Annotated in this window: 56 protein-coding genes and 1 tRNA gene (2 of these 57 only partly in view); 23 read left to right on the forward strand and 34 right to left on the reverse strand. The window is 70.4% G+C overall.

The features are described 5' to 3' along the window. Positions 1 to 477, forward strand: the 3' end of a protein-coding gene (locus ABD235_RS23340; RefSeq protein ID WP_344177481.1) for an MDR family MFS transporter. The gene continues 975 nt to the left of window position 1, outside the view; only the last 477 of its 1452 coding nucleotides appear in the window; the start codon falls outside the window, past its left edge; its stop codon occupies positions 475 to 477. A 50-nt stretch (positions 478 to 527) separates the two neighbouring features. Here the strand turns inward: ABD235_RS23340 and ABD235_RS23345 are convergent, their stop codons facing one another. After that, the gene (locus ABD235_RS23345; RefSeq protein ID WP_344177483.1) at positions 528 to 1403 is read right to left on the reverse strand and encodes a proline dehydrogenase family protein; all 876 of its coding nucleotides are present in this window, start codon (positions 1401 to 1403) and stop codon (positions 528 to 530) included. Positions 1404 to 1446: 43 nt separating this feature from the next. On the opposite strand from ABD235_RS23345, the gene ABD235_RS23350 reads away from it, so the two are divergent. Beyond that, entirely contained in the window at positions 1447 to 2517 is a 1071-nt protein-coding gene (locus ABD235_RS23350; protein ID WP_344177485.1) for a GNAT family N-acetyltransferase, read from the forward strand. 27 nt (positions 2518 to 2544) lie between these two features. On the opposite strand, the gene ABD235_RS23355 is transcribed toward ABD235_RS23350, so the two are convergent. Further along, positions 2545 to 2958 (reverse strand): MarR family winged helix-turn-helix transcriptional regulator, encoded by a 414-nt coding sequence (locus ABD235_RS23355; protein ID WP_344177487.1) that lies wholly within the window; start codon positions 2956 to 2958, stop codon positions 2545 to 2547. Between the two features lie 29 nt (positions 2959 to 2987). Between ABD235_RS23355 and ABD235_RS23360 the strand changes: the two genes are divergently transcribed. Further along, entirely contained in the window at positions 2988 to 3401 is a 414-nt protein-coding gene (locus tag ABD235_RS23360) for a MarR family winged helix-turn-helix transcriptional regulator (RefSeq protein WP_344177489.1), read from the forward strand. Positions 3402 to 3812: 411 nt separating this feature from the next. Here ABD235_RS23360 and ABD235_RS23365 read toward each other — a convergent pair whose 3' ends face one another. Beyond that, entirely contained in the window at positions 3813 to 3989 is a 177-nt protein-coding gene (locus ABD235_RS23365; protein ID WP_344177491.1) for a hypothetical protein, read from the reverse strand. A 231-nt stretch (positions 3990 to 4220) separates the two neighbouring features. Between ABD235_RS23365 and ABD235_RS23370 the strand changes: the two genes are divergently transcribed. Beyond that, positions 4221 to 5516: an NsdA family TPR-like regulatory protein gene (locus tag ABD235_RS23370; RefSeq protein WP_344177493.1), complete on the forward strand. Its 1296-nt coding sequence runs from the start codon at positions 4221 to 4223 to the stop codon at positions 5514 to 5516. An 8-nt stretch (positions 5517 to 5524) separates the two neighbouring features. Further along, on the forward strand, positions 5525 to 6073 hold the full coding sequence (locus ABD235_RS23375; protein ID WP_344177495.1) for a GNAT family N-acetyltransferase: 549 nt from the start codon (positions 5525 to 5527) through the stop codon (positions 6071 to 6073). On the opposite strand, the gene ABD235_RS23380 is transcribed toward ABD235_RS23375, so the two are convergent. Then, a complete protein-coding gene (locus ABD235_RS23380; protein ID WP_344177497.1) occupies positions 6017 to 6931 on the reverse strand; it encodes a hypothetical protein in 915 nt (304 codons plus the stop codon). The genes ABD235_RS23375 and ABD235_RS23380 overlap by 57 nt on opposite strands. Beyond that, positions 6928 to 7254 carry a PadR family transcriptional regulator gene (locus ABD235_RS23385; RefSeq protein WP_344177499.1) on the reverse strand — a complete coding sequence of 109 codons (327 nt, stop codon included), beginning with the start codon at positions 7252 to 7254 and terminating at the stop codon, positions 6928 to 6930. Before ABD235_RS23385 ends, ABD235_RS23380 begins: the two co-directional genes overlap by 4 nt. A 128-nt stretch (positions 7255 to 7382) precedes the next feature. Between ABD235_RS23385 and ABD235_RS23390 the strand changes: the two genes are divergently transcribed. From ABD235_RS23390 to ABD235_RS23400, 3 genes are all read left to right on the forward strand, one after another. Continuing rightward, entirely contained in the window at positions 7383 to 8951 is a 1569-nt protein-coding gene (locus tag ABD235_RS23390) for a PHP domain-containing protein (protein ID WP_344177501.1), read from the forward strand. A gap of 117 nt (positions 8952 to 9068) precedes the next feature. Further along, the gene (locus tag ABD235_RS23395) at positions 9069 to 9965 is read left to right on the forward strand and encodes an oxygenase MpaB family protein (RefSeq protein WP_344177503.1); all 897 of its coding nucleotides are present in this window, start codon (positions 9069 to 9071) and stop codon (positions 9963 to 9965) included. Between the two features lie 78 nt (positions 9966 to 10043). Continuing rightward, positions 10044 to 11255 carry an ROK family transcriptional regulator gene (locus tag ABD235_RS23400; RefSeq protein WP_344177505.1) on the forward strand — a complete coding sequence of 404 codons (1212 nt, stop codon included), beginning with the start codon at positions 10044 to 10046 and terminating at the stop codon, positions 11253 to 11255. A 20-nt stretch (positions 11256 to 11275) separates the two neighbouring features. On the opposite strand, the gene ABD235_RS23405 is transcribed toward ABD235_RS23400, so the two are convergent. The 7 genes from ABD235_RS23405 to ABD235_RS23435 all read right to left on the reverse strand — a co-directional run bounded on the left by ABD235_RS23405 (position 11276) and on the right by ABD235_RS23435 (position 18193). Continuing rightward, positions 11276 to 11872, reverse strand: a complete 597-nt coding sequence (locus ABD235_RS23405) for a ParA family protein (RefSeq protein ID WP_344177507.1) — start codon at positions 11870 to 11872, stop codon at positions 11276 to 11278. 111 nt (positions 11873 to 11983) lie between these two features. Beyond that, positions 11984 to 12943 carry an ABC transporter substrate-binding protein gene (locus tag ABD235_RS23410; RefSeq protein WP_344177509.1) on the reverse strand — a complete coding sequence of 320 codons (960 nt, stop codon included), beginning with the start codon at positions 12941 to 12943 and terminating at the stop codon, positions 11984 to 11986. Next, a complete protein-coding gene (locus ABD235_RS23415; RefSeq protein WP_344177511.1) occupies positions 12940 to 14901 on the reverse strand; it encodes an ABC transporter permease in 1962 nt (653 codons plus the stop codon). Before ABD235_RS23415 ends, ABD235_RS23410 begins: the two co-directional genes overlap by 4 nt. Beyond that, positions 14901 to 16043 (reverse strand): quaternary amine ABC transporter ATP-binding protein, encoded by a 1143-nt coding sequence (locus ABD235_RS23420; RefSeq protein ID WP_344177513.1) that lies wholly within the window; start codon positions 16041 to 16043, stop codon positions 14901 to 14903. Before ABD235_RS23420 ends, ABD235_RS23415 begins: the two co-directional genes overlap by 1 nt. A gap of 217 nt (positions 16044 to 16260) precedes the next feature. After that, positions 16261 to 16677, reverse strand: a complete 417-nt coding sequence (locus ABD235_RS23425) for a hypothetical protein (protein WP_344177515.1) — start codon at positions 16675 to 16677, stop codon at positions 16261 to 16263. A gap of 112 nt (positions 16678 to 16789) precedes the next feature. Then, entirely contained in the window at positions 16790 to 17251 is a 462-nt protein-coding gene (locus ABD235_RS23430; RefSeq protein WP_344177517.1) for a group II truncated hemoglobin, read from the reverse strand. A gap of 30 nt (positions 17252 to 17281) precedes the next feature. Continuing rightward, positions 17282 to 18193: an aminoglycoside phosphotransferase family protein gene (locus ABD235_RS23435; RefSeq protein ID WP_344177519.1), complete on the reverse strand. Its 912-nt coding sequence runs from the start codon at positions 18191 to 18193 to the stop codon at positions 17282 to 17284. Positions 18194 to 18240: 47 nt separating this feature from the next. Between ABD235_RS23435 and ABD235_RS23440 the strand changes: the two genes are divergently transcribed. After that, on the forward strand, positions 18241 to 18963 hold the full coding sequence (locus tag ABD235_RS23440) for a hypothetical protein (RefSeq protein ID WP_344177521.1): 723 nt from the start codon (positions 18241 to 18243) through the stop codon (positions 18961 to 18963). Between the two features lie 299 nt (positions 18964 to 19262). Here the strand turns inward: ABD235_RS23440 and ABD235_RS23445 are convergent, their stop codons facing one another. The 4 genes from ABD235_RS23445 to ABD235_RS23460 all read right to left on the reverse strand — a co-directional run bounded on the left by ABD235_RS23445 (position 19263) and on the right by ABD235_RS23460 (position 22105). After that, positions 19263 to 19922, reverse strand: a complete 660-nt coding sequence (locus tag ABD235_RS23445; protein ID WP_344177524.1) for an NADPH-dependent F420 reductase — start codon at positions 19920 to 19922, stop codon at positions 19263 to 19265. Positions 19923 to 19968: 46 nt separating this feature from the next. After that, the gene (locus tag ABD235_RS23450; protein ID WP_344177526.1) at positions 19969 to 20652 is read right to left on the reverse strand and encodes a class I SAM-dependent methyltransferase; all 684 of its coding nucleotides are present in this window, start codon (positions 20650 to 20652) and stop codon (positions 19969 to 19971) included. Positions 20653 to 20689: 37 nt separating this feature from the next. After that, positions 20690 to 21169, reverse strand: a complete 480-nt coding sequence (locus ABD235_RS23455) for a TIGR04222 domain-containing membrane protein (protein WP_344177528.1) — start codon at positions 21167 to 21169, stop codon at positions 20690 to 20692. Positions 21170 to 21274: 105 nt separating this feature from the next. Then, positions 21275 to 22105 carry a siderophore-interacting protein gene (locus ABD235_RS23460; protein WP_344177529.1) on the reverse strand — a complete coding sequence of 277 codons (831 nt, stop codon included), beginning with the start codon at positions 22103 to 22105 and terminating at the stop codon, positions 21275 to 21277. 167 nt (positions 22106 to 22272) lie between these two features. Between ABD235_RS23460 and ABD235_RS23465 the strand changes: the two genes are divergently transcribed. Then, a complete protein-coding gene (locus tag ABD235_RS23465; protein ID WP_344177531.1) occupies positions 22273 to 23601 on the forward strand; it encodes an AAA family ATPase in 1329 nt (442 codons plus the stop codon). Here the strand turns inward: ABD235_RS23465 and ABD235_RS23470 are convergent. The 3 genes from ABD235_RS23470 to ABD235_RS23480 all read right to left on the reverse strand — a co-directional run bounded on the left by ABD235_RS23470 (position 23591) and on the right by ABD235_RS23480 (position 26487). Continuing rightward, positions 23591 to 24814 carry an MFS transporter gene (locus tag ABD235_RS23470; protein WP_344177533.1) on the reverse strand — a complete coding sequence of 408 codons (1224 nt, stop codon included), beginning with the start codon at positions 24812 to 24814 and terminating at the stop codon, positions 23591 to 23593. The genes ABD235_RS23465 and ABD235_RS23470 overlap by 11 nt on opposite strands. Positions 24815 to 24917: 103 nt before the next feature. Then, positions 24918 to 25340 carry a VOC family protein gene (locus tag ABD235_RS23475; protein ID WP_344177535.1) on the reverse strand — a complete coding sequence of 141 codons (423 nt, stop codon included), beginning with the start codon at positions 25338 to 25340 and terminating at the stop codon, positions 24918 to 24920. A 10-nt stretch (positions 25341 to 25350) separates the two neighbouring features. After that, positions 25351 to 26487, reverse strand: a complete 1137-nt coding sequence (locus ABD235_RS23480; RefSeq protein WP_344177537.1) for an endonuclease — start codon at positions 26485 to 26487, stop codon at positions 25351 to 25353. Between the two features lie 200 nt (positions 26488 to 26687). Between ABD235_RS23480 and ABD235_RS23485 the strand changes: the two genes are divergently transcribed. Next, on the forward strand, positions 26688 to 27875 hold the full coding sequence (locus ABD235_RS23485) for a chymotrypsin family serine protease (protein ID WP_344177540.1): 1188 nt from the start codon (positions 26688 to 26690) through the stop codon (positions 27873 to 27875). Here ABD235_RS23485 and ABD235_RS23490 read toward each other — a convergent pair whose 3' ends face one another. The 3 genes from ABD235_RS23490 to ABD235_RS23500 all read right to left on the reverse strand — a co-directional run bounded on the left by ABD235_RS23490 (position 27876) and on the right by ABD235_RS23500 (position 30387). Further along, the gene (locus tag ABD235_RS23490; RefSeq protein WP_344177542.1) at positions 27876 to 28568 is read right to left on the reverse strand and encodes a hypothetical protein; all 693 of its coding nucleotides are present in this window, start codon (positions 28566 to 28568) and stop codon (positions 27876 to 27878) included. Then, positions 28565 to 29062 carry an RNA polymerase sigma factor gene (locus ABD235_RS23495; RefSeq protein ID WP_344177544.1) on the reverse strand — a complete coding sequence of 166 codons (498 nt, stop codon included), beginning with the start codon at positions 29060 to 29062 and terminating at the stop codon, positions 28565 to 28567. Before ABD235_RS23495 ends, ABD235_RS23490 begins: the two co-directional genes overlap by 4 nt. A 392-nt stretch (positions 29063 to 29454) precedes the next feature. Further along, on the reverse strand, positions 29455 to 30387 hold the full coding sequence (locus ABD235_RS23500) for a glycoside hydrolase family 16 protein (RefSeq protein WP_344177546.1): 933 nt from the start codon (positions 30385 to 30387) through the stop codon (positions 29455 to 29457). A 141-nt stretch (positions 30388 to 30528) separates the two neighbouring features. Between ABD235_RS23500 and ABD235_RS23505 the strand changes: the two genes are divergently transcribed. From ABD235_RS23505 to ABD235_RS23515, 3 genes are read left to right on the forward strand one after another with little or no spacing between them, the layout of a single operon-like run. After that, positions 30529 to 31233 carry a GntR family transcriptional regulator gene (locus ABD235_RS23505; RefSeq protein WP_344177548.1) on the forward strand — a complete coding sequence of 235 codons (705 nt, stop codon included), beginning with the start codon at positions 30529 to 30531 and terminating at the stop codon, positions 31231 to 31233. Between the two features lie 32 nt (positions 31234 to 31265). Next, positions 31266 to 31829 carry an RNA polymerase sigma factor gene (locus tag ABD235_RS23510; RefSeq protein WP_344177550.1) on the forward strand — a complete coding sequence of 188 codons (564 nt, stop codon included), beginning with the start codon at positions 31266 to 31268 and terminating at the stop codon, positions 31827 to 31829. Continuing rightward, positions 31826 to 32647 (forward strand): hypothetical protein, encoded by an 822-nt coding sequence (locus ABD235_RS23515; RefSeq protein ID WP_344177552.1) that lies wholly within the window; start codon positions 31826 to 31828, stop codon positions 32645 to 32647. The genes ABD235_RS23510 and ABD235_RS23515 overlap by 4 nt, the downstream gene beginning before the upstream one ends. 44 nt (positions 32648 to 32691) lie before the next feature. On the opposite strand, the gene ABD235_RS23520 is transcribed toward ABD235_RS23515, so the two are convergent. From ABD235_RS23520 to ABD235_RS23555, 8 genes are all read right to left on the reverse strand, one after another. Beyond that, a complete protein-coding gene (locus tag ABD235_RS23520) occupies positions 32692 to 33525 on the reverse strand; it encodes a carbohydrate ABC transporter permease (protein WP_344177554.1) in 834 nt (277 codons plus the stop codon). After that, positions 33522 to 34223 (reverse strand): carbohydrate ABC transporter permease, encoded by a 702-nt coding sequence (locus ABD235_RS23525; protein WP_344177556.1) that lies wholly within the window; start codon positions 34221 to 34223, stop codon positions 33522 to 33524. The genes ABD235_RS23520 and ABD235_RS23525 overlap by 4 nt, the downstream gene beginning before the upstream one ends. A gap of 95 nt (positions 34224 to 34318) precedes the next feature. After that, on the reverse strand, positions 34319 to 34495 hold the full coding sequence (locus tag ABD235_RS23530; RefSeq protein ID WP_344177558.1) for a hypothetical protein: 177 nt from the start codon (positions 34493 to 34495) through the stop codon (positions 34319 to 34321). Positions 34496 to 34497: 2 nt separating this feature from the next. Beyond that, the gene (locus tag ABD235_RS23535) at positions 34498 to 35757 is read right to left on the reverse strand and encodes an extracellular solute-binding protein (RefSeq protein WP_344177560.1); all 1260 of its coding nucleotides are present in this window, start codon (positions 35755 to 35757) and stop codon (positions 34498 to 34500) included. A gap of 277 nt (positions 35758 to 36034) precedes the next feature. After that, a complete protein-coding gene (locus tag ABD235_RS23540) occupies positions 36035 to 36946 on the reverse strand; it encodes an ornithine cyclodeaminase family protein (protein ID WP_344177562.1) in 912 nt (303 codons plus the stop codon). Further along, positions 36943 to 38073 (reverse strand): aminotransferase class I/II-fold pyridoxal phosphate-dependent enzyme, encoded by a 1131-nt coding sequence (locus ABD235_RS23545; protein WP_344177564.1) that lies wholly within the window; start codon positions 38071 to 38073, stop codon positions 36943 to 36945. The genes ABD235_RS23540 and ABD235_RS23545 overlap by 4 nt, the downstream gene beginning before the upstream one ends. Beyond that, entirely contained in the window at positions 38057 to 38701 is a 645-nt protein-coding gene (locus ABD235_RS23550; protein WP_344177566.1) for a helix-turn-helix transcriptional regulator, read from the reverse strand. Before ABD235_RS23550 ends, ABD235_RS23545 begins: the two co-directional genes overlap by 17 nt. Before the next feature lie 45 nt (positions 38702 to 38746). Further along, complete coding sequence (locus ABD235_RS23555) at positions 38747 to 39529, reverse strand: PrsW family intramembrane metalloprotease (protein WP_344177568.1); 783 nt, start codon at positions 39527 to 39529, stop codon at positions 38747 to 38749. 199 nt (positions 39530 to 39728) lie between these two features. On the opposite strand from ABD235_RS23555, the gene ABD235_RS23560 reads away from it, so the two are divergent. Further along, positions 39729 to 43415, forward strand: a complete 3687-nt coding sequence (locus ABD235_RS23560; protein WP_344177570.1) for a S8 family serine peptidase — start codon at positions 39729 to 39731, stop codon at positions 43413 to 43415. A 43-nt stretch (positions 43416 to 43458) separates the two neighbouring features. Here ABD235_RS23560 and ABD235_RS23565 read toward each other — a convergent pair whose 3' ends face one another. Further along, positions 43459 to 44436, reverse strand: a complete 978-nt coding sequence (locus ABD235_RS23565; protein ID WP_344177572.1) for a helix-turn-helix domain-containing protein — start codon at positions 44434 to 44436, stop codon at positions 43459 to 43461. 205 nt (positions 44437 to 44641) lie between these two features. On the opposite strand from ABD235_RS23565, the gene ABD235_RS23570 reads away from it, so the two are divergent. Beyond that, positions 44642 to 44830, forward strand: a complete 189-nt coding sequence (locus tag ABD235_RS23570) for a hypothetical protein (protein WP_344177574.1) — start codon at positions 44642 to 44644, stop codon at positions 44828 to 44830. On the opposite strand, the gene ABD235_RS23575 is transcribed toward ABD235_RS23570, so the two are convergent. After that, the gene (locus ABD235_RS23575) at positions 44827 to 45408 is read right to left on the reverse strand and encodes a TetR/AcrR family transcriptional regulator (RefSeq protein WP_344177576.1); all 582 of its coding nucleotides are present in this window, start codon (positions 45406 to 45408) and stop codon (positions 44827 to 44829) included. The two genes, ABD235_RS23570 and ABD235_RS23575, sit on opposite strands and share 4 nt — an antisense overlap. Positions 45409 to 45514: 106 nt before the next feature. Here ABD235_RS23575 and ABD235_RS23580 point away from each other — a divergent pair, with 106 nt between their 5' ends. Then, positions 45515 to 46237, forward strand: a complete 723-nt coding sequence (locus ABD235_RS23580) for an alpha/beta fold hydrolase (RefSeq protein ID WP_344177578.1) — start codon at positions 45515 to 45517, stop codon at positions 46235 to 46237. Between the two features lie 105 nt (positions 46238 to 46342). Here the strand turns inward: ABD235_RS23580 and ABD235_RS23585 are convergent. Continuing rightward, positions 46343 to 46426: transfer RNA gene (locus ABD235_RS23585), tRNA-Leu, on the reverse strand. Between the two features lie 245 nt (positions 46427 to 46671). Between ABD235_RS23585 and ABD235_RS23590 the strand changes: the two genes are divergently transcribed. The 6 genes from ABD235_RS23590 (at position 46672) to pknB (ending at position 54232) form a co-directional block, all read left to right on the forward strand. Next, the gene (locus ABD235_RS23590; protein ID WP_344177580.1) at positions 46672 to 47493 is read left to right on the forward strand and encodes an FHA domain-containing protein; all 822 of its coding nucleotides are present in this window, start codon (positions 46672 to 46674) and stop codon (positions 47491 to 47493) included. 10 nt (positions 47494 to 47503) lie between these two features. Then, positions 47504 to 47986, forward strand: a complete 483-nt coding sequence (locus tag ABD235_RS23595) for an FHA domain-containing protein FhaB/FipA (RefSeq protein WP_344177582.1) — start codon at positions 47504 to 47506, stop codon at positions 47984 to 47986. 10 nt (positions 47987 to 47996) lie between these two features. Continuing rightward, entirely contained in the window at positions 47997 to 49382 is a 1386-nt protein-coding gene (locus ABD235_RS23600) for a PP2C family protein-serine/threonine phosphatase (RefSeq protein ID WP_344177584.1), read from the forward strand. Continuing rightward, on the forward strand, positions 49379 to 50785 hold the full coding sequence (locus ABD235_RS23605) for an FtsW/RodA/SpoVE family cell cycle protein (protein ID WP_344177586.1): 1407 nt from the start codon (positions 49379 to 49381) through the stop codon (positions 50783 to 50785). The genes ABD235_RS23600 and ABD235_RS23605 overlap by 4 nt, the downstream gene beginning before the upstream one ends. Then, positions 50782 to 52233 carry a peptidoglycan D,D-transpeptidase FtsI family protein gene (locus ABD235_RS23610; RefSeq protein ID WP_344177588.1) on the forward strand — a complete coding sequence of 484 codons (1452 nt, stop codon included), beginning with the start codon at positions 50782 to 50784 and terminating at the stop codon, positions 52231 to 52233. The genes ABD235_RS23605 and ABD235_RS23610 overlap by 4 nt, the downstream gene beginning before the upstream one ends. 127 nt (positions 52234 to 52360) lie before the next feature. Then, positions 52361 to 54232, forward strand: coding sequence for a Stk1 family PASTA domain-containing Ser/Thr kinase (gene pknB / locus ABD235_RS23615; RefSeq protein ID WP_344177590.1), 1872 nt, complete (start codon positions 52361 to 52363; stop codon positions 54230 to 54232). A gap of 64 nt (positions 54233 to 54296) precedes the next feature. Here the strand turns inward: pknB and ABD235_RS23620 are convergent, their stop codons facing one another. Continuing rightward, positions 54297 to 54873, reverse strand: the 3' portion of a protein-coding gene (locus ABD235_RS23620) for an aminodeoxychorismate/anthranilate synthase component II (RefSeq protein WP_344177592.1). It continues 41 nt past the right edge of the window; only the last 577 of its 618 coding nucleotides appear in the window; its start codon lies beyond the right edge, outside the window — the gene reads right to left on this strand; the stop codon is at positions 54297 to 54299.

Here is a 54873-nt window from a genome sequence, read left to right on the forward strand (position 1 = left end):
GCGTCGCTGGCGGGCAGGGTGTACCTGCGCGTCGGCTTCCGTACGACGATGCTGCTCGGCTCGGTGATCGTGGTGATCGGGTCGGCGCTGCTGCTCACGGTGTCGTCCGACAGTTCGGTGCTGTATCTCGCGCTGGCCTGCTTCGTGATCGGTCTGGGGTTGGGCTTTTCCGCGTCGCCCGGTGTCGTCGCCGCGCAGTCGTCGGTCGACTGGCAGAGCCGGGGCGTGGTCACCGGCGCCAACATGTTCGCCCGGTCGGTCGGCAGCGCGGTCGGGGTCGCCGTCTTCGGCGCGGTCGCGAACGGGGTCGTCGCGTCGCGGGTCGGGGCTGCGCACGAGGACCTCGAGCACCTGTCGGGCGACGTACTGGCTCCGGCGATCCACGACGTGTACTACGGCGCCGCCATGGCGGCGGTGCTGCTGGTGGTCGCGGTGGTGTTCATGCCGAACCGCGTCGAGGAAAAGGCCCGCGGCTAGGCGCCGCGGCGCGAGGAACGCGGTCGCTGGGCGCTTGCGGTGGTCGTCGGTCAGGCGCCGCGGGACTCGGCGACGCGGCGGAGCCAGTAGCGGAACCAGTCGGGGCCGTAGGGGACGTAGACGCGGGTGGGGACCTGGCGGGTGCGCAGGTCGTCGAGGGCTTCGGGGCGGACGCCGAGGAGTTGCTCGACGGAGACCTGGTCGGTGGCGAGCAGGACTGCCTCGCGGAGGCGGGCGTCGTGGGTGGCCAGGGACCAGGGGGTGCTTTGCCCGGCCAGTTTGGCGGCGAGGCGCAGGTAGGCGATGTCGGTGGGCTCGCCGTACGGGTGGGCTCCGCGCGGTTCGACGTACGCGCCCTTGACCAGGCGGAGGTGGACGCCCGCGGCGATCAGCGTGTCCGCGTCGGAAGGGGACCTGACGAGGTTGGCCTGCAGGGTTGCGCCGAGGCGGTCGGCGAGGCCGCGGGCTGCTACGTCCTGGACGCAGGCGAGGACCCGGTCAGTGCGGGCTGCGTCCTCGGCGCCGACCTGGATGCGGCGGCCGGGCGGGAGGGCGGCGGCGATCTCGGCGAGGAGGTCGGCGGCACCGGCGGGGTCGACGTCGAGGGCGAAGTGGGAGAGGTCGACGGAGAGCCAGACGTCGGCCGGTGGTTCGGGGAGGAGCTTGGCCAGTTCGAGGTAGTCGTCGGCGACGCGGCGGGCGTCCGTCGTACTGGTGGAGAGCTCGCCGAACAGGTCGACGCTGACGCCGTGTCCCTGGGCGAGGAGGCGGGTTGTTCGGTCCAGAGCCTCGGCGCGGGTGCGGCCGGCGACGTACCGGGACGCCGCGCGATAGGCGGCCTCCTCGCCTCCTGGGACGCGCTTCACCAGGCGCTCGAGTCGTTCGTCGGTGGCCAGCTTGAAGAGGATCGCCCGGTCCGCACGCATCCGCCGAGTCTGCCGGTCGGAGCGGGTCATTTAGGTTGGGAGGATGCGCGAGGTCGACTGTGTGGGGGCTTTGATCCGGGATGCGTCGGCGCGGGTCTACGTGCACCGACGGACGGCGTCGCGCCGGTTGTTCCCGGGGATCTGGGACATCGTCGGCGGGCACGTCGAGGCTGGGGAGACGCCGGAGGAGGCGCTGGCGCGGGAGGTCTTCGAGGAGACCGGGTGGACCGTGCGCGAGGTGCTGGCGACGGTCGCGGACTGGGAGTGGTCGTACGAGGGACGGGTACGGCGGGAGCTCGACTACCTGGTCACGGTCGACGGGGATCTGTCGTCGCCTCGGCTGGAGGAGGGGAAGCACGACGCGGGGGCATGGGTCGGAGCGGACGACGTCGAGTTGCTGATGGTCGGGCGGACCGACGGAGATCGACGGTTGCTGGAGATCGTGGCGCACGCCGTACGGATGCGGCTGACCGAGCGGCTGGCGCTGGTGCCGATCGGTGGGCCGGAGGAGGTCCTGGGCGGACACGGGCCGGACCTGGAGCGGCTGCACGCGGATCCGTGGGTGGCTGAGTGGTACGCCGAGACGCTGTCGGCCGACGCCGCGATCGAGCGGGCGTCGAGGGCGCGGGCCGCGTGGGAGCGCGACGGGGTGCACAAGTGGATGGCGTACGAGCGGGTCGGTGGGGAGGTGGACGGGAGCGGGGCGCCCGGCGGGCGCTGGAGCGGAGGACCCCTCGTCGGGCGCGGTGGGTTGTCGCGGATGCGCGCCGAGTCGGCGGTGACCGAGCAGATCGCGGCCCTGGTCGGGGCGGAGTGGGCGGCTGACCGGCTCGAGCTGGGGTGGGCGCTGGTGGAGTCGGCGCGGGGGCGTGGATATGCGACCGAGATCGGGGCGGCTGGGTTGGAGTTCGCGTTCGGGACGCTGGGCGCTCGGGCCGTGATCGCGTTCACCGAGCGGCACAACCGCGCGTCGCGGGCGGTGATGCAGCGGCTGGGGATGGAGTACGCCGGCGAGATCATCGCGGAGGGCCTGGTCGAGGGGTTGGAGGATGTCCGGCCGGATGCGCCGTTCGCGGTCCATGTGATGGCCCGGGCGGACCAGAAGCGGACCTGAATCGCTCTGACCTGCGAGTTTGCCGAATCAGAGCGCGGACACGAAGCGGGTCAGCAGGTCCGCGAAGGTCTTCCGCTCCTCCGCGGACCAGGTCTCCATGGCGGCGGCGAAGCGGGCTTGGCGGTACGCGTGGGCTTCGGCGAGGCGGGCGTGGCCCGCGTCGGTGAGCAGCAGGACGGTTCGGCGGCCGTCGCGCTGGTCGGCTTCACGGCGTACCAGACCGGCAGCGACCGCGGCGGCGACGAGCTTGCTGGCGCGGGGTTGGTCGACACCGAGCGCCTCGGCGATGCCGTTCACGCCGAGCGGAGCCGCCTCCAGCGCGTCGAGGACCTGCTGACTCGCGTCGCCACCGGCCTCACCGGCGAAAACGCGACGGGTCTGGCGACGGCGTACGGCGATCATCGCGGCCTCGACCTCGGCGACCGGATCGGCGCTGGGCATCCACGTCCTCCAGATATATGCTCATTGACATGTACATGTCAGAAGACAACAAGCCTATCGGGTGGTGGCTGAAGGAGCTGGACCGGCGGATCGAGGCGTCGTTCGAGCAGGTGCTGGCGCAGGACGGGCTGGACCGCCGGCAGTGGCAGGTGCTGAACGCGGCCGCGGGCGACGAGCCGATCGCCGTGGCGCTCGCGCCGTTCCTGAGCGGGACCGACGAACTGGCCGCCGTGATCGCGCCACTGGAGGCGCGCGGCTGGCTGGTCGGCGAGGAGCTCACGCCCGACGGCCAGGCCGCACTGGAGGCGCTGACCGCACGGGTGACCGCGCACCGGCGGCAGGTGACGGCCGGGATCGACGCCAAGGAGTACACCGTGACGGTCGGCGTGCTGCGGCGGATGGCGGCCAACCTGAGCGCGGCGGCGTCGCCGGAACGGGGCTGACGCCGTACGAACAGCTCCGCTGCGTGACCACCCAGGCGCGGTGGTCACACAGCGGAGCGGGCCTCTGGGGGCGGCTCGCGATGAGGTGCGCGAGCCGTCCGTGTCCCGCGCCGGAGGTCATCTCTGACAAATCCGCCCGATCTCCGGCGGGGAACACTGACCCCAGCCTCTGACCCGAGGTGTCGGTCAGAGGTGGTTGGAACGGCTGGGCGGCGGCGACACAGGGACTCAACCGCCTGCCCAGCCGGGCTGGTGGGCGGCGCGGTCCGGAGCTGAGGAGTGCTCCGGACCGCACCTGGGTTGGTGTCCGGGGACTGAGGAGTGTCTCCCGGACCTTTCCGTGCACTGCTACCTGGACGTGAGGAGACTCCAGGGCGCAGCCGCTCGGGTCTGAGGAGGACCCGAGCAGGTCTAGTGGTCCGAACCGTCCTGGGGCCCGAGGAGGTCGTTGGTGACCCGCAGGCCGGCGAAACGCCTCCGCATCGCCTGCTCGTAGCGCGCCGCCAGCGGTGCTTCGGCGACGTACTGCGCGATCACGTGCTCGCCGAACCAGACCCGCACCCGGCGGCGGTGCTGCCTCGACGTCATCTCCGCGACTGTCACTACTCGCTCACCCCGTAACTCTCAGGCCTTGCAACCAGTTGGACTTACTGGTTGTCATGGCAGTAATGGTGCACAACCCGAGCGTGACCGCTCTAGGACCTGAGGCGGACCTTTGCCGGACCTCTTCAGGACCTCTCGCGGACATCTGGGTGACTGGACCTTGTCGTGGGGCACGAGTCGAGACAACGTCAGAGCTGACGTGAAACGGGAGGAACGATGGCGGGTAGGTATGCGCCTAGAACGGTCCTGGCGCACCTGATCCAGCGCCGGAACCAGACCTACTCCGAGATCGTCGCCGAGTTCGTCGAGCTGGGTGGAACCATCACCGAGCGGCACCTGCGGCGCCTCGCATCGGGCGAGCGCGCAGGGACCACTCCTCAGACCCGGCGCACCCTGCAACGCATGTTCGGCAAGCCGGTCGAGGAGCTCCTCGCCCCGTACGTCCCCGAGCAGGCTGCCCAGGTGGTGCCGGCACCTGCCGCGAGTGGGCGGATCACGACAGGGAATGAGATGGAGGTACTCGACATGGCTGCCAGCCGTGCGCGGGCGTTCGCCCTCGCGGCCCAGACCGGTCTCGGGAGCGAGGCCATGGAACAGGTGTACGACGACGTGCGACACGTCGCGAAGGCCTACCCGCAGCGCCCGCTGCCGGAGATCCTCGGCCAGCTGGTCGAGACCCAGGACCTGGTCTTCGCGTTGCTGGAGAGCCGGCAGCGTCCGGAACACCTGCGGCAGCTGTACTTCCTCGGTGGCGTCACCGGCGGTCTGCTCGCCAAGGCGTCGCACGACCTGGGCAACCCGCACGCCGCCCTGACCCAGGCCCGGACGGCGTTCCTGTGCGCCGACAACGCCGACCACCACGGCCTGCGCGCCTGGGTGCGCGGCCTGCAGTCCCTGGTCTCGTACTGGGCCGGCAACCCGCACGACTCGGTCCGGTACGCGCAGCTGGGCGCCGGGTACGCGGAGCAGGCCAACAGCACCACCAGCGTCTGGCTCCCGGTCAGCGAGGCCCGCGCCTGGGCCGCGCTCGGCAACCCGGACGCCACCCGCGCCGCCCTGGAGCGGGCGGAGAACGCGTGGGCCTCGGTCCGCAACGACGAGCTCGACGACATGGGCGGCCTGTGCACCTTCGGGCGCAACCGGCAGCTGTACTACGCCGCCGACGCGCTGGCCTGGCTGCCGGGTGAGATGGAGACCGCCGAGCGGTACTCCAACCAGGCCGTCGACGCCTACACCGACCAGTCGCACCCGGAGTGGGCCTTCGGCGACGCCGCCGGCAGCCACGCCGCGATGGCGATCACCCGGATCGCGAGCGGTGAGCTGGACGGCGCCGCCGACGCGATCGCCCCGGTCCTGGGCCTGCCGGCCGAGCGCCGGATCAACGGCGTGGTGCACTCGGCCCGCCGGGTCCACCAGGCCCTGCGGCAGTCCGGGCGCGCCGACGACGCCCGGGAGCTGCAGGAGGAGATCGAGATGTTCACCCGGACGCCGATCCAGAGCTTCCCGCGGTAGCAGGCGGGATGGATCCGCTCACCGGCGACGGCGTCAGCCTGCGGGACTTCCGGTCGGAGGACTTCGACGACTGGTTCGCCGTCGTCGGTGACGATCGGGTGACCGACTGGATGGCCTTCGCCACCCACACGCCCGAGTCCGGGCGCAAGATGCTGGACGGCGTGATCGAACGCTCCGCCCAGGAGAGCCGGCCCGACTACATGCTCGCCGTCACCCGCCTTGACGACGACCGTGTGATCGGGTTCGTCCGGCTCGCTCCCGGCGTCCACAAGGGCGCCAAGCTCGGGTACGCGATCGGCGCCGACCACTGGGGTCACGGCTACGCCACCACCGCGTGCCGGCTGATCCTCGACTTCGCCTTCGGCCCGCTCGCCCTGCACCGGGTCACCGCCGCGATCGGCCCCGAGAACGCCGCCTCGATCGCCGTCGTCGACCGGCTCGCGTTCAGCTACGAAGGCCACCTCCGCGACCACGTGTTCACCAACAACGCCTGGCGCGACTCACTGCTCTACTCGATCCTCGCCGACGAGTGGGCGGCCGGAACACCGCGCGACTGACGCCGCGAGCAGGACCCCGACGGCGAACGCCGTCACCGCCGTCCACCCCTCATCGGTCCGGGTCCCCACCCGGGACTGCGCGAGCAGGCTCAACCAGACCAGACCGTTGACGCCCGCCCCGATCGCCCACACCCGGCGGCCGGTCCACCAGAGCACCACGGCGACACCGAATCCCGCGAAGGCGAAGCACCCGACGTTGTACTGGTCGCCCGCGCCGTACAACCCGTACGGCGTGTACCGGGACACGACGTACGCGCCCGCTCCGGCCAGCATCATCACACTCAGCCCAGCGGTCAGCAGGAGCAGCAGCCGCCGCGATCGGCGGTCCGGCGCGACCCGGCCACATGCCGCCAGACAGGTGAGCAGCAACAGGAACCCGAGCACCCAGAGCCTCGGCCGTTCGTAGCCGGTGATCGGGGCGATCGCCGCACCGACGGCGCAGACGAACAACAGACCTCGTCCCCACGATCTGGTCAGCGCGACGGAGAGCATCCAGCCCAGGTAGATCGGGGCGCCGACGGTCAGGCGTCGCCCGGAAGGCGTCCACAGCTCACCGAACACCAGGATCGTCAGGCAGAACGCGAATCCGACGGCCGAGGCGATCAGTGCGGTCCGATCGCGGGCTCCGGGGACTCCGGCGGCTTGCCCTGCCAGCCGCAGCCGCAGTCCATGAGCGGCCAGGTTGAGCAGATCCCGGGGATCGGGCCGGCCGCGGCCGGAGGCTTCGGCGAGGTCGGCGAGCACACCCTGCAACTCGTCGCCGCGTACTGCGCGCCACCAGCGCGGGTAGCAGGCCAGGGCCAGCCGACTCACGTCGTACGGCGAGCGACTCACGCCGTACGACATCCGGCGGCTCACGCCGTCCCCAGCCGGAGGCGCCGGAAGGCCTGCTCGGCATTCGCCTGCAGGCGAGCCGCCTCGGTCGCCAGGGTGTCCGCGCCCGACGGGGTGATCTCGTAGTACCGGCGATGCCGGCCGTCGACCACCTCCTCACCGGCGGGACGGACCAGCCCTTGCTCGGTCAGCCGGTCGAGGGCGGCGTACAGGGTGCCCGGCCGGAGCGTGAGGCGGCCGTCGGACAGCGTCGCGACCTCGGCGATCACGGCGTACCCGTGCTTGCGGCCGTCGGCCAGGGCGGCGAGCACGAAGAACGTCGGCTCGCGCATCTCGGAGGAAGCCATGGCGCAGACCATAGTCAGTTGATCGGTATATGACAATCACCGGCATATCGGCAGCGTTCATCTCGTGCTCACACGGGCGTCATCACGACCCTTGACAGTGGCTTGTCTGCACAAGGAGGGTTCGCGGGATGACGGATGCGCAGCAGGTGCCGGAGTGGGCCGATCCGGCGGTGCCGGAGGAGCAGCTGGATCCGCAAGGGGTTTCCCGGCGGGGACTACTGCGTGGCGCCGGGATGCTTGGTGGGGTCGGGCTGCTGGGTGCTGCCGGCGTGACCGAGGCCGTGGCTACGCCGGGCGGGGACCCGGAGCTGGTCTGGCTCGTGGGCGATCACCACGTGCACAGCCGGTACAGCCACGACGCGAAGTACGGGTTCGGGCAGCTGGCGCAGCGCGCGGCGCAGTTCGGGCTGGACTGGATGGCGTTCACCGAGCACAGCAACTTCGGCCACGCGGACAAGGGCGCCGCGGCCGAGCAGACCGAGGTGCTGAAGGCTCGCGCCGAGAACCCGCGGATGCTGATCTTCCAGGGCCTCGAGTGGTACATCCCGGCCGCGGAGCACGGCACCGTGCTGGTCGCGCCGGGGCCGAACGTCGTACCGCTGCTGCAGGCCTTCGAGCGCCAGTACGACGGGAAGCTCACCAACCGCTCGACCGACACCGCGGACAACGAAGCGCACGCGGTCAAGGCGCTGCACTGGCTGGCCGAGCAGAAGCAGCGCGGGTACGTCGACGACGTACTGGTGCTCGCCAACCACCCGCTGCGCCTCGGCATCGACGCACCGCACGAGCTGCGCGCCTGGCGCGACACCGGCGTCTGCATCGGCATGGAGGGCGCGCCCGGCTCGCAGGGCGACGCCGACCCGGCCTGGGTCGCCTACCGGGGTGTCACCAACGCCCAGCGCGGCGAGTACGTGAACGCGCCCGGCACCGGCAGCTGGGCCGGCTACCCGGCCGACGCGTACCGGACGTACGGCGGCTTCGACTGGGCCACCGCGACCGTCGGCGGCCTGTGGGACTCGCTGCTCGCGGAGGGCCGGCTGTTCTCAATCACCTCCAACAGCGACAACCACCGGACCATCTGGGACACCTGGAAGGACGGGGAGTTCCCGCCCGGCGAGACCTTCGACTCGCTCGGCTGGAAGCCCGCGCCGACCGACGCCGGGACGCCGCAGGCCGGCAGCGACTTCTGGCCCGGCCAGTTCAGCCGGACCCACGTGGGCGTGACCCGCTACTCCTACCTGGATGTGATGGCCGGACTGCGCGCCGGACGGGTCTGGGTCGACCACGGCCAGCTGGTCGACGGCCTGGACGTCCGGCTCGCTCCTGCGGGCTCCAAGCAGCGAGGCGTCACGCTGGGCGGTCGGCTGAAGGTGGGCCGCGGCGAGCGCCTGGAGCTGCGCGTCACCGTCACCAGCGCGACCAGGCCGAACTTCCACGAGCTCCTGCCGCGCCTGGCCCACCTGGACGTCATCCGCGGCCTGGTGACCGGCCCGGTCAGCGACCGGGACAGCTGGAAGGCTCCCGACACCAGAGTGGTCGAGCAGATCGACGTACGGCGGAAGTCGGGCACCTACACGCTGCACATCCCGCTGGGCCGGGCCGAGCGCAGCCACTACCTCCGGCTGCGCGGCAGCGATGGCCGCCGCAACGGTCCGGGCTACCTGGGCCGCGCGATCGACCCGGCCGGCCCGATCTAGCACCCGGTGAACGACGGCGACCCGTGGCTGGACACCTGGCTCTACACCAACCCGATCTTCGTGGACGTCGGCCGGTGACGATGGTCGAGGGCTTGGAGTGGTGGGGAGACTGGTCGTATGACCGCCACTCTGCCGACCACGCTGCTCGACCCGGTGAGGGACGGGCTGGCCCGGATGATCATGACGAAGGTGGCCGGCCCGGATCCACGCGCCGAGCGGAACCGGGTCCACAACACCCCTGGGCCTAGGTGGTTCGCGCCGGACCGGCCGATCCGGCGGGTGCACGGCGACGCGTCGATGTTCGCCGGCGGGCTGCGGGCGCTGCTGCTGCAGTCGCTGCACCCCTCGGCGATGGCGGCCGTCTCGGCGCACTCCGGCTACCGCGGCGATCCGTGGGGCCGGCTGCAACGGACCAGCTTCTTCCTGGCCATCACGACGTACGGCGCGGAGGCTGATGCCGAGGCCGCGATCGCCAAGGTGAAGTCGGTCCACGAGCGCGTCCGCGGGACGAGCCCGGACGGTACGCCGTACCGGGCTGGTGACCCGCACCTGCTCAAGTGGGTGCACCTGGCCGAGATCGACAGCTTCCTGGCCGCGCACCAGCGGTACGGCGCGGCGCCGCTCGACTCGGCCGAGCAGGACGGGTACGTGGAGGACACCGCTCGGGTTGCCCGGGCACTGGGCGTGGTGGACCCGCCGACGACGCTGCTGGAGCTGCGGCAGATGCTGGACGCGTACCGGCCGGAGCTGCGTGGCACGACCGAAGCGCGGCAGGCGGCGCGGTTCATCCTGATCCACCCGCCGGTGCCGATGGCCGCGCGTCCGGCGTACGGCGTACTGACGGCGGCCGCGGTCGGGCTACTGCCGGCGTGGTCGCGGTGGCCGCTGCGCCTGCCGTACCTGCCGCTGGCGGAGGGGACCGTCGTCCGGGCGGCCGGGGACGGCCTCACGCGAACGATCCGCTGGGCGCTGGCCTCGCCAGTTCTCGGGGATATCGACAAATCGACGGCCTGAGCGGGCTGAATGCGTATTCCTGCGCAGACCTACGCTGCGAGCGCGCTGAAACGGCCTTCGCGCCGGTAGTTTGCTCTCATGTCTCCACGCCCGAACCGTCCGCTGCCACTGGCGACGCCGGCCGGGATCGAGGTGCTCACCAAGATCCTCACCCAGGGACCGATCCCGCGGGTCGAGATCGCCCGCCGGACCGGGCTGTCCCAGGCGGCGGTCACCAAGGCGGTCGCGCCGCTGATCGAGGCCGGGTTCGTCACCGACCAGCCGGTCGCGGCCGACCCGGACGCACCGGTCGAGAGTCAGCTCGGGATCGGGCGGCCGGTCAGCCCGTTGACCGTCGTCGCGGACAGCGTCTCGGTGATCGGGCTGAAGGTGACGCCGACGGACCTGATCGGGGTGACCACGGACTTCACGGCCGGGATTCGCGCCGTACGGCATCTGAGGCTGCCGGACACGTCGGCGGAGACGGTGACCGCGAAGCTGGTCGAGCTGGCGCGGGAACTGATCGACGTGATCGAGGACCCGGAGAGTCTGGCCGGGCCTCTGGTGGGGATCGGCGTCGCGGTGTCCGGGGATGTGGACGCGGTGCACGGCGTGGTGCGGGACTCGCCGTTCATGGGGTGGCGGGACGTGCCGCTGGCGGCTTCACTGACCGCCTCGCTCGACGTGCCGGTGGTGGTGACGAACGACGTGCGGGCGCTGACGGTGGCGGAGCACTGGTTCGGCGTCGGGGTGAACGCCGACTCGTTCGCGGTGGTGACGATCGGGTCGGGCGTCGGGTGCGGGCTCTACATCAACGGCGAGGTGGTGTCGGGAGCGCACGGGGTTTCGGGGGAGCTCGGGCACTTGCCGTTGGCACCGGGTGATTTGGTCTGTACGTGTGGTCGGCGCGGGTGTGTGGAGACCGTTGCCTCGTCGGACGCGATCCTGGCGCGGGCGCGGAAGACGACCGGGAAGCCGAAGCTGGACCTGTCCGGCGCGATCGAGCTGGCGCACGCGGGGAACGAGCACGCGCGCGAGGCGTTCGACCGGGCCGGCGAGGTGATCGGCTCGGCGCTGGCCGCGATGGTGAACCTGGTGGGCCCGGAGCTGGTGGTGATCGCGGGTGAAGGTGTCGCGGACTACGACCTGTACGAGCAGCGGATGCGCGAGGCGTTCGCGGCGCACGCTTTCGGCGCGGCGGGCGACTGCCGCTTGATGCTCAGGTCTCACACCTTCGACGACTGGGCCCGCGGTGCGGCGGCGACAGTCATTCGTTCTTATGTGCGTGGTGAACCGCCCCTGCAGCGCTGACTGCAGAGGCGGCCAGCACCTCAGGACCGGGCTGCGGCGAGGATCTTGCGCCAGACCTTCCGGTACGACTCCAGGCCGTCCTCGGCCAGAGGGCCGGTGGGGCCGGCGGTGATGGAGACGCGTTCGGGGATGGAGCCCCAGACCGGGATGTTCTCCTCGGCGTACTGCTGCATGGTCTCCTGGTAGGCGCGCGTGTAGGTGCGGGCCGAGCAGATCACCAGGCCGACCGGCGTGCCCTCGGGGACCAGCTCGAGCACGGCCTTCACGCGGGGCGTCTCGACGCCGCCGACGCGGGTCGGGATGACCACGATCCGGGCCCGTTCGAGCGCCTTGTTCAGCAGCCGTTCGTGCGACGGTGGCATGTCGACGACGCCGATGCCCTCCGGTGGCACCTTGTCCAGCGCCTTGGTCAGCAACCGCTCCGTCGGCGCCTCGGCGATCTCGATCCGGGCCAGGTGGTCGTCGTCCGACGTCTCGATCCAGTCCGCGGCAGAACCCTGCGGATCGGCGTCGACGAGGGTGGCGGTCCGGCGGTTCGACGATGCCAGCGCGGCGAGGTACACCGACGTGGTTGTCTTGCCGACCCCGCCCTTCAGTGCAGCTGTCACGATGATCATGGAACCGAACTTACCCGGTTCTGTCCGATTTCCGGCGTGTCGTCGGCGTTGCCGATTCGCGTCGTGATAGTTGCCGACGGCCTCAGGTTTTCCCCGAGGCCGTCGACCGGGCTACTTGCCGAGCCAGGCGTCGACCTTGGAGCGGTTCTCGTTGACCCACTTCTCGGCGGCCGCGTCCGGGGTCATCTTGTCCTCGGCGATGTACTTGGCGACCACGTTCTGGTCGTCGTTGGTCCAGGTGAAGTTCTTCACCAGCTCGTACGCCGGGCTGCCGGACTCGGCGAACTTCTTGGACACGATCTTGTCCAGGTCGTAGGCCGGGTAGTCGCAGGCGATCTTGGCCGGGACGGCGTCGCAGCCCGGCGTGTACTTGGGCAGGTCGACCTTGACCAGCTTCAGCTCGTTGAAGAACCACTGCGGCTCGTAGAAGTAGCCGATCACCGGCTTCTTGTTCTTCTCCGCGTCCCGGAACGCCTGGATCAGCGCGGTCTCGCTGCCGGCGTACACGACCTTGTAGTCGAGTTTCAGGTTCTTCACCAGCGCCTCGTCGTTGGTGACGAACGACGGGTCACCGTCCAGCAGCTGCCCCTTGCCGCCGGACTCCGACGTCTTGAACAGCGACGCGAGCTTGTTCAGGTTCTTCCAGTCCTTGAGCTCGGGCTTCTCGGCCGCGAGCCACGGCGGCAGGTACCAGCCGATCACGCCCTTGTTCCCGGTCGGGCCGACCACGACGGCGACCTTCTGCTCGTCGACGTACTTCTTCTTCAGGTCCTCGTGACCCCAGTTCTCCAGGTTCACGTCGATCTCGCCGGTGGCGAAGCCCTGCCAGGCGATCTCTTCCTTGAGGTTCTTCTTCACCACCTTGCAGCCGAGGTCCTTGGTCGCGACGTAGGCCACCACCGCGGCGTTCGCCTCGTACCCGACCCACGGGCTGACGGTCAGGTTGACCGTGCCGCACTCCTTGCCGCCGGCGGCCGGCTTCTCCGCCTCCCCGACCTTCGCGCCACCACAGGCGGTCAGCGCCAGCGCCAGCGCGGTCAGCACTCCGGCGGAGCGGAGCTTGTTGGTCACCACAGGTTGTCTCCTCTGACTGTTCCTCTGAACTTCCTCGTACGCCGAGCCGCCGCCTGCGTGATCCGGTCGAGCATCACGCCCAGCAGCACGATCGCCAGCCCGGCCGCGAGGCCCTTGCCGTACAGCTCGCTCTGCGCGAAGCCGGCGGCCACGTCGTACCCGAGCGCGCCGGCGCCGACCAGGCCGCCGACGACCACCATCGACAGCACGTAGATCAGGCCCTGGTTCACCGCGAGGGTGATCGCCCGGCGGGCCACTGGCAGCTGGACCTTGCTGATCACCTGCCAGGTGCTGGAGCCGACCGAGTTCGCCGCCTCGACCGTCGCCACCGGCACCGCGCGGATGCCGTCGGCAACGATCTTGGTGGTCACCGGTACGGCGAAGACGACCGCGGCCGCGATCGCGGTGAACCGGCTGGTCCCGAACAGCGCCAGGAACGGCACCAGGTACACGAACGGCGGCATCGTCTGCCCCGCGTCGAGGATCGGCCGGACCCAGCTGTCGACCCGCTGGTTCCGCCCGGTCCAGACGCCGAGAACGATGCCGACAGCAACCACCACGACGGTGGCCAGCAGCGTCGACGCGAGCGTGACCATCGCGTCGTGCCAGACGCCGGTCCCGACCAGGAGCAGCAGACAGACCGTCGCGGGCAGCGCGGCGCGCCATCCGCCGAGCACCAGCGCGAGCGTGACGACGGCCGCGGTCACCAGCCACCAGGGCGACTCGGTGAGCAGCGCCTCGAGCGGGTTGAGTACGCCGAACGTGACCGCGTCGCGGACGCCGTACGTGAAACCGCCGAAGACGTCCTGCACCCAGTTCGTCACGTCGGCCGCGGCCACGGCGATCCGGGAGCCGAGGTTCACGTCGGTCGGGAACTCGGCCGCCCACAGGTAGGTCCGGGAGAACCAGATCGCGACCAGGACGCCGAGCGCGCCGGCGCCGAGCAGGATCTTGCGGCGCAGGCTCGCGATCCGCCACGGCCGGTCGCCGGCGGCGGTGGTCACGCGGTCGAGCACGATCGCGAGCACGACGATGGCCAGGCCGGCGTTGAACGCGACCCCGACGTCGAGCGTCTGCAACGCCTTCAGCACGGTCTGGCCGAGGCCGGGCGCGTCGATCAGCGCGGCGACGGTGACCATCGAGAGCGCGGCCATGATGGTCTGATTGATCCCGACCACGACCGTGCTGCGCGACATCGGCAGCAGCACCTTGGCGAGCGTCTGCCCGCGGGTCGAGCCGAGCGACCGGGCTGCCTCGACGCTCTCGGCCGGCACCGAGCGGATCGCATGCGCGGTCAGCCGGACGACGGGCGGTGCGGCGTAGATCAGCGTCGCGATCGTCGCGGCGGCGGGGCCGATCGCGAAGAACAGGGTCAGCGGCGCGAGGTACACGAACGTGGGCAACGTCTGCATCAGGTCGAGCACCAGCGTCGCGACCTTGAAGAACCGGTCCGACAGGCCCGCCCAGATCCCGAGCGGGATTCCGGCCAGCAGGGCCAGTACGACGGCCGCGATCGTGAGCGAGAGCGTGTCCATGCTCTCCTGCCACAACCCCTGCAGCCCGATGAAGGTGAGCCCGGCCGCGGTCAGCAGCGCGACCTTCCAATTGCCGAAGGCCCACGCCAGGAACGCCGACACCGCGACGACACCGAGCCAGCCGACGACCGGCACCGGACGCCCGTACGACGGTTGGGCGATCACGTTCTGGAGCAGTACGACGAGTTGGTCGACGACGACCCGGATCCCGTCCGAGATCGCGTTCCCGCTGCCGACCACGCCGGCCTGCTCGGTCAGCCAGCGGTGGAACGGGGTCGTGTCCTGCCCGGCGAGCGCGAGGGTGTTGAGGCCGCGCAGTACGAACCAGAGCGCGAGCCAGACGACGAGGAGCCCGCCGACGAGCACGAGCTTGCGGGGTTTGCGGACGATCAGCTCGATGGAGCCGGTGATGGACGCCATCAGAACCGCGGGGCGGAGGCGGGGCCCGAGCCGGAGGTGCCCGACGAAAGAGCGCTTGCGCCGTACGAGGTGCTTCCGCCGGACGGAGCCGCGTCCGCGACGACGGCGAGGATCTCCTCGTCGCTGATCACGCCGAGCAGCTGCCCCTCGGCGACGACCTTCACCGGGCGGTCCGACTCGAGCACGAGCCGGGTCGCCTCGCGGACCAGGACGTCGGGGCCGAGCTCCGGCCCGTCCAGCTGCTCGCCGTCCCGGGGTGGCCGGACGATCCAGCGCAGGGTCAGGACGTCGGCCCGCGGGATGTCGCGGACGAACTCGCGCACGTAGTCGTCGGCCGGGGCGCCGACCAGTTCGTCGCCGGTACCGAGCTGGACGGCGGCGCCGTCGCGCATCAGCAGGATCCGGTCACCGAGCTTGAGCGCCTCGGACAGGTCGTGGGTGACGAACACCATCGTCTTGCCGACCTCGCGGTGCAGCCGGACGACCTCGGTCTGCATCTCGCGGCGGATCAGCGGGTCCAGCGCGGAGAACGGCTCGTCGAACAGCAGCACGTCCGGGTCGTTGGCCAGCGCGCGGGCCAGGCCGACCCGCTGCTGCATGCCGCCGGACAGCTGCTCGGGGTACATGTTCTCGTTCCCGGACAGGCCGACCAGGTCGATCACTTCCTGGGCCCGGCGCTTGCGGTCGGGCTTGCTCTCGCCGCGCACCTCCAGCCCGTACGAGACGTTGTCGATCACCTTGCGGTGCGGGAGCAGGCCGAAGTGCTGGAACACCATCGAGAACTTGCTCCGTCGCAGCGTGCGCAGCCGCTTCTCGTCGGCCGCGCGCAAGTCCTCGCCCTCGAAGATCAGCCGGCCCGCGGTCGGCTCGACCAGCCGGGTCAGGCAGCGGACCAGCGTCGACTTGCCGGAGCCGGACAGGCCCATCACCACGAACACCTCGCCCGGCGCGACGTCGAAGCTCAGGTCGCGGACGGCCGCCGTACAGCCGGTGCGGTCGTAGAGAGTGGCCCGGTTGAGCTCGGCCAGCTCCGGACGGCGCGGCACCCGGGCCGCTTTCGGGCCGAACACCTTCCACAGGCCCTGGACCGACAGCAGAGCCTCGGACTCCTGCGGGTCGGGGTACTCGAGCTGAGCGGTCACAGTGATTCACCCTCGCATCCCCGGCGGCCGGGTTCGTCGTGAACGGCGACTTTATCGAATGCTTGGTCCGGCAGTGCCGGTCCGGGTGTCTGAGCGGTCAAACATTCACCGGATCCTGACCCTGCGCGCCATCGCCGGACCGCGAGGAGAGGCACCTCACAGCAGTGGCCGGGCTCTCCGCACCGAGGGTGCGGAGAGCCCGGCCTCGGGCCTGCGACTACTTGGTGAAGCGCTTGATCTGCGCGGTGTTGCAGGTGCGGATCTGGCGGTCGGCCGGGTTCGACGCCCACTCGCCCTTGCAGAGGTACCCCTCGAGCGTCTCGTTCTCGTTGTAGGCGTCCAGCGTGCAGTCGACGCCTCCGCCCGAAGCGCCGCCGTGGTCCCAGCAGGCGTAGCCGGTGGCCGCACCCGGACGACGGACGAACAGCAGCACCGAGCGGTCGTCGACCTCCTGGTCGTCCACGTGCATCACGTTGCCGGAGTCGGTGTAGCTGCCGACGCCGATGTTGTTCCCGGACGTGGTCTCCCACAGCCAGTTCACGTTCACGGCGCTGGCACTGGTGGCGGTGACGGTGGCGATGGCGGCGGTGGCGACCAGAGCGGCCGCGGCACGGGCGATCATGCGGGTCTTCATGAGCAGTCTCCTCACTCGGGACCTCGGGGCGGGGTCCGCTGCGAAAACGCTCATCGGCAACCGCGAAACCGGCAAATGCGTTGCAGGAACCTGCAACGCGCCGGGTGTGCTGTCAGCTCGGTTGGTACGGCGGGGCTTCGCCCCAGCCCCAGTGGGGGACCGGGGCCTGCGGGGGTGGGGTGGCGCCGGGCTGCGAGTTGGCGAGGGCGATTCGGGTGCCCCATTCGACGTACGCGACGAAGGCTGAGCGGAACTCGGGGTCGTCGGGCAGGCCGGCCGGGTCGGCGCTGGCAGCGATCAGGGCGGCCCAGCGGGCGCGCTGCTGCTCGGTGAGGCCTAGGCCGAGGTGATGGCTGAGCATCGCCGGGTAGCCGCCGAGCTCGTCGGTGTAGGTGGTGGGTCCCCCGAAGACCTCGCCCAGCCAGAGCGCGACGTGTTCACGGTGTTTTGAGCTCATGGTGGCGAAGACCGGCGCGAGCAGTTCGTCGTCGAGCACTCGGTCGTAGAACACCTCGGTCAGCCGGCGCAGCGCCTTGGCGCCGCCGGCCCACTCATACACCGTGGGTGTCGTCATCTGGATCCCCTCCCTCTCGTAATCATGTAATCATCCGCGAGGGTCCCCGGCCAGAGCCGCCGCGATCGCGACCTGGACCGGCTCGATCGCGTGCTCGTCGTCCTCGAGGTCCCAGAGCACGTTCTGCAGGATCCGGCCGAGTGTCCAGCCGACCGCTCGGTCGCGATCGAGCCCGAGCCGGTCGACCATCAGGTCGAAGCGGTACCGGATCGCGCGGCGCAGGTCGCCGGTCGCGACCAGGTCGTCCCAGCGGTTGTTCAGCGCGGGGAAGAGCTCGAAGCAGGGGTCGCCGGCGAGCGGCTTCGGGTCGATCACGAGCCAGGGCGCGCGGTCGGCGGCCATCACGTTGTCGTAGTGCAGGTCCCAGTGCAGGAGGCGGTCGCCGGGTTCCGCGAGCAGCTCGGTGACGCGGGCCGCGCAGGTCGCGGCGAGTTGCTGCTCTTCAGCGCTGGCGAGCTGGGGGATCAGCGCCGGGGCTGTGGCGACCATCTCCGTGGCGACGGCTTCGAGGGTACGGAGTTCCTTGGGCGCCTCTGTGGTGCTGAGGCGGGCGAGGAGTTCGGTGAGGATGCGGGTGGCCTCGACGTGGTCGGGGACGGCGTCGAGGGTCCGGGGGTGCAGGCGTTCGAGCAGGATCGTGGCGGTCGCGTCGTCGTACTCGAGGACCCTGACGACGTCGTCGGTGCTCCAGGTCCGGAGGGCGAGGGCCTCGCCCTCGTTCTCGTCGCTGCGCGGCTGGAGCTTGAGGATGGCGCGCTCGCCGGTTGTACGCCGTACGGGAAGGACGAGGGAGGCGGCACCGTGCATCGGGGTGCCGTCGATCGTGAGCTGCCAGCGGGCTAGGTAGCCGGCGGTGGTCTCGGGGAGCGCCTTCAGCCAGCGTTGCGCGGCCTCGTCGGTGTGGGCGTCGCGGAGCGTTTGCGGGATCGTGAAGTCGGCCATCGTTCAGCACAGTAGGTCGTCCGGGGTTTGTGTGCTTGGGTTTTCCCGTGAGCGGCGAACTGGCACGACGGCATCGCAAGGTCCAACTGGTCGTGGGGCTGATCTACCTCGGTCTTCCGGTGCTGACGCTGGGCGTCAGTCTGGCGACCGCTGGTCTGACGGGCGCTGTTCTGCCGGCCGTGCTGCTGGTGCTCGGGGTGCTGCTCTTCCCGCGGCAGCGGTTCCGTCCGCAGCGCTGGCGGATGACCGGGGCGATCTTCGGCGCGGTCTCGGCCGTTTACCTGACGCTCGTGCCGGACAACTTCGCGCTGGTGTTCATCCTGCTGGCCGTGCTGGTCATCTGGTGGCTCGGCGCGGGCGTCGGCGTTGCCCTTGCGGCGTACGCCGAACGGACGCTGCTCGTCCCGGTCGATCCGGAGCTCGCCGGTACGCCGTACGAACTCGCCTTCCGGCTCCGCGGCCTGTGGGGCACGAGCATCGTCCTCGGCACTGAGACGGTCTCCATCCACACCATCCCTCGCAAACTCCGCGGCGCGAACCCGGAGGACCTGCGCCGGACCTACCCGTTCACGAAGGTGACGGGCGTCCACGAGGTCGACCTCACGGGCTCCGAACGCCTTCGCTTCCCCATCCCCGTCGCAGCCGTCCGCACGCCCGGCCCGGCCGTCATCCTGCAGGCCGCCGGCGACGACTGGGTCCTCCCCACCAACCTCGCCCCCACCCTCACCCAACTCCTCCAGCACCGCGTCGACGGCGCGAAGTCGGCCTAGCTGGCGCCCCGGCACGCTGCCGATCTCCCATCGAAATTTCTGCCGGCAGCGGCGAGTCGTTCCAGCGGCGTGATCCGGCGGTTGCGCGGCGGCCAGCCAGCTCGGATGAAGCAGAGCGGAGGCTGGGTTGGTCGCCGCGGTCCCGCCGGATGACGTCGTTGGAACGTCCCGCCGCTGCCGGCGGGAGTTGCGCAAGGTGGGCGAGCACACCCCGACTGCTCGGGTGGCGCGGCTCACCCGGCTGATGGTGCTCGGCGGCGTGTGCTTGTGCCCTGTTGTTCGCCCGGCGGTCTGAAGGGTCAGCCGCGGAGTTCGGCTGGGCGGTCGGGGGTGGCGGCGGCCAGGGCTTTGCGGGCTCCGTCGGCGTCTGGGTCGGCGCCGTAGATGGGGCTGCCTGGTTGCTGGCGCCAGGACTCAGACAGCGGGCCGGCGTCGACGGGGTCGAAGCCCAGGGCGTCTACCAGAGCGAGGACCTTGGCCTTGGCGTCCGGGTTGTCGCCTGCGACTGGCAGGGCGATGCGGCCGGAGGTGCCGGCGGGGGCGCCGTTGGCGAGGAGGTGCTGGGCCTGGATGTTGTTGAAGGCCTTGATGACCGGAACGCCCAGCTCGCGGGCGACCCAGGCGCTTTCGGTGAGGCCCTCGTCCTCGATGCCGGCGATGCGGCCGTCGCGCTGCGGGTAGTAGTTGCCGGTGTCGATCACGACGAAGCCGGGGGCCGCGTCGTCGAACAGGCCGGCGGGGAGGGCCGGGACGGCCTTCTCCGGGATCGTCACGACGACGATCTCCGCGTCCTTCGCCGCGTCCCGTACGGCGACGGCGGTCGCGCCGGTCTCCGCTGCCAGGTCGCCGAGCGTCTCCGGGCCTCGGGAGTTCGCGACCCGGACCTCGTGGCCGAGTGCGGTCAGGCGCCGGGTCAGGGTGCCGCCGATGTTGCCGCTTCCGATGATGCCGATCTTCATAGGTAGTTGCTCCTCTCAACCACCACAACGCGGGAACGGCGCTCGATCATCCAGCGCGCTGGTCCGTCCAGCTCATCGCCAGCGCGAAGCCCAGGTCGTCGTACCGGGCACCGGGGAAGATCTCGTCGTACAGCTCCCGAAAAGCGACCCGACTCAGGTAGACGTCGCTCGACAAATGCTCGAGCCACGGCTTGCTGTGCCAGAAGCGGAGCTCGAACCACGCGTCGCGGAGTCCCAGGCGGCGGACCGACGAGAGGAAGCCGCGCTTGGCACCGGCTGTGTAGACCCACCGGGGTGGCGTCGGGTACAGGTCGGAGACGTTGTCGACGAGCGCGACCGTGCCGCCGGGGCGGACCAGCGACTTGAGCTGCTCGAGCCCGGCCCGGTAGTCGGGCAGGTGGTGCATCATCGTGTGGCTGTAGACCAGGTCGAATCCGTCGTCGCCGATCTCGAACGCGTCCGCGACCCGGTACTCGACGTTCGGCCGGGCCCGCCGCGCACGGGCGATGGCGATCATCGGTGCGCTCAGGTCGACGCCGAGCACGTGCTGGAAGTCGTCCGCGAGCCGTGCCGCCGCGTGGCCGGACCCGCAGCCGACGTCGATCGCCCGCTCGCCGCGCAGTCCGAGCCCGCTCAGCCACTCGAGTCCCTGCTGCGGCTGCAGGCTGACGAACCGGTCGTAGTCGGCCGCGAACCGGTCGAACGAAGCGGGATCCACCACGGCACTCATGCCAGTACGACGTCCGCCGCCCGCGGATTTGTTCGAATCAGAGCGGCGGGCTGACCGCAGTACGCCGCACGCCGTCCAACTGCTCGCGGCCGTTGAACACCCGCCGCAGCTCCGGTCCGACGATCGCGCGCGGCCCGACGGCCGCGACCCGATAGGTCCCGATCGCGTTGTCCCGCAGCGACCGTCGCACCTGCAGTCCGTACCGGGTCAGCAGGCCCGGGAACCACCGGCTCCCCAGCCCGCGCTCGACGAGCGAGGCCCTGAGCTCGGTCATCGCGGGAAGACCGGCGACGGTGGCCAGCAGCGTCGAGAGCGGCATGCCGCCGACGGGGAGCGCGGCGAGCACCGCGCGCTCCAGCTGGTTGCTGCCGTCCGGGCCGAGTGCGTGCACCTCGCGTCCTGCGAAGCCGATCACGCGCTCGTCGTGCAGGGCGAGGACCACGACCAGCGCCGCCCGGCGGCGGCCGCCGCACAGGTAGGCGGTCTGGTTGAGGTCGAGCGGGTTCTCGGTACGCATCGGGCCCTCCTGATCCTCGGCGACGTCCTCGGCGACGTTCTCACCGGCTCAGACGGCCCGTACGCCGTACCGGTTGCATCGCGTAGCAACCGGTACGGAGGGTGATCAGTTGCCTGCGGCTTCGCGCTCCTTGCGGGCGGTCTCGGCCTTCTCGGCCTGCCAGCCGTCCTCGTTCTTGCCGATCCGCCAGTACCCCGACAGCGACACCCGGTCGCGCGGCAGACCGCGCTCGGCGAACAGGTTCTTCCGGATCCCGAAGACGAACCCGGCCTCGCCGTGCACGAACACGTGCACGTCGTCCGACGGGAACTCCAGCCCGGCCACCGCCGCGACCAGCCGCTCGCCGCGGCCCTCGGCCGCACCGGCGCGGTGGAACCAGACCACGTCGACGTCACCCGAGCCGCCGAACTTCTGCTCCTCGGTCTCGTCCTCGACCTCGAGGAACACCTTGGCCTTCGCGCCGGCCGGCAGGGCCTCGATCGCGGACCCGATGGCCGGCAGCGCGCTCTCGTCGCCGACGAGCAGGTGCCAGCCGGCCGCCTCATCGGGCGTGAAAGCACCGCCCGGGCCGTTGAACCACAGCCTGTCGCCCGGTTGGGCGCTGGCGGCCCACGGTCCGGCGATCCCCTCGTCACCGTGGTGAACGAAGTCGATCGTCAGCTCCCGCGCGGCCTCGTCCCACGCGCGCACGGTGTAGGTCCGCATCGTCGGCCACTGCTCGGACGGGAACTGCTCGCGGACCTGGCCCATGTCGAGCGGGTCCGGGTACGCGACGCCGGGCTGCGGGAAGAGCAGCTTCACGTACATGTCGGTCATGCCGTTGCCGGTGAACTCGTCACAGCTCAGCACGACCCGGATCATGTGCGGCGTGATCCGCTCGGTCCGGCGGACGACACCGAGCTTGGCACGGCGACTACGGGGTGCGGGGGTGGGCACGCGACCACGGTTCCTCTCGGGCGGATCAGGGGATCCTGGTTCGACGAAGTTAGGTAGACCTAACTCACCATAGCCGACCGGCCGACCACCCGCGGATCCACCGGCGAGCGGCCCGCTGTTCACCTGGTCGTTGCCGAGGGCACGCTTGTGGGCCTCAGCCTGGTGCGATGGACCCGATCTTCGGTACGCCGCAGCGGCCCGCTTCGCCGGTCACCCGGATCGACGCTGCCGGGCGGCCGGTCTCGCTCGACCTGCGGGCGCCGGAGCGGAACACGGTGCTGTTCACCGGCGGGCCCGGGATGGGCAAGAGCTTCGAGCTGGAGAAGGTCCAGGCGCTCGCGCTCGCTCGAGGATGGCCGTGCCTGAGGGTAGACGCGTCGCCGCGGGAGCCGCTGGAGAGCCGGTTCGTCCGCGAGGCGACCCGCAAGCTCGGCGGGCTGCGCAAGCAGTACGGGTTCCTCGCGCTGCGGAAGCTGAAGAAGACGATCAAGAACCTGACCCAGCGGTCGCGCAACCAGCAGAACGGCGCGGAGGTCCGGGTCGGGGTCGCGCCGGTGCAGCTGGTCGCGAAGCGGCAGTGGGACGCGCCGGGCGGGAACGGGCTCGGCTCGACGCTCGACGAGCTGGCGACCGAGCTCGGCGACCTGGCCGCGAAGAAGGGCGAGCCGGTCGTGCTGATGGTCGACAACCTCGACGTCGCGTCCGAGCGGGACCTCGCCGCGCTGACCGACCTGTCGACGCATCTGGAGCGTGGCGGGCGACCGGTGTACCTGGTCGCCGCGGGCAGCGAGCTGGCGATGACGCGCCTGATGGCCGCGTCCGGCGGGCACTCCGGGGTCGCGACCTCGATCACCAGCCGGTACGACGTCCGCGTGTGTGGTCCGCTGTCGGCCGACGAGCTGCGGCCGACGCTGACCGAGCCGTTGCGGCAGGCCGGGATCGCGCACAGCGCGGAGGCGGTCGATCAGCTGCTGCAGGCGTCCGGTGGTCATCCCGGGCGGTTGCGTGATCTGTCGGAGAAGGCCGTCGACCTGATCGGGGACCAGCCGGACGGACTGACGCCCGTCGTCGCGAAGGCGGCGATCGCGCAGGTCACCGCGGATTCGCGGGTCGTGTACCAGGCCGAGTGGAACTCGTGCTCGGCCGCGGAGAAGGAGTTGCTCGCGAAGACGGCCGCCCGGGGTGCGCGCGGGTTGTCGATGCCGGCCGAGACACAGGCCGCCGGGCCGGGGAACTGGCCGGCGGTCGACGGCGCGCGGCAGCTGCTGGTGGCGCGGGGGCTGATCCGGGAGACGGGCGATCGGATCACCGTGGCGGATCCGGGAATGCGCGACTTCGTGGAGATCCGCCTTGGTCAGTCGGCCGCCACCGCCGGTGTTGCCCTACCGGGCTCGGCGACACCGGCGATCACGGCGGAGGGTGCTGGTCGGCACGCGGAGGGCACCAAGACGCAGAGTCGTCGGGTGGGCCAGAGCACCTTCACCGTCAACCGTTAGCAGCTACTTTTGGTGAAGCCCGCTGCCAGGTCAGCGCCAGCGGGATCGCGACCAGCAGGCCGGCGAGGCCGAACCAGCCGACGGCGTTGACCGCGTCGGTCTTGTCGGCCAGGACTCCCGCGAACAAAGGACTGACGCCGGTTGCGGTCGTCAGGCCCGAGTTGGACATGCCGATCGCCTGGCCCCGCCGGGCGTCGGGAAGCAGGAACGTCATCGTCGTCGTGGACTGCAGGACGACGATCGTGCCGAAGGCGCCGGCGATCACGAACAGCACGATCGAGGCGACCAGGCCAGGACGCAACAGACACAGGGCTACGGGCAAAGCGGCGAGCACGGCGAAGGGCCCGAGGAGCTTCGTGCGCCACGCCTCGGGCGTCCACTTGCTGTAGGCGAAGGCGCCGAGCACCGACCCGAGCGGATCGGCCGCGAGGATCAGCCCGACCGTCACCGAGCCTCCGCCGAACACCGCCGCGTACGGCGCCGCCATCCCCTCGTACACGGCGACGACCGCCATCAGCCACAGCATCAGCACCAGCGCGCGCATCCCGCGATCCGCGAACAGCAGTCCCCAGGTCTCACCCGCCGACGACCGCCACGACCGCCGTACGCCGTCCTCGCGCGGACGGTCGGCCGCCGGCCGGTGCCGCAGCCCGGTCCGGATCAGCAGCGCGGACCCGAAGAACGTGACCGCGTCGACCAGCAGCACGACGTACGGGTTGAAGACCGCGATCAGCAGTCCACCACCGGCGAAGCCGGCCATCTGCGCCGACTGGATGGTGATGCTGCGGATCGCCATGCCGGTCAGGTACCGCTCTTCACCCAGTACGCCGGGCAGCAGCGCGAGCTGGGCCGACTTGAACACCGGCTGCAGCAGCGACACGATCCCGACCAGCACGCACATCACCACGAACGGCATGCCCGGAATCGTCACCAGCAGGATCAGGCATCCGCGCAACGCGTCGACCACCGCGATCAACTCGCGACGCGGGAACCGGTCCGCGAGGCCGGTCAGGAAGATCCCGCCGAGCAGCGACGGCACGAAGGTCAGCGCGTACGTCAGCCCGGTCAGCGCCGCCGAGCCGGTGTCGGCGAACACCAGCACCGACAACGCGACCCGGGCCAACTGGTCCCCGCAGACCGACTGCAGCTCGGCCAGCCACATCGCCCGGAACTCGCGGATCGCGAGCACTTCCCGATAGCCGGCGTTCGCCACCGCGCCCCCTCCCTCAGCGACTGCGAAGGCAGGCCGCGGGCGGCAGCGTAGTTCCGGATCAGGCCGGAACTACAGGCTTTCGAACTCCGTGCAAACGTCGGGCTCAGGTGGCGAAGATCTGCGCCTCGTCGGCGAACGCCTTGAACTCCAGGGCGTTGCCGGCCGGGTCCAGCAGGAACATCGTCCACTGCTCGCCGGGCAGGCCCTCGAAGCGCAGGTACGGGTCGATGACGAAGGTCTTGCCGGCGGCCTTGAAGCGGTCGGCCAGGGCGTGGAAGTCGGGGATGGGCAGGATCAGGCCGAAGTGCGGGACCGGGACGTCGTGGCCGTCCACCGGGTTGTGGATGCCCTGTGACCGGCCGGGCGCGAGGTGGGTCACGAACTGGTGGCCGTGCAGGTTCCAGTCGATCCAGGTGTCGGACGAACGGCCGCGCTCGCAGCCGATCACCGAGCCGTAGAACTCGGCGGCCGCGGCCAGGTCGTCAACCGGCATGGCCAGATGGAAGCGCGGAACAGATTCAGTCATGTCCTCAAACCTAGGGCCAGATCGACGCGACCCACTCCGGGTGGTCGATGAACGGGTTGCGGTTGTGCTGCCAGTTGTCGTAGATCACCTGGTTGCGGCGCTTCTCGAAGGCGTCCGGCGGGTCGGCCTGGCTCCAGGCCTTCAGCACCGAGAGCTTTCCGATGTACGGCGCGGTGCCGTTGTTCACCGACTCGTTGGGCTCGAGGTTCGCGAAACCGTCGCCGCCCTCGTACCGGACCGCCATGTAGAAGATCATCCGCGCGACGTCGCCGCGGACCGCCGCCCGCGGCGAGAACGAGTCGCCGTCGACCGCGCAGCCCGAGCACTCCGCGACCGTGCCGCCGCCGTTGTCGAAGTCCAGGTTGCCGCGGATGCCGTTCACCGACACGTCCTCCGGCCGCAGGTGGTGCACGTCGGTGCCGGGACCGGTCGCCGTCCCGAAGTCGCCGTGCGACTTGGCCCAGACGTGCTCGCGGTTCCAGTCGTTCGGGTCGCCGCCGTTGGTGCTCTTGGCCTGCGAGCGCCCGGAGTACAGCAGGATCACGTTGTTGGCGTTGTTCGGGTCCTGGTCGGTGTCCTTCAGCGCGTTCCAGACCTGGTCGTAGCTGAGCTTGGTCTGGTTCGAGATGATCGTGTGCAGCGCCGACTTCAGCGCCGCACCGGTCTTGCCCTCGGCTCCCGCGTAGTAGTCCGAAGGATCACCGGGGTCGCCCGGGTCCGAGCCACCGCCGCCGCTGAACGCCGTCGCGCCGGTCAGCCCCGGGTGCGAGAAGTACGCCGCCAGCTTGCCGGTCACGGTGATCTGCTGCCCGACCAGCGACGGGTTCGACCGCAGCCCGTACGCCGAACGGAAGCCGCTCGGGATCTGGACGTACAGCATGCTCGCCGTACTGGTCTGCCCGGCCGAGTCGGCCAGCGCCAGGGCGTAGTCGTTGGGGAAGTTGCTGCGGACCACCGTGTTCGTGGCGGTCGGCTGCCCGACCACGTACCCGGAGACGGTGCCGGTGGCACCGGTCTGCTGCTGGATGGCGGCGGCAACGGTCAGGGTCGCACTGGTCGCGGCCGGCGCCGGCGTGGTGCCGAAGCCGAGCAGGGCGAGCAGTACGCCGATCAGCAGCACGGGACGGAGCGAACGAAGAGCTGTCACGGCGGGTCTCCCACGGGGCGGTGTGGAACGGCGTCGAGCACCAGTCTGCCCCGTCGTACCGGCTGGTGAACGTCCCGGCGGGCGAAGACTTTCGGGCCGTAGGGTGACCGCGACATTGCAGGATGTGGCGTTCGAGCGGCGAGCGGCCCCCGAGTTCGGCAGACTGCAGGGGTTCAGCACCCAAGTCTGGGGAGTAACGAATGCGTGTGAAGAGGAGATCGCTGTCGATGGCGATCGCCGCGGTGTCGGTCGGTGCCGGTGGGCTCGCGCTCGTCGGTACGCCGTCGGTGGCCCAGCCACTCGGCGTGAGCGACGTCGTGGCACCTTCGGCGGAGGGGGCCGCACTGGCGGCCGCCCGAGCGCAGAAGGAGGCAGCAGCCGCCACGGCCCCCGACGGGCCGCAGACGGCGCAGGAGGAAAAGTTCAGCCAGGTCGACGACTACGCCACGAAGTCCGGCGGCCTGGGTGTCTACTACGACCAGGCGACCGGCAAGTACGTCGTCCGGATGCCGAAGACGGCGAAGGCCCAGGCGGCCCGGTCGGTGAAGGTCGCCGGTGCCGAGACCACGGTCCTGCCGAGTCGCACCACCAAGACGGAGCTGACCTCGATCCGGACGGTGCTGGAGAACCGGCAGTGGAAGGACGGCGCGAACAAGTACAGCTACGCCTTCCACTACGACGCGCAGCGTGACGCCATGTCGGTGACGACGGACGCGCCCGCGGCGACGATGCAGCCGCTGCTCGCCAAGTACGGGCCGGTGCTCGAGACGAAGTACGGCGACGTCAGCCGGGACTCCCGGCAGAGCGACCCGGCTCCGCACCGCGGTGGCGCCTCGATCACCAACGGCTCGTCGGTCTGCACCAGTGGCTTCACCATCACCTCGACGGCCCGCTACATGGTCACCGCCGGGCACTGCTTCGCGCTGGGTCAGCGGGTCTTCTCGAGCGGTGGCCAGCAGTTGTGGGGCACGGTCCGCAGCCGGCCGAGCTTCCCGTACTACGACTTCGAGGCGATCGGCGGCGGGACGTACGGCTCGGTCATCTACCGCGGTGGCGCGACCGGGACGACCATCCTGGTCAGCGGCGCCTCCGACCCCGCGGTCGGAGCCGCCTACTGCCGCAGCGGGCAGACGACGTACGAGCAGTGCTCGCAGGTGGTCACCAGCCTGCACGCGCAGTTCTGCGACGAGGCCGGCTGCACGGTCGAACTGATCGCCTACCGCGGTCCGGACGGCCAGGGCGGTGACTCGGGCGCGCCGCTGTTCCAGTACGTCAACGGCACCGTCCAGATCCGTGGCATGCACATCGCCCACGCGGGCGACGACCAGTACGCCGAGCGGTGGACCACCATCCGGTCCGTCTTCAAGGCGAACATCGCGATCAAGTGATCACTTCAGCTCGACCGTCCAGGGCCCGCCCTGGGCCTCGATCTGCGGGCCACCGTCGGTCGGACTGAAGAGCTGCGTCGCGTAGAGCTGGTAGCTGCCCGGCGCGAGTTTCTCCCCGGCCTGCGTCGTTGCCTCACCGCAACGGCGCAGGCTGATCGTCGTGCCCAGGGTCTTCGTCTCACCGGGCTGCAGGGTCACTCGCACTCCTACCGATCGGCTCGGCAGCGGCGTCGCCACCACCTTGCCGTCCTGAGCTACCGAGACCTGCGGCCGCTCACTGGTGACCCAGTCCTTCAGCACCGTGTCCGTCCGGTTGGTCAGCCGCACCTCCACAGTGGCGAGGTCGGGCCTTCCGCTGACCGGCTGAACCCCCGGCGCCGCGGACAGCTCGAACGGGGTGTCGGTCCTCGGCTCACCACCTGCGGTTCCACCACAGGACCCGACCGTCAGCCCGGTCGCCTGGCGAGCGCCCGCGACGGGCGTGTCCGCGTTCCCCCCGAGATTCGGTACGACGGCCACCGCCGCGATCGCGATCACCGCGGCCGTGCCCAGGCTCGCCGCTCCCGCGACCAGCGCGTTGCGCCGGCGACGGCCCTTGATCCGCCCGGCCAGCGCCCGCTCGTCCAGGTCCACGGTGTCCCGGCCCTCGTCCGCCACCGCGCCGAGAAGGTCCTTCAGGTCCTTCGACGTCATTGCACACTCTCCTCTGTCACGCCGAGCTGCGCGGCCAACCTCGATCTCGCATCGGCTAGATGGCGTTTCACCGTGCCCTCGGCGCATCCGAGCTGGTCCGCGATCTCCGGGACCGTGAGGTCTTCGTAGTACCGCAGCACCACGCAGGCGCGCTGCTTGGGTGACAGGTCGGACAGTGCGTGGCGGACCGTGTGCGTCGTGGCGAGGTCCTCGCCGAGCTGGTCGTCGGGCTCGACCAGCAGGTGCCTGGTCTCGCGCCACTTCTTCGCCCGCCGCCGGTCGTCGACGTACAGGTTCAGGATCACGCGGCGCAGATAACCTTCGAGCTGCTCGATGTCGCTGCCGACGCGGAGCCGGCCGAACACCCGCAGCAGCGCCTCCTGGACCAGGTCGGCGGCACTCGCCGCGTCCCCGGTCAGCAGATAGGCGTAGCCACGCAGCGCCGAGCCGCGGACCGCGACCAGCTCGTCGAACGTGCTCTTCCAGTCAGCCACCGGCACCGTCCTTCGGTTTCCCTGTCGACAAGCTAGACGACCGGTGGGTGCGGAGCGTTGGGGGCGGTTCGGCGAGTTTCCCGGCGCCTCGGAAGGACGCGGGGAGTTGAGTCGGTGGGGCGGGGAAGCGCGATGGTCGGACGACCGCGCTGCTCCGCCCCACCTAGGTGTCCGGGCCCCCATCAGACCCCGGCTGCTACCAGGGTCTGCTCGCCCAGCCACCAGTGAGGCGCTACTGGCGGGCAGCACCTCACCGACCGGTGAGAGGAAGGGCTCGGAGCCCTTCCCCGTGCAGTGGCGTGGTGCGGACGCCGTAACGGACCGTACTCAGTCGCGAACGGAAAGTCCATGGGTTGCCGGAGGCCGTCTCACGGTACTGACCATTAACTGTTTCAGCAGCTGATCGTGTCCGTGTGCGCGGTGCCGGAGGACCGGTACGACGCCACCCGCGCGGCCGCCGCCGACGGGCTCAGGACCTCGTTCTTCGCGTAGTACACCCAGTCGGCCGACTGGGCCCAGACGCTGGTCCCGCCGGAGTGGCCGCTCAGGTCGATGAACCACTGGTTGTAGTTCAGCGTCATGCCCTGCCGCGGGTAGACCGTGTGGCCCTGGCCGTCGTCGGTGTGGTCGGCGACCAGCGCGCCGTCGACGTAGTACTTCACGTGCCCGGCGGCGACCGTCGCGACCAGCGTGTGCCAGCCGGCGTGGCTCCGCCTGCGCGCGGTGCTCGCGCGCCAGCCGTCGAAGGGGTCGACCTGGTAGGTGTTCCAGCTGGTGAAGAAGTTCGTCGCGCCGGTCTCGCCCCAGCCGCCGTTCGGCAGGTACTCGGAGATGTCGAGCTCGCTGTAGATCGGGTCCCAGTCGTAGCGCAGCGGCGAGATCGTGTAGAAGGTCTGGTTGACCGTGTCGCCGTCGTTGCCACTGACCGGTACGTCGCTGAACTTGAACCGGGTCGCGTAGGTGCCTTCGAAGAACCGCTGCCGGTTCTGCTGCACCTGGGCGTGCGTCGTACCGCCGGCGGTGCCGTTGGTGCTCGCACGGAGCTGCAGCGACTTCTGGCCGTCGACGACCGGGAAGCTGATGTTGCTCGCCGCCCAGGTCGCGCCGCCGACGCCTGGGCCGCCGGCCGACGTACGGATGCTCCAGTCGTGCGCCGTGAACGCGGGATCGGTCCGGGAGCTGTAGCTGAAGTCGTCGAAGAAGGCGCCGCAGGCGGCGGCCTTGTCCGGAGCGGGACGAGCAGAAGCCGGTACGCCGACCGCTGCCGCGACAGCGGCCAGGACGGCGACGGCGGCAGTGGTCCGCAGAGCGCGGGATCGAGCCATGGTGAACACCTTTCTCGGGGCGGAGAGGGTGTGACCACTGGGTCACTCCTGGCAATCTGACGCGTTCGAGTGGTTAAGTCAAGAGCTTGTCTTAACCGTGGGATCGCTCTCACTGGTCAGACCACTGGTAATATTCGCCGCATGCGACGGACCCAGGCACGGGATCAACTGCTGGCCCTGATCGAGACCAGCGGCCCGGGTCAGGTGCTGCCGTCGGAGCGCAGCCTGAGCGAGTCGCTGGGCGTCTCACGACCGACCCTGCGGGCCGCTCTCGACGATCTGGCCCGGGAGGGCGTGGTGGTCCGCGAGCACGGACGCGGCACGTTCGTCAGCGCCCGGAAGATCCACCAGGAGCTCGAGCCGACCGAGGCCGGTGACTTCGCGCTGCCGCCGGCCGAGGGCAGCCCGTGGCAGAGCCGGCTGATCAGCTTCGCGGTCGAGCCGGCCGGAGCGCGGATGGGCCGCCGGCTGGAGGTCTCACCCGGCGCGGAACTGATCGCGGTGGTCCGCCTCCGGCTCGTCGACGGGATCCCGATGTGCGTCGAGCGGATCCGCATTCCGGCCTCGCTGGTCCCCGAAATCACCGGCCGCGACTTCGAGACCGGCTCGTTCTACGCGCTGCTCCGCGACCGGTACGACGTGGCGCCGCGCGACGCCGTACAGGTCACCGAGCCGACGGTCACCGACCACCAGGAGTCCGCCCAGCTCGACGTTCCGCTGCACTCCCCGGCCCTGCTGATCGAGCGCACGACCCGAACGGCCGACCGCGCCGTGGTCGAGTACACGCGGTCGATCTACCGCGGCGACCGCTACCGGATCACCACGAGATTGACCTTCCCGGACTGAAATCATGGGCCCCTCCCCGACAGAAGAGGGGCATGACGGACAACAGAGACGGTCCTCCGGACGACGTTCGGCTCGCGCGGTTCGAGGCCGTCTTCTCGGCCTGCTACGACCGCCTGGTCGCGTACTACCTCCGGCGCGTGCCGAACCGCGGCGACGTCGACGACCTGGTCGCCGAGACGTTCCTGGTCGCGTGGCGCAAGCTCGACGACGTACCGGCCGAGGCCCTCCCTTGGCTGTACGCCGTCGCGCGCCGGACGCTGGCCAACTACCGCCGCCGCGAGGACCGGCGGTCGGCACTGACCGAACAACTCCGGGCCACGCCGACCGCTCGCCAGGACGCGTCGTCCCCCGAGGCGGCCGCGCTCACCGCGGCGGCCTGGAACGAACTACCGGAACGGGACCGCGAACTGCTGTCGCTGATCGCGTGGGAGGGCCTGGAGGTCGACCAGGTCGCCGTCGCGCTCGACTGCTCCCGCAACGCCGTCCGCATCCGCCTCCACCGGGCCAGGCGCCGCTTCGAGAAGCTGCTCCGCTCGACCGACGAAGCACCGGCGGCGCAGCCCCTCAGCCCAGCCCACGAAGGAGGACCGGCATGACCACTCTGGACCAGATCCGGGCGCTCGACCCGGTCACCGACGACGAACTCCGAACGGCTACCCGCAGCCGCGACAAGGTCTGGAACGACGTGGTGTCGCGGACCCAGCGCACAGAGAAGCAGGCGACGCCCCGTCCGCGTCGAGCCGTCGCTCGCCGGCTGGTGCCGGTCCTGGTCGCGGCGAGCCTGGTCGGTGGGATCGCGCTGACGGCGGTGCAGCGATCCGGCGACTCGCACCCGGAGGCCCTCGCGTTCGCCTACCAGGGGGACGACCTGAAGATCACGGTGATCGATCTGCAGGCCGACACCAAGCGGTTCAACCGCGAACTCGAGCAGCAGGGGCTGAAGTTCAAGCTGGTCCTCGTCCCCGCGACGCCGTCGATCGTCGGCCAGGAGACCTCGGCGGGCTTCAGCGACGGATCCAATGCGCGGCACGTGACGATCGGCGAGACGCCGGCCGGCTGCAAGCTCGGGGTCGACTCGTCGTGTCACATCGAGATCTCCGTCTCCAAGGACTTCCGCGGTGAGGGAACCCTCGAGATCGGCCGCCCGCTGCGGCCGGGCGAGACCGCTGCGGCCATGGGCGACCTGGGCGGACCGGGCGAGCCACTGGACGGCGTCAAGTACCAGGGGCTTCAGGTCAGTCAGGTGCTGGAGATGCTGCGGCAGCGTGACGTGACCGTCGACGAGTACCGCGTCGACTACAGCGACGGTTCCGGCAAGGACGCGCACAGTGTTCCGGGCAACCTCTACGTCACCCAGGGCGGACTGCTCGCCGACGGGAAGGGCATTCTGTGGGTGACTGACAAGCTGAAGTGAACCCAAGGGCCGGTACGCCGCTCAGCGACGTACCGGCCACGGGGTCAGCCCTTGACGGCGCCTGCGGCCACGCCTGCGGTGACGCGGCCCTGGAGGACCAGGAAGATCAGCAGGACGGGGAGCATGAACAGCGTGGCCGCGGCCATCGTGGCTCCCCAGTCGGTGCCGAAGGTGTTGCTGAACGACGAGAGCCAGACCGGCAGCGTGCGCTGGTCCTGGTTCTTGATGATCAGCAGGTTCGCGAAGGCGAACTCGTTCCAGGCGGTGATGAAACCGAACAGCGACGTGGACAGCAGCCCGGGCGCGAGCAGCGGGAAGACGACCCGCCGGAACGCCTGGAACTGGTTGCAGCCGTCGACCTGCGCGGCCTCCTCGAGCTCGACCGGGATCGCGTTCAGGAACCCGCGCAGCGTCACGATCGTGAACGGCAGCGTGACCATGAAGTAGATCAGCGTCAGCATGGTCAGTTTGTCGAGCATGTCGGTGTCGCGGGCGATCACGTACATCGGGATCAGCAGCGCCTCCCACGGCGTCATCTGCGCGATGAACACCATCAGGATGAACGCCTGCCGGCCGCGCCACTTCATCCGCGCCACGGCGTACGCCGCCAGGCACGCGATCACCAGCGCGAGCAGCACGGCCGAGACCGCGACCAGCGCGCTGTTGCGCCAGAACAGCCAGAACCCGTCGGCGTGCACCGCCGTACCGAAGTGGCTGAAGGTGATGTTCGTGGGGAAGAACGACGGCGTCTCGGCCTGGATGTCCTTGGTCGGTTTGAACGCCGTCAGCACCATCCAGTAGACCGGGAACACCGAGAAGGCGAGCACGATCAGGGCCAGCGTGTTGAGCGAGACCTTCCGCCCGATCCGCGTCCTCACAGTTCACCTTCTTCCTTGAACATCTGCCGGAAGTAGGCCAGCAGCGCGACGCCGAGGATCACCACGGTCACCATCGAGATCGCGGCGCCGAGGTCGTAGCGGTTCAGCGACTGGGCCACCTGGTAGGCGTAGACCGGCAGCGTCAGCGTCGCGTTGCCCGGCCCGCCCTGGCTGATCGCCCAGATCTGCACGAAGCACTTGAAGACCCAGATGATCTCCAGGCAGAAGATCAGCCCGAACATCGGCCGCAGGATCGGGAACGTGATCAGCCAGAACGTCTTGGTCGCGCCGGCGCCGTCGATCTGCGCCGACTCGTGCAGTTCCTTCGGCACGGTCGTCATCGCGGCGTACAGGGTGAGGGCGGCGAACGGTACCGACTGCCAGACGATCAGGACGACGATGATCGCGAACGTCGACGTGCCGTTGGCGAACCAGGCGTAGCCGTCGAACTGCTCGAAGCCGAGCGCGACCAGCACCCAGTTCACGACGCCGAGCTGGGACTGGAACAGCCACTGGAAGACGGTGGTCGCGGCGATCACCGGGATCGCCCAGGCGACCACCAGGCCACCCATCACGGCCAGCCGCATCTTCTTGCCCAAGGCACCGATCAGCAGCGCGATCAGCGTGGCCAGCACCATGATCAGCGAGACGTTGATCGCGGTGAAGACGAACGTCCTCAGCACGACGCCCCAGAACATGTCGTCGGACAGGATCTGCCGGTAGTTGTCGAAGCCGACGAAGTCGGCGCCACCGCGGATCAGCTGCGCGATGCCGAACTTCTGGAACGAGATGATCAGTTCCGGATCAGCGGGTAGACCAGCAGGTACGCCGTACCGAGCACGGTCGGCGCGACCAGCAGGTACGGCAGCAGACGCACCGGCAGGGAACGCCCCCGCCGCCCGGGGGCCGGCGAACCGGTCCGGGCGGCGGGGGCGTGTTCCGCCGTGCTCTCGACGTGGGTGACAGCCACGGCTACTTGGTGTTCAGGGCCTGGGTGATGATCTCGTCGGCCGCCTTCGCGGCAGCCGCCGGGTCACCACCGGTCAGGACCTTGGTCTGGTACTCCTTGATCGGGTTCTTCGCCTCGACCGCGGCCCAGTTCGGCGAGTTCGGGGTCGCCTTGCCGTTGGCGGCCCCGGCGGCCATCGCCGCGACCCCCTCGTCGGCCCCGACCGAGGCGGCCAGGCTGGTCCGGTTCGGCACGTACTTCATCGACTTGGCCAGGTCGGTCTGCCACTGCTCACCGGCCAGCTCCTTGATGAACGTGTACGCCGCGTCCTGCCCGTCGGAGGCCTCCGGGATGATCAGGTCCGAGCCACCGGTGAAGACCGCGCCCGGCTTGTCGGCGGTCTTGCCCGGGATCGGGAAGAAGCCCAGCTTGTCCTTCAGCGCCGGGTTCGCCTGGGCGATCAGCTCGGCCGCGCCCGGGACGGCGATCATCTGGGCGACCTTGCCCTGCGCGAAGACGTCGGTCTGGGTCGGCTTGGCCTCGTCGGAGTCCTTCGGGCCCTTGCCGAGCGCCTGGATCTGCTTGTAGAACTCCATCCCCTTCAGCGCCTCGGGCGTGGACAGCGCGCCCTTCCACTGGTCGCCGTCCTTGACCGCGAGGTCGCCGCCCTCGTCCCAGATGAAGCCGGACAGCACGTAGAAGTTCTGGCCCGGCAGGTAGATGCCCTGGTTGCCGCCGGTGTTCAGCTTGGTGGTCGTGGCGATCCACTCGTCGCGGGTCTTCGGCGGGGTCACGCCGGCCGCCTGGAACAGGTCCTTGCGGTAGACGACCACGCGGTTCGCGGCGTAGTACGGGATGCCGTACTGCTTGCCCTCGTACAGGCCCGGACCGGCCAGGCCCTCGATCCAGTCGTCGCCCTTGAGGTCGGCCTTCTTGTCGGTCAGGTCCTTGACGCCGCCCGAGGCCGAGTACTGCGCGACCTGGGTGTTGCCGACCTCGATCACGTCCGGCGCGTCCTTGCTGGCCAGCGCGCCGATGATCTTCGGGCCGATCCCGTTCCACTCCTGGATCTGGACGTTCGCCTTCACGTCCGGGTGCTTCGCGGCGAAGTCGTCGGTGAAGCGCTTGAGGAAGTCGTCGGAGACGCTGCCCTTCATCAGCCAGACATCGATCGTGGTCGGGCCGTCGGCGGCGGCGTTGTCACCGTCGGAGCCACCGCAGGCGGCCACCGTCGTGAGGGAGAGAGCCGCGACCGCGGCGACGGCAAGGGAACGGAACTTCATCGGATCACCTCTGGCGGAGTAGCCGGACCGGCGCCCGGCTGACTGGTATGAACCTGTCGTTCAGTGGCAGTGAGAATTGCGGACGGCAGGTCGGCCAGTCAATAGTTCAGTAGGTTCCGTTACTAAGTCGTGAGAGCGTGCGCAAGCCCGAAAAGTGCACTAAGTGCGCAATTGACAGCGTTATCCGCAGCCTGCGTTGCAAATAACGCAACGGACCAGTTGGTGAGCTGGTCCGGCATTTATCGGACCAGTTGTCTTTGGCGGCAACCGCTTGCTGTTATCTGCCGAGGGCCGCGATCACCGCGGAGGCGGTCGCCGCGTCCTGGACACCGAGCCCGGTGAGGTCCGCGATCGAGCGTTCCGTACGGCGGGGGAAGCCGTCCCGCAGGACCGCGCCGACGGACCGGTCGACGTCGTCGCCGATCACACCGGCCCGTACGGCGTTGCCGAAGTCGCCGTGGTCGAGGCACTGCTCGTGATCGTCGGTGACGACGGTCGCGCCGGCGAAGATCCCGGGCGGCAGCTCGCCCTTGCCGGGCATGTCGGTGCCGACGCCGGTGACATGCACGGCGTCGCGGAACAGCTCGAGGGGAAGAGGTGAGGTCGCGGGGGTCGTGGCGATCACGCACGAGGGGGTAGAGCCGTCGGCGCCGAGCCTGGGCCGGGCCTCGATACCGCTCGCTTGCAGCTTGTCGACCAGCTTCGTGACCGCCTCCGGGCGGCGGCCCCAGATCTGGAACCGCAGGCTCGGGCGCAGGTGGGTGAGCCAGCTCGCCTGCAGGCGAGCCTGGTCGCCGGTTCCGAGGACGAGGATCTCCTCGACATCGGCAGGCGTCATCGCGTCGGTGATCAGGGCTCCGGCCGCCGCCGTACGCCAGGCGGTGAGGCGGCCTTCGTCGGCCAGCACGGCGGCGGGTTCGCCGGTGGTCGCGTCGACGACGAGCATCAGGCCGTTGTTCACCGAGGCGAAGGTGCTGGCGATCTTCACCGTGAAATGTGGTGAGCCTTCGACGTACCCGGCCTTGACGTGGCAGTCGCCGGACGCCGCCGGGAAGTCCAGCACCATCGGGAGCGGGACCTGGGTCCGTCCTTCGGTGTGGGCGATCAACGCCGACCGGACCGCGTCGAAGACCAGCTGCGGCTTCACCACCGAGCGGATCTCGTCGAGACGGATCACTCGCAGCGTCATCCGCGCTTCTCCAACCAGTTGCCCCAGGCATCGAGCGCGGGTGCGGGATCGAGGCGGCCGAGGCCGACGCGGAAGCGGTCGGCCGGCGTTGCGGTGAGGGCCGAGGAGTAGATGCTCGACGGCAGCAGCAGGACGCCGGCCTGCTCCACCAGCTCGGCGCACATGGTCTCGACGCCATCCGGACCGGCGTACCGGGGGAAGCAGACGCAGCCGCCTTGTGGGGCGTCGAAGTCGAAGAGGTCCGGGCGGCGGGCGAAGAACTCCGCGAAGAGCGGCAGGTTCCGCGCGACGATGCCGCGGTTGCGTTCCAGCAGGCGGTCCCGGGCGCGCAGGCCGATCAGCGCGAGGACCTCGCTCGGAGCGGAGTTGCAGATCGAGGTGTAGTGCTTGGCGCGCTCGAGCTTGTCCAGGACCGCGCGGTCGCGGCAGGCGATCCAGCCGATCCGCAGCCCGGGCAGGCCGTACGCCTTCGACATCACGTTCAGCGACAGCGCCGACGCTGACAGATCGGTTGCCTGAGGCAACGACAGTCGGTCGAGCTCGCGCCCGCGGTAGACCTCGTCGCTGAACAACCGGATCCCGCGCTCGTCGCACAGCCGGACCAGCCGCTCCCACGCCGTGGGGTCCGGTACGGCGCCGGTCGGGTTGTTCGGGAAGTTCACCGACACGAGCCGCGTCTCGGGCCGCAGCGCCCGCTCGATCGCGTCGACGTCGAGCGCCCAGCCGTCCTCGGGCCGCAGCGCGACGCCGGTCACCGTGCAGATGTCGAGCGGGATCGTCTCGGCCGCCTGGTAGTTCGGCGTCAGGACGACGACGTGGTCGCCCGGTGCGAGCAGCACACGCATCGCCAGGTAGATGCCTTCCTCGGCGCCGGCGAAGCACATCACGTCGTCGGGCTCGAGGCCGTCGTACGTGCGGGCGATCTCCTCGCGCAAGGCGGGCAGGCCGCGCGTCTCGGTGTAGCTGAGCGCCAGCGACTCCCAGCGCTCGCGGCCGTCGTCGTCCGCCATCGCGAGCAGCTCCGCCATTGGCAGCGACTGCGCGTCCGATGCGGTCAGGTGGTAGCGCGCACTGAACTCCCAGCGCGAGAAGTACGTCTCCAGCCGGAAGTCAGGCAGGGTCGCCATCGTGCTCCTTCCGCGCCTCGCCGAGCAGCTGGTAGAGCGCGGACCGGGAGATCTTCAGCGCTCGCGCCACCGCCGGTACCGACCGCCGCTGACTCAGTACGCCGGCCGCCTCCAACCGCCCGACCAGCTCGAGCCGGTCGTCGCGGGACAGCCGGTCGACCGGCGCGCCACGCTCGCGGACGAACTCGCCGACCACGTCGTTCAGCGTCTCGGTCCAGTCGTGCTCGAACAGCACCCGCGGCTGCCCGGTCACCGGCGCCGCGAACGCCGCCAGGATCCGCCCTGCCTCCTCGAACGCCGTCCGGTCCACGTTGATGCACAGCACCAGCCCGGCCTTGCCGTCCGCGTCCCGCAGTACGGCACTCACGCTCGACAGTCGCCGCCCGTCGGCCAGCGACTTCGGGTAGGGCCCGTAGACGTCCCGCCCGGTCTCCGCCAGCTCGTCCAGCTCCCCGAGCAAGGACGGCGCGCCCACCTTGCGTTCCGACAGCGGATTCCAGATCGCGACCACCCGGTCGGTCGCCGGATCGTGCAGCACCACCTCGGCGTGCGGCGACAGCAACCGCGCGATCGCCTCGCCGACCGGCGCCAGCCGATCGACCTCGGCCTTGAGCTCAGGGCTGGACATGCTCTGGACGATACGTCCACGTAAGACGAATTGTCCAGATCGAGATCAGGCCGGCAGGCGGTCGTCCTGCTGGCGGGCGTGTCGGAGGCCCAGGAGGAGCAGGCCGATGGAGATGGCGCCGACGACGGCGTACGTGATGCGGCCGCCGAGGCCGTCCCAGATGCTGTGGAGGGTCACGGCGAGTGCGTACATGCCGATGAAGCCGGCCAGGTGTTTGCCCGTGGGACGGACGACGAAGCGCCAGAGACCCCAGCAGGTGAGGCCGGTCCAGGCGGCGTGGCCGGCGGGGGAGAGCAGGCCGCGGATGAACAGGGTCTGCTCGGCGGCGCCGACGTTGCCGCCGGACTGGAGCAGCGCGACGAAGGCGTAGCCCATCGTCTCCAGGACGGCGAAGCCGGTGCCGACCGCGACGCCGATCACGATGCCGCCGCCGATCGAGTGGCGGTAACGGGTGCCGAAGAAGACGACCAGGACCAGCGGGACGACCAGCTTGGCGGCCTCCTCGATCAGGCCGACGCCGACCATCGGGAGCGTGCCGAGCCGCCGCATCGCGTCGTACTCGAGCAAGCCGGCGACGACCACCCCGACGACTCCGCCGAACAGCAGCGACCCGCCGAGGGTCGGCCCGTCGATCAACCAGCGCCCGGACCGGCCGGCCGCGAACGTGACGAAGGTCAGCGGGACGACCAGGGCGCCCAGCAGAATCATCGTCGGGAAGAGGTTGGGGTTGTCGGTGTCGGTGAGCACCGCGAGCACCAGCAGGTACAGCGCCGTCCCCACCACGAACGTCCCGATCCAAGCCCACCTGCGTACCGCCGTCTGTGCCATGCGCTGATCCTGCACCCCGGCCACCGTCGCGCACAGCACATCACCCGGACATGTCTCGTGAACGCTGCGTTACACCGTTGGTGGCGCGCATGCGCCATGTCACAGGAAGGGCAGAGATGGACAGGGCGCAAAGGCGGCGGCGCACCGCAGACTCCTGAGCACGAGGTGCCTGCCCCTAGCCTCTCGAAGGAGTCCGCTCATGTCCTCAAGCAAGCGTCGCGCCGCCATCCTCGCGGCCGCACTCGCGCTGGCCACCACGTCGAGCCTGACCGCTACCGCGGCACCCCCGGGCCCGTCGGCCGCCCCGGCCACCGCCGCCCAGGCGGGCACGTCGCAGAAGGTCACGCTGATCACCGGTGACGTCGTCGACGTGACCGACGCCGGCGCCGGCAAGAAGGCCGCCGTCGTGCAGCCCGCCCCCGGCCGCGAACAGATCGCGTTCCACACCGTCGAGGTCGACGGCGGCCTGCGGGTCCTGCCGAGCGACGTCGTCCCGTACGTCGCCTCCGGCATGGTCGACGCCGACCTGTTCGACGTCGACGAGCTGCTCGCCGCCGGCTTCGGCGACGCGGCCACGCAGAGCCTGCCGCTGATCGTCCGCTACACCGGCGGCGCCCGCGTCCAGTCCCTGACCGGTACGACGGACGCCCGCCCGCTCGCGTCCATCGGCGGCGCGGCCGTCACCGCCTCCAAGGCGGAACTGCCCGCCCTGTGGAACTCGCTCAAGCCCGCCTCGCACACCGCTCGCACCCTCGACCAGGGCGTCGCCAAGATCTGGCTCGACGGCAAGGTCAAGCCGGTGCTGGACAAGAGCGTGCCGCAGATCGGTGCGCCGGCCGCCTGGCAGGCCGGGTACGAGGGCACCGGCGTCGAGGTCGCCGTCCTGGACACCGGCGTCGACGCCAACCACCCCGACCTGGTCGGCAAGGTGCAGAAGGCCGAGGACTTCTCCACCAGCCCGACCGGCACCGAGGACCACTTCGGTCACGGCACGCACGTCGCGGCGACGATCGCCGGGACCGGCGCGGGCGCCGGCGGGACCCGCAAGGGTGTCGCGCCGAAGGCCGACCTGCTGGTCGGCAAGGTGCTCGGCGACGACGGCTCCGGCTACGAGTCCTGGATCATCGCCGGGATGGAGTGGGCCGCCGCCGAGGGCGCCAAGGTGGTCAACATGAGCCTGGGTGGTGGCCCCACCGACGGCACCGACCCGCTCAGCCAGGCCGTCAACGACATCACCGCGGCGTCCGGCACCCTGTTCGTCGTCGCCGCCGGCAACGACGGCGCGGACGAGTCGGTCGGGTCCCCGGGTGCGGCCGCGGCCGCGCTCACCGTCGGCGCGGTCGACCGCAACGACGCGCTCGCGGACTTCTCCAGCCGTGGCCCGCGGGTCGGCGACTCCGGCCTGAAGCCCGAGATCACCGCGCCGGGCGTGGACATCGTCGCCGCCCGCGCGGCCGGTACGGCGATGGGCCAGCCGCTCGACGAGCTCTACACCGCCGCTTCCGGTACGTCGATGGCGACGCCGCACGTCGCCGGTGCCGCGGCGCTGCTCGCGCAGCAGCACCCGGACTGGAAGGCCGACCGGCTCAAGGACGCGCTGACCAGTACGGCGAAGACCACCCCCGACCTGAGCGTCTACGCCCAGGGCACCGGCCGGGTCGACCTCGCCCGGGCGGTCGCGCAGAAGGTCGACGCGACCGGCGTCGCCGACTTCGGCCTGACCGTGACCGGCAGCAGCGCGACCACGCGGACCATCACGTACCGCAACGACACCACCGCGCCGATCACGCTGAACCTGGCCGTCGACGTGGACAACCTCGACACCCACCAGCCGGAGACCGACGCGTTCGGCGTACCGGCGACCGTGACGGTCCCGGCCGGCGGCTCGACCGACGTACCGCTGGCGCTAGACCCGGCGAAGCTGGACCGCGGCCTGTTCAGCGGCTGGATCGTCGCCACCGGCGCCGGCAACGTCAGCGTGCGGACCGCGGTCGGCACGCTCAAGTCGGGCCCGAAGCACAAGGTCACCTTCCGCGGCATCGACCTGAACGGTCAGCCGACCGGTCTTCCGGTGGTCTCGCTTTACGGCGACAACGCACGCTCGGACGCGCTCGGCTGGGTCGACGAGGGCGGGACCTTCACGGCCGAGGTCGAGGAGGGCACGTACCTGATGCACGGGTTGGTGGAGTCGCGCGAGGAGCAGACCGAGAAGGCCGTCCTGATCACCGACCCGAACATCGTGGTGACCGGTGACCGCGAGATCGTCGTGGACGCCCGCACGGCGGCGCCGATCACGATCCACACGCCGAAGCCGTCGGAGCAGCAGGCGGTGCTGAGCTACTACGTGCACCGCGAGTACCCGAACGGCCGCAAGATCACCCACGGCGTGATGCACTTCAGCACGGTCAGCCAGGTGCTGGTCACGCCGACCAAGCCGGTCCAGAGCGGCAGCTTCGAGTTCGCGTCCCGCTGGCAGTTGGTCGCTCCGCTGGTCCAGGCGTCGGTGCCGGGTGTCTCCGGTCCGCTGGACATCAACCTCCTGCACCAGTCGCCGTCGTACGAGGGCAAGAAGCGGTTCAGCCTCGTTGCCCCCGGCCCTGATCTGAAGGGGGTCAAGGGAGCTGTCGCCGTCCTCCCGTCCAGCGAGGACGGCTGGGGCAACGGCAGTGAGCAGGACCAGATCGCGGCGGCGGCGAAGGCCGGTGCGGCCGGCGTCATCCTGTACCGGCCGGCCGACTGGTCGGCGTGGACGGTCTGGCGCCCGGTCGGCGATCGTGAGCCGATCCCGGCGATGGTCACCACCGCGCGCGACGGCGCGAAGCTGGTCGCCCGCGCCAAGGCCGGTCGCGCGACGATCGACCTGACCCTGACCACCTCGAGCCCATACCTGTACGACGTGTTCCAGGTCTCGAAGAACCAGATCCCGGCCAAGATCGACTACCACGTGACCGCCGCGAACAGCGCCCGGATCAACACGTCGTACGCCGACAACGGCGGCTTCACCTGGGCCAAGGAGCAGCGCTTCGGCTGGCGTCCCTGGCAGGACTACTCCTGGAACGACTCGCAGCGTTTCGTCGAGACGCCGAAGGTCCGCGAGGAGTGGGTCAGCTCGGGCGACACGCTCTGGCAGCACCGGGTGCACCACCTCTACACGTGGGACACGATGAACCCGCTGCGGGGCGGTATGACCTCGGTGCCGCGCAGCTACAAGACCGGTTCGTCCAGCGAGACCTGGTTCGAGCCGGTGGTCCGTCCGGCGGCCGCGCCGGGTGTGGTATCGACGCGGACCGCCGACCGGTTCTCGCTGCGGGTGCCGGCGTTCGTCGACGCGGCCGGGCACTACACGCTCGGCGAGACCACCTCCTCGTCCGCCGTGCTCAAGCGCAACGGCGCTGTCGTGGCCGAGCTGCCGGACGCCTGGCAGGACGTCACCACCACCAGCGGCGACGCGTCGTACCGGCTGGAGCTGGCGACCGAGCGGCAGGACACCGAAGGCGAGTGGAACTGGGCGACCAGGACCCAGACCGCGTGGGACTTCCGGTCGAAGAAGGCCGCTGAGGACAAGGCGACCGCACTGCCGTTGCTGCAGGTCGGGTACGACGTGCCGACCGACCTGACCGGGCGGGTGCCCGCTCGGACCCACGTCGTGGGCTTCACCGTGCAGCAGCAGGCCGGGGCTCCGGCGGCGCGGACGACGTCGCTGCAGGCCGAGGTGTCGTTCGACGAGGGCAAGAGCTGGCGGCGGATCGTCGCTGTCGGTGCCTTCGGCCACTACGTCGCCGTCGTACCGGCCGGCAAGGGCACTGTCTCGCTGCGGGTCTCCGCGGCGGACAACGCCGGCAACAAGGTCACCCAGACGGTGATCCGGGCCTACGGGCTGAAGTAGCAGTGGGTGCGGCCCGGACAGCTGAGCTGTCCGGGCCGCACCGCTACAACCACTTGCGCTTGGCCGCCTGGTAGGCGAGGCCGGTGCGGGTGTCCACGCCGGCCAGGACCATCATCCGGTCGAGCCGGCGCTGGACCGTACGACGGCTGATGCCGAGCTGCGACGCGATCGACTTGTCCGGTACGCCGGCCACCATCAGTGACAGCAGGAAGCGCTCGGAGCCGTCCAGCCCTTCGCCCTCCTCCGCCTCGTCCGGCTGGAGCTTGACCGGCGTCGCCGCCTCCCAGTGGCTCTCGAACAGCGCCAGCAACGCGTCCAGCAGCTGGCCGCGACCGATGATCGCCGCGGTCGGCTCACCGATCGCCGCCTCGTCGTCGCGGACCAGCGGGCAGATCGCCGTCGCCCGGTCCACGATGGCCAGCCGGACCGGAAGGGTCGGCAGCGTCCGGGCCTCTTCACCCCAGCCGATGCCCTCGGCGATGGTGTCCAGCTCGCCCGGCGTCTCCAGCAGGGCCCGCTCGTAGATGGCCCGGTAGCGCACGCCGCGGCTCAGTGCGCCGTACTCCTCGGTGTTCTCGGCGCCCTGCATGGCCAGCGGGTTGGCCCGGCAGAACCAGAGGATCTCCTCCCGCGCCGACTCCTGCAGGTCGCGCAGGCGGTCCCGCAGCGCGTCCGCACCGACGATCACCTCGACCAGGTGGTGGGCGTCCCGCCGGCTCGCACTGGCCCGGAACTCCTCGCTCAGCGACGCGACGGTCTTCCGGGCCGACTCCAGCGACTCCTGGCGGCGCAACAGCGTCATGCCGAGGGCCACGTCGGGAGGCAGCGGCCGGAACACCGGGTCGTCGCCCGGCAGTACGGCGACCAGCCCCTTCGCCTGCAGCCGCTGTAGCAGCTCGTCGACCTCCTGCTGCGGCAGCTCCGCGACCTCGGCGAGCTCAGCGGCCCGCGCGACCGACAGACCGACCAGCAACCGGTACGCCTGTTCTTCCCGGGCGTCCAGCAACGCGTTGTCCTGCATCCGCCCCACCTCCCGTGCTCGAAGCACAACCTAAGCAGGCCGTACGGCGCAGTGGCGAGCAGGGCGGCTTCCATCCGGCACTGCTGGGCCACATCGGCCGCCTGGCACTCCTGGCACGAGAGTGCCATCACGTTTCGGTCAGGACGCCGTCACTACCGGTGTACCGCCAGCCGCTCCCCGCCCGAGCCCGTGAAGAGAGATCCCCATGACTGTCACCGACTTCGCCGGAATCCTCGGCCTGGTTGCCGCCGCCGTCCTCGCCGCCTGGATGCTCCTGGGCGCCAACACCACCCCTCACCGCGGCGACCCCCGCCACTCCGCCCCCGGCACCGAACCCCGCCCGGCCCGCCACCGGGCCACGTCGGGAGGCAAGCTGCAGCGGATCTTCCGCTAGCGGCGCAGCCCCGCGATCAGGAGGCCGACCAGCCGGCGGGCGTCGTACCGGGGATTGTTGCCGGCTCCCGCGCAGAGGCCGCCGACGCCGCGCATCAGCTCGGACGCGTCCTGCCCGGCCCGGATCTCGCCGGCGCCGGCCGCGGTCTCGAGGAGTTCGGTGCAGACAGGCACGAGCCGCTCGAGGAAGTACGAGTGCAGGGGGTCGTAACAGGGATCGTCGGACTGCAGTACGGCGGCGAGGCCCTGCTTGGTGACGACGAAGTCGACGAACTGGTCGATCCAGCGCTCCAGCGCGGCGTACGGCGTCGCGCTGGTCTTCAGCAACGCCGGCCCGGCCGCGGCGAGGCTCTCGACCTGGTGCCGGTACACGGCGACGATCAGGTCCGCCCGGGTGGGGAAGTGGCGATAGATCGTGGCGGTCCCGACGCCGGCCTCGGCCGCGATGTCGCGGATCGGCGCCTCCACGCCCGAGGTGACGAACACCGCGGCGGCCGCGTCGAGCAGCGTCTGCTCGTTGCGCCGCGCGTCCGCGCGTTTCGGGCGGACGCGCTGACCCGCCGGTTCGATGCCGTCCACCGCGCCTCCAGACCCGTGATTGCTAACCGGGACAGTGTCCCATATCGTGAAGCGGGACAGCGTCCCGTTTAAGTCGGGAGGCAGCGACCACGATCGGAGCACAACCATGTCGACCTATCTGCTGGTGCACGGCGCCTGGCACAACGGACAGTGCTGGGAGCGGGTGGTGCCGTGGCTCGCCTCGGCCGGGCACCAGGTCTTCACGCCGTCGCTGACCGGCTACGGCGACAAGGCGCACCTGCTGGGCCCCGAGGTCGGGCTCGACACGCACGTCGACGACATCGTCGGGCTGATCCTCGAGGAGGACCTGACGGAGGTGGTGCTCGTCGGACACAGCTACGCCGGGCTGGTCATCTCGTCCGTGGCCAACCAGCTTCCGGACCGGATCGCCGAGCTGGTCTATCTCGACGCGATGGTCCCTGAGGACGGCGAGAGCGCGGTCGACGTCCTCCCCGTGACACAGGTCATGATCGACCTCGCCACGTCGTCCGGCAGTGGCTGGCGCGTTCCACCGATGCCCGAACTGCCGGCGCCACTGGGCCTGTTCGGGGTCACGGATCCGGACGACGTCGCCTGGTTGCGCACGATGCTGTCGGACCAACCGGTGCGATGCCTGCAGCAACCGGTCCGGCTGGACAACCCTGACGTGCACAAGATTCCGCGGACCCACATCCACTGCACCGTGAAGCCGGAGGGCTTCGAACGGCGTCCCGTGCCGGCGGTGCAACCCGACGGCAGCCCGTCACAGGTGTGGGAGTTGGCCACCGGGCACGACTGCATGATCACCGCGCCGGGCGAACTCGCGGAGTTGCTGCTGAAGCTCGGCTGATCCGCGAATGTGACACAGCTCTCGCGCCGACGAGGCCCGGAGACCGGTGGTCCCGGGCAAACAAAAAGTCCCGGTCGGGTGAGACCGGGACTTCGGTACTGCTTGTGCGCGAGGGGGGAGTTGAACCCCCACGCCCTTTCGGGCACACGGACCTGAACCGTGCGCGTCTGCCTATTCCGCCACCCGCGCGCTGGCTGTTTCCGGCCTGTCGAAGCGCCATCCCCAACCGAGGGAAAACACTAGCATGCCTTCTGACCGACTCTTGCATTGCGGGTTGGGTCGAACCTCCCGATACGATCGATCGTCGTACCGGGTGTGGCCACCGCCAGCTCGGAGGCCACGACGTACGGCGTGCCTGCCCATGGCGCCGGACGGCAAGCACGATCGTTGGTGCTGACCTGGCGCCAGCCGACGACCGACGTGGAGGAGGACGCGTGCGACCGCTGCAGCGCTTCGAACGGCGCCTGGAGGGCATCGTGAGCGGTGTCTTCGCGCGCGCGTTCAAGGGCGACGTCGAGCCGATCGAGCTCGCCGCCGCGCTCAAACGCGAGATCGACAACACCGCCCGGATCCTGTCCCGGGACCGCCGGCTGGTGCCGAACCACTTCACCGTCGAGCTCGGCCCGGAGGACTTCGAGCGGCTGAACGCCTACGGCCGCACGCTGAACCACGAGCTCGCGAACGAACTCCGCGACCACGCGGACATCCAGCGCTACACCTTCTCCGGACCGATCGAGATCGAGTTGACCCAGCAGGACGACCTGCCGACCGGCAAGTTCCGCGTCGTCAGCCAGACGGTCGGGGCGCAGCGCTCCCGTCCCCAGCCGCCCCCGCCGCCGCAGGAGTACGCCGACCCGTACGGCGGCGAGACCGTGATGCAGAGCGCGCCTCCGCCGCCCCCGGCGCCGGCGCCGATCCGCCGCGGTCACCCGCAGGTGATGCTCGAGGTGAACGGCCGCCGCCGCCCGGTGAACCCGCCCGGCGTCGTGCTCGGCCGCGGCACCGACGCGGACATCCAGATCAACGACCCGGGCGTCTCCCGCCGGCACGCCGAGATCCGGCTGATGCCGGAAGGCCCCGGCGGGGTGCGCGTGGTGCTGGTCGACCTGGGTTCCACCAACGGCACGCTGGTGAACGGCCGCCGCGCCGCGGAGGCCGACCTGGTCGACGGATCGACCGTACGGATCGGGAACACGACGATGACGCTGCGCCTGGCGGACGAGCCGATCGCCCAGCCGCCGAGCAGCGGGTGGTGACCGGACTTTCATGTCGGAACTGACGCTGACCCTGATCAAACTGGGGTTCCTGGCCCTGCTGTGGATGTTCGTCCTGGCGGTGCTGTCCGTGATCCGCTCGGACCTGTTCGGCGCCAAGGTGGACAGCCGTGCGCTGGCCCCGGCGGCGCCGGCGGCCGGACGGACCCCGAAACCGGTCAAACCGAGCAAGAAGAAGAAGGGCCTGCCCGGTTCGGTGACCATCGCCGACGGTCCGCAGGCCGGGGTCGGCGCGACCCTGCACGAGGAGCCGGTCGTGATCGGCCGCGGCTCGGACTGCCAGATCCGCCTCGACGACGACTACTCCTCCACCCGGCACTCCCGGCTGTTCCTGTCCGAGGGCCAGTGGTGGGTCGAGGACCTGGGGTCCACCAACGGCACCTACCTGGACGGCCAGCGGGTCACCCGCCCGGTCCCCGCCGAGATCGGCGGCTCGATCCGGATCGGCCGGACGACGTTGAACATCGCGAAGTAGGCCTGAGTCCATGACCTTGTCGCTCGACTACGCAGCACTGTCCGACGTCGGACGGGTCCGCCGCAACAACGAGGACTCCGCGTACGCCGGTCCGCACCTGCTGCTGCTCGCCGACGGAATGGGCGGCGCGGCCGCCGGTGAGGTGGCCAGCGCGGCCGCCGTCCAGGTGATCCGCCGGCTGGACACCGCGACGATCACCGGCGAGGACATGATCGAGGCGCTGGCCGGCGCCGTGCACCGCGCCAACGAGCGGCTCTCGGAGCTGGTCGAGGAGGACCCCGAGCGCGAGGGCATGGGCTCCACCGTGACCGCGCTGATGTTCGACGGGCAGCAGCTCGGCCTGGCCCATCTCGGCGACTCGCGCGCCTACCGGATGCGCGACGGCCGCCTGCAGCAGCTCAGCCACGACCACACGTTCGTCCAGTCGCTGGTCGACGAGGGCCGGATCTCCCAGGAGGAGGCCTTCACCCACCCGCACCGGAACCTGATCCTCCGGGTGCTGGACGGCCGCCCCGACTCCGACCCGGACCTGCAGATCCTCGACGTCCAGGCCGGCGACCGGCTGCTGCTGTGCAGCGACGGCCTGCCGGACTACGTCAGCGACGACGTCATCTCGGCCGCGATGGCCGACGGTACGCCGGACTCGGTCGTCGTCGACCTGATCACGCACGCGCTCGAGGCCGGCTCGAACGACAACGTCACCTGCGTCGTCGCCGACGTGGTCGAGACCGACCCGGCCAGCGGCTCCAGCGCCCAACTGGTCGGTGCCGCGGCCGAGCTCGCCCAGGGCGGGTCGGGCGGCGAGCACACCATGGTCGTCCGCGCCGCGACCGGCGGGGACGGCGAGGGCGGCGGCGCCGGCGGCCACGTCGACCCCGAGGAGTTGCGGTACGCCCCGCGCCCGCCGAAGCGGTTCCTCTGGCTGCGCCGGCTCGGCGTCCTGGTCGTCGTCCTGGCGATCATCGTCGGCGGCGGCTGGTTCGCCTACAGCTGGACCCAGAAGCAGTACTACGTCGGCACCGACGGCGACTACGTGGCGATCTTCAAGGGCGTCGACGAGCAGATCCCGGGCCTCACGCTGACCAGGGTGTACGAGCAGAAGACGCTGCAGGTCGACAAGCTGCCGACGTACAACCGCGAGCAGGTCGAGGGCAACATCCAGGCCGGCGACCTCGCCGCGGCGCAGGAGATCGTCGCCGAGCTGCAGCGCGCGGCCGACGAGTGCGCCGCGCAGCAGAAGCCGCCGACCCCGACGCCGCGGCCGACCACGCCGCCGGCCAGTGGCAAGCCGCCGGCGACCACTCCGGCGAAGCCCCCGGCCAGCACGCCCGCTTCGACCCCGGCGACGCCCGGCGACGGCGCGGCCGGCCCGGACGACTGTGACGGGGTCCGATGAGCATCGCCTCCACGTCGGTCATCCAGATCATCCCGCGGACCCGCCGCGGGGTGGAGCTGATGCTGCTGATCATCGCGATCGCGGTGTCGGTCGCGGCGTACGTCAACATCGGCCTGACCGTGCAGAACAAGATCCCGGCCAGTACCGGGTACTACGCCGCCGGGATCGGCCTGCTCGCGCTGATCGCCCACATGGCGCTGCGGTACCGCGCGCCGTACGCCGACCCGGTGATCCTGCCCTGCGCCGTCCTGCTGAACGGGCTCGGCGTGGCGATGATCCACCGCGTCGACCTCGGCCTGCAGGCCGCCGCCGAAGCCGCCGGCACCAAGCCGCGCGGACCGGCGGCGCCGCAGCAGATCACCTGGACGGCCGTCGGCATCATCTTGTTCCTGGTGGTGATCCTGGTCGTCCGGGACCACCGCCGCCTGCAGGCGTTCACCTACACCGCCGGCCTGGTCGGTCTGGTGCTGCTGGTGCTGCCGCTGATCCCCGGCCTCGGCGCGGACATCAACGGCGCCAAGATCTGGATCCGCCTGGCCGGGATGTCGTTCCAGCCGGGTGAGTTCGCGAAGCTCTGCCTGGTGATCTTCTTCGCCGGGTACCTGGTGGTGAAGCGCGACGTGCTGACCCTGGCCGGGCACCGGTTCCTCGGTCTCGACCTGCCCCGGGCCCGCGACCTCGGCCCGATCCTGATCGCCTGGGGCGTCAGCCTCGGCGTCCTGATCTTCGAGAAGGACCTCGGCTCCTCACTGCTGTTCTTCGGCCTGTTCCTGTTCCTGCTGTACGTCGCGACCGAACGGGCCGGCTGGCTGATCATCGGTGGCCTGCTGTTCGCCGGCGGCGCGTTCTTCGCCGCGCAGACCTTCGGCCACGTGCAGAAGCGGGTCGCCGACTGGCTGCACCCGTTCCACGAGGTCGGCGGTCAGGTCTCGACCGCGCTGATGGGCCAGGCCTGGGGCGGGCTGCTCGGCCGCGGCCTCGGCCAGGGCCGGCCGGAGATCGCGCCGCTGCGCTTCTACGGCCAGAGCGACTTCATCATCTCCTCGTTCGGCGAGGAGCTCGGCCTGACCGGGCTGATCGCGATCATCCTGGTCTACACGCTGATCATCGAGCGCGGCCTGCGCACGGCGCTCGGCTGCCGGGACATCTTCGGCAAGCTGCTCGCGACCGGCCTGGCGATGTCGTTCGCGCTGCAGGTGTTCGTGATCGTCGGTGGCGTCACCGGGCTGATCCCGCTGACCGGTCTGGCCACGCCGTTCATGGCCCTGGGCGGTACGGCGCTGATCGCGAACTGGGCGATCATCGCGCTGGTGCTGCGGATCAGCGACCAGGCCCGCCGGCCGCAGACCCCCGCGGCGCCGGTGTCCGACGAGACGATCGCGATGGCGGTGCAGAAGCAGTGAACTCAGCAATCCGGCGGCTCGCCGTGGCCGCGATCGTCCTGATGCTCGCGCTGATGGCGAACTCGACGTACCTGCAGGCGTTCAAGGCGAACGAGATCAACGGCCGCAACGACAACCGGCGGGTCCGCGACGCGCAGTTCTCGATCGACCGCGGCCCGATCCTGATCGGCAACACGCCGGTCGCGGAGTCCAAGCCGTCCAACGACCGGTTCGAGTTCCAGCGCGAGTACGCCGTCGGTCCCGTCTACGCGCCGGTGACCGGGTACTACTCGTTCCTGTACGGCCGGCTCGGCATCGAGCTGAGCCAGAACTCCCAGCTGAACGGCTCCGACCCGTCGCTGGCCTTCCGCCGCGTGGTCGACGTGATCACCAACCGCAAGCAGCAGGGCGCGGCCGTCTCGCTGACGCTGAACGCGAAGGCCCAGATCGCGGCGTACAAGGGACTGGCCGGCAAGAAGGGGGCCGTGGTCGCGATCGAGCCGAAGACCGGCAAGGTCCTGGCGCTGGTCTCGCGGCCGTCGTACGACCCGAACGAGCTGGCCGCGCACGACCTGGACAAGGTCGGGGCGTCCTGGAAGAAGTTCACCGAGGACCCGAGCAAGCCGATGTCGAACCGGGCCGTCCGCGAGCTCTACCCGCCGGGCTCGACGTTCAAGCTGGTGACCGCCGCGGCGGCGCTGTCCAGCGGCCGGTACAACCCGGAGACCAAGGTCCGCTCTCCTGCCCAGCTGGAGCTGCCGCAGACCACCACCCCGCTGGTGAACGAGAACCGCCGCAACTGCGGTGGCAGCGACAACGCCACGCTGACGGTCGCGCTGCGGAACTCGTGCAACACCGCCTTCGGCTCGGTCGGCCTGGACCTCGGCGCGGACGCGCTGCGCGAGCAGGCCGAGAAGTTCGGCTTCGCCGAGCGGCAGCTGCCCGAGCTGGGCGCGGTCGCCAGCCAGTTCCCGGCCGACCCGAACCCGCCGCAGGTCGCGCAGTCCGCGATCGGCCAGTTCGACGTCCAGGCCACGCCGCTGCAGATGGCGATGGTGGCGGCCGGGATCGCCAACCAGGGCGACGTGATGAAGCCGTACCTGGTGCAGAACGTGCGGACCGCGGACCTGAAGACGATCTCGGAGACCAAGCCGGAGTCGCTGCACCAGGCGGTCACGCCGGAGGTCGCGAGCCAGCTGACCCAGATGATGGTCGACGTGGTCCAGAACGGCACCGGCAAGCCGGGCCAGATCAGCGGCGTCCAGGTGGCCGGCAAGACCGGTACGGCGCAGACCGCCAAGGACCGGCCGCCGTTCGCCTGGTTCACCGCGTTCGCCCCGGCCGACGACCCGCAGGTCGCGGTCGCCGTGATGATCGAGGACGCCAATGTCCCGCGCGACGACATCGCCGGCGGAAAACTCGCCGCGCCGATCGCGAAGGACGTCATGGAGGCGGTGTTGGGCCGGTGACGACGATGCGAAATGATGCCGTCACGGTGTGTCGAACCAGCGGGGGTTCATCGGTGGCTTTGGCTACGGTGGGCGAATTGCACGTGTTGTGGCCAGGAACGATCCGCGCAGGTTGGAAGGCAGAGCAATGACATCGCAGGCACGTCTCGTCGGCGGGCGCTACGAGGAAGGCGAACCGCTGGGACGGGGAGGCATGGCCGACGTCCGCAGGGGCGTCGACAACCGGCTCGGCCGGTCCGTCGCGATCAAGCGGCTCCGGGTCGACCTGGCCAGCGACTCCACCTTCCAGGCCAGATTCCGGCGCGAGGCGCAGTCGGCGGCCTCGCTGAACCACCCGACCATCGTGTCGGTCTACGACACCGGCGAGGAGCCGGACCCGAACGGCTCCGGCATCACCATCCCGTACATCGTGATGGAGCTCGTCACCGGCAAGACGCTGCGCGACCTGATCCGCGAAGGCCGCAAGATCATGCCCGAGCGCGCCCTGGAGATCACCTCCGGCGTGCTCGAGGCGCTCGACTACAGCCACCGGGCCGGCATCGTGCACCGCGACATCAAGCCCGGCAACGTGATGCTGACCCCGCAGGGCCAGGTCAAGGTGATGGACTTCGGCATCGCCCGCGCGGTCGCCGACACCACCTCGGACATGACCCAGACCGCGGCCGTGATCGGCACCGCGCAGTACCTGTCGCCCGAGCAGGCCCGCGGCGAGACCGTGGACGCCCGCTCCGACCTGTACTCGACGGGCTGTCTGCTGTACGAACTGCTCACCGGCCGGCCGCCGTTCGTCGGCGAGTCACCGGTCTCGGTGGCCTACCAGCACGTCCGGGAGCAGCCGGTCCCGCCGTCCTCCTTCGACCCCGACATCCCGCCGGAGGTCGACGCGGTCGTGCTGAAGGCGCTGGCCAAGAGCCGCGAGGAGCGCTACCAGAGCGCGTCGGAGATGCGCCAGGACATCCACCGGGTGCTCGCCGGACAGCAGGTGACCGCGCCGATGGCAGCGGTCGGGGAGACCCGGGCGATGGCCGCCACGGCGGCGGCGCCGATGGCGGCCACCCAGGCGTACCGGCAGGCCCCGTCCGACGACCTGCTCCCGCCCGACGACGGCCTGGACGAGGCCGAGGCCGCGCGGGCCCGGCGTAACCGCGGACTCGCGTACTTCCTGCTCGGCCTGGCGATCGTCGCCGTGGCGGTGCTGGTCTACGTGCTGATCAACAACGGGAACAAGGACAACAACGGGACGCCGGACGTCACCCAGGTCGCCGTGGTGGACGTGAAGGGCAGGACGCTGCCGGAAGCGACGGCAGCGCTCACCGCCCAGGGGCTGAAGGTCACCTCGACCGGCGCCGCCAGCACGAGCGTCCCGAAGAACCAGATCATCAGCCAGAACCCGACCGCCGGCACGATGGCCGACAAGGGTTCGACGGTCTCGGTGGTGGTGTCCAGCGGACCCACGTCGTTCGCGGTGCCGAACGTGGTCGGCAAGTCCACGAAGGAGGCGCGCGAGCTGCTGGAGGCGCCGCCGGCGAACTTCAAGGTCGCCGACAAGGTGAACACGGTCGACGACGAGGCCGCGAAGGGGACCGTGCTCGGTTTGGACCCGGACCCGAGCGGCAAGTACCCGAGCGGCCAGGTGTTCACGCTGACGGTGTCCAGCGGATCGGTGAAGGTCACCGTCCCGGACGTCACCAAGCAGAACCAGGACGACGCGGGCAACGCGCTGAAGGCGGCGGGGCTGAACGTCGGCTACGAGAACGCTCCGCCCGGCTCGAACCAGCCCGAGGGCACGGTGGTCTCGCAGAGCGTCGCGCCGGGTACGAAGGTGGACAAGGGCACCAAGGTGATCATCCGCATCGCCGTCGCCCCGACCGAGCCGACCGACCCCCCGACGACCACACCCACCGGCGACCCCACGGGCGACCCGACCGGTGACCCGACCGACCCGCCGACCATCGGCCTCCCGGGCGGCGGCGGAGCGGCCTCGGGCCGTCTGCCGTAGTACTCGGACAACAGAAAGACCGCGGTCCCCGAGAGGGTGCCGCGGTCTTTTTTTGTTGGTCTTCTCAGCTGACGACGGGGGCCATGCCGGCGGAGCGGGCGACGGCTTCGGGGTCGCCGCAGGTCGACAGCCAGTTGGCGAGCATGCGGTGGCCGCCTTCGGTGAGGACGGACTCGGGGTGGAACTGGACGCCCTCGACCGCGATGTCCTTATGGCGGGCGGCCATGATCACGCCGGCCTCGGTGCGGGCGGTCACCTGGAGCACGTCGGGGACGCTATCCTGGGCGATCGCGAGCGAGTGGTACCGGGTCGCGGTGAACGGCGACGGCAGTCCGGCCAGCACTCCGGCGCCCTCGTGGAACACCTGGCTGGTCTTGCCGTGCAGCAGCTCGTCCGCGCGGCCCACCACGCCGCCGTACGCGACACCGATCGCCTGCAGGCCCAGGCAGACCCCGAAGATCGGGACCTGACCACCGGCCTGCTTGACGATGTCGACGCAGGCACCGGCCTCCTCGGGCGTCCCCGGCCCGGGCGACAGCAGCACGCCGTCGTACGCCGTGGCCTGCTCGGGCGTCACCTCGTCGTTGCGCAGCACCGTGGTGTCGGCCTGCAGCTGCTGCAGGTACTGCACCAGGTTGTAG

The organism is Kribbella lupini, from assembly GCF_039529595.1.
GTDB classification, from domain to species: domain Bacteria; phylum Actinomycetota; class Actinomycetes; order Propionibacteriales; family Kribbellaceae; genus Kribbella; species Kribbella lupini.

Coding starts and splice junctions, on each gene's coding strand:
- ABD235_RS23345 (WP_344177483.1), bottom strand. CDS start 1,403: ATGCGTGCGGACCGGGCGATCCTCTTCAAGCTGGCCACCGACGAACGA.
- ABD235_RS23350 (WP_344177485.1), top strand. CDS start 1,447: ATGCGCGAGGTCGACTGTGTGGGGGCTTTGATCCGGGATGCGTCGGCG.
- ABD235_RS23355 (WP_344177487.1), bottom strand. CDS start 2,958: ATGCCCAGCGCCGATCCGGTCGCCGAGGTCGAGGCCGCGATGATCGCC.
- ABD235_RS23360 (WP_344177489.1), top strand. CDS start 2,988: ATGTACATGTCAGAAGACAACAAGCCTATCGGGTGGTGGCTGAAGGAG.
- ABD235_RS23365 (WP_344177491.1), bottom strand. CDS start 3,989: ATGACGTCGAGGCAGCACCGCCGCCGGGTGCGGGTCTGGTTCGGCGAG.
- ABD235_RS23370 (WP_344177493.1), top strand. CDS start 4,221: ATGGCGGGTAGGTATGCGCCTAGAACGGTCCTGGCGCACCTGATCCAG.
- ABD235_RS23375 (WP_344177495.1), top strand. CDS start 5,525: ATGGATCCGCTCACCGGCGACGGCGTCAGCCTGCGGGACTTCCGGTCG.
- ABD235_RS23385 (WP_344177499.1), bottom strand. CDS start 7,254: ATGGCTTCCTCCGAGATGCGCGAGCCGACGTTCTTCGTGCTCGCCGCC.
- ABD235_RS23390 (WP_344177501.1), top strand. CDS start 7,383: ATGACGGATGCGCAGCAGGTGCCGGAGTGGGCCGATCCGGCGGTGCCG.
- ABD235_RS23395 (WP_344177503.1), top strand. CDS start 9,069: ATGACCGCCACTCTGCCGACCACGCTGCTCGACCCGGTGAGGGACGGG.
- ABD235_RS23400 (WP_344177505.1), top strand. CDS start 10,044: ATGTCTCCACGCCCGAACCGTCCGCTGCCACTGGCGACGCCGGCCGGG.
- ABD235_RS23405 (WP_344177507.1), bottom strand. CDS start 11,872: ATGATCATCGTGACAGCTGCACTGAAGGGCGGGGTCGGCAAGACAACC.
- ABD235_RS23415 (WP_344177511.1), bottom strand. CDS start 14,901: ATGGCGTCCATCACCGGCTCCATCGAGCTGATCGTCCGCAAACCCCGC.
- ABD235_RS23425 (WP_344177515.1), bottom strand. CDS start 16,677: ATGAAGACCCGCATGATCGCCCGTGCCGCGGCCGCTCTGGTCGCCACC.
- ABD235_RS23430 (WP_344177517.1), bottom strand. CDS start 17,251: ATGACGACACCCACGGTGTATGAGTGGGCCGGCGGCGCCAAGGCGCTG.
- ABD235_RS23435 (WP_344177519.1), bottom strand. CDS start 18,193: ATGGCCGACTTCACGATCCCGCAAACGCTCCGCGACGCCCACACCGAC.
- ABD235_RS23445 (WP_344177524.1), bottom strand. CDS start 19,922: ATGAAGATCGGCATCATCGGAAGCGGCAACATCGGCGGCACCCTGACC.
- ABD235_RS23450 (WP_344177526.1), bottom strand. CDS start 20,652: ATGAGTGCCGTGGTGGATCCCGCTTCGTTCGACCGGTTCGCGGCCGAC.
- ABD235_RS23455 (WP_344177528.1), bottom strand. CDS start 21,169: ATGCGTACCGAGAACCCGCTCGACCTCAACCAGACCGCCTACCTGTGC.
- ABD235_RS23465 (WP_344177531.1), top strand. CDS start 22,273: ATGGACCCGATCTTCGGTACGCCGCAGCGGCCCGCTTCGCCGGTCACC.
- ABD235_RS23475 (WP_344177535.1), bottom strand. CDS start 25,340: ATGACTGAATCTGTTCCGCGCTTCCATCTGGCCATGCCGGTTGACGAC.
- ABD235_RS23485 (WP_344177540.1), top strand. CDS start 26,688: ATGCGTGTGAAGAGGAGATCGCTGTCGATGGCGATCGCCGCGGTGTCG.
- ABD235_RS23490 (WP_344177542.1), bottom strand. CDS start 28,568: ATGACGTCGAAGGACCTGAAGGACCTTCTCGGCGCGGTGGCGGACGAG.
- ABD235_RS23500 (WP_344177546.1), bottom strand. CDS start 30,387: ATGGCTCGATCCCGCGCTCTGCGGACCACTGCCGCCGTCGCCGTCCTG.
- ABD235_RS23505 (WP_344177548.1), top strand. CDS start 30,529: ATGCGACGGACCCAGGCACGGGATCAACTGCTGGCCCTGATCGAGACC.
- ABD235_RS23510 (WP_344177550.1), top strand. CDS start 31,266: ATGACGGACAACAGAGACGGTCCTCCGGACGACGTTCGGCTCGCGCGG.
- ABD235_RS23515 (WP_344177552.1), top strand. CDS start 31,826: ATGACCACTCTGGACCAGATCCGGGCGCTCGACCCGGTCACCGACGAC.
- ABD235_RS23525 (WP_344177556.1), bottom strand. CDS start 34,223: ATGTTCTGGGGCGTCGTGCTGAGGACGTTCGTCTTCACCGCGATCAAC.
- ABD235_RS23535 (WP_344177560.1), bottom strand. CDS start 35,757: ATGAAGTTCCGTTCCCTTGCCGTCGCCGCGGTCGCGGCTCTCTCCCTC.
- ABD235_RS23540 (WP_344177562.1), bottom strand. CDS start 36,946: ATGACGCTGCGAGTGATCCGTCTCGACGAGATCCGCTCGGTGGTGAAG.
- ABD235_RS23545 (WP_344177564.1), bottom strand. CDS start 38,073: ATGGCGACCCTGCCTGACTTCCGGCTGGAGACGTACTTCTCGCGCTGG.
- ABD235_RS23550 (WP_344177566.1), bottom strand. CDS start 38,701: ATGTCCAGCCCTGAGCTCAAGGCCGAGGTCGATCGGCTGGCGCCGGTC.
- ABD235_RS23555 (WP_344177568.1), bottom strand. CDS start 39,529: ATGGCACAGACGGCGGTACGCAGGTGGGCTTGGATCGGGACGTTCGTG.
- ABD235_RS23560 (WP_344177570.1), top strand. CDS start 39,729: ATGTCCTCAAGCAAGCGTCGCGCCGCCATCCTCGCGGCCGCACTCGCG.
- ABD235_RS23565 (WP_344177572.1), bottom strand. CDS start 44,436: ATGCAGGACAACGCGTTGCTGGACGCCCGGGAAGAACAGGCGTACCGG.
- ABD235_RS23570 (WP_344177574.1), top strand. CDS start 44,642: ATGACTGTCACCGACTTCGCCGGAATCCTCGGCCTGGTTGCCGCCGCC.
- ABD235_RS23580 (WP_344177578.1), top strand. CDS start 45,515: ATGTCGACCTATCTGCTGGTGCACGGCGCCTGGCACAACGGACAGTGC.
- ABD235_RS23595 (WP_344177582.1), top strand. CDS start 47,504: ATGTCGGAACTGACGCTGACCCTGATCAAACTGGGGTTCCTGGCCCTG.
- ABD235_RS23600 (WP_344177584.1), top strand. CDS start 47,997: ATGACCTTGTCGCTCGACTACGCAGCACTGTCCGACGTCGGACGGGTC.
- ABD235_RS23605 (WP_344177586.1), top strand. CDS start 49,379: ATGAGCATCGCCTCCACGTCGGTCATCCAGATCATCCCGCGGACCCGC.
- pknB (WP_344177590.1), top strand. CDS start 52,361: ATGACATCGCAGGCACGTCTCGTCGGCGGGCGCTACGAGGAAGGCGAA.